Origin of the sequence: Sphingobacterium sp. 40-24 (assembly GCF_001899705.1) — a bacterium.
Lineage (GTDB): Bacteria > Bacteroidota > Bacteroidia > Sphingobacteriales > Sphingobacteriaceae > Sphingobacterium > Sphingobacterium multivorum.
Genome location: NZ_MKWH01000040.1, coordinates 1 through 57,671, shown reverse-complemented (window position 1 = coordinate 57,671; position 57,671 = coordinate 1). Strand labels below are relative to the sequence as shown.

Annotated in this window: 51 protein-coding genes (1 of these 51 running past the window's edge); 26 read left to right on the top strand and 25 right to left on the bottom strand. The window is 41.8% G+C overall.

The annotated features are described in order from the left end of the window. From BGP15_RS16645 to BGP15_RS16615, 7 genes are all read right to left on the bottom strand, one after another. Nucleotides 1–271: the beginning of an alpha-L-fucosidase gene (locus BGP15_RS16645; protein WP_286770181.1), read on the bottom strand. The gene continues 1,127 nt to the left of window position 1, outside the view; only the first 271 of its 1,398 coding nucleotides appear in the window; its start codon is at nucleotides 269–271; its stop codon lies beyond the left edge, outside the window. 17 nt (nucleotides 272–288) lie between these two features. Then, a complete protein-coding gene (locus tag BGP15_RS16640; RefSeq protein ID WP_286770180.1) occupies nucleotides 289–1,746 on the bottom strand; it encodes a beta/gamma crystallin family protein in 1,458 nt (485 codons plus the stop codon). 273 nt (nucleotides 1,747–2,019) lie between these two features. Next, the gene (locus tag BGP15_RS16635) at nucleotides 2,020–2,373 is read right to left on the bottom strand and encodes an Ig-like domain-containing protein (RefSeq protein WP_286753010.1); all 354 of its coding nucleotides are present in this window, start codon (nucleotides 2,371–2,373) and stop codon (nucleotides 2,020–2,022) included. Between the two features lie 24 nt (nucleotides 2,374–2,397). After that, complete coding sequence (locus BGP15_RS16630) at nucleotides 2,398–4,353, bottom strand: RagB/SusD family nutrient uptake outer membrane protein (protein ID WP_286770179.1); 1,956 nt, start codon at nucleotides 4,351–4,353, stop codon at nucleotides 2,398–2,400. 11 nt (nucleotides 4,354–4,364) lie between these two features. Continuing rightward, nucleotides 4,365–7,892: a SusC/RagA family TonB-linked outer membrane protein gene (locus BGP15_RS16625; protein WP_286770178.1), complete on the bottom strand. Its 3,528-nt coding sequence runs from the start codon at nucleotides 7,890–7,892 to the stop codon at nucleotides 4,365–4,367. A gap of 152 nt (nucleotides 7,893–8,044) precedes the next feature. Then, a complete protein-coding gene (locus BGP15_RS16620) occupies nucleotides 8,045–9,238 on the bottom strand; it encodes a FecR family protein (RefSeq protein ID WP_286770177.1) in 1,194 nt (397 codons plus the stop codon). 84 nt (nucleotides 9,239–9,322) lie between these two features. Next, a complete protein-coding gene (locus tag BGP15_RS16615; RefSeq protein WP_286770176.1) occupies nucleotides 9,323–9,862 on the bottom strand; it encodes an RNA polymerase sigma-70 factor in 540 nt (179 codons plus the stop codon). Between the two features lie 399 nt (nucleotides 9,863–10,261). Here BGP15_RS16615 and BGP15_RS16610 point away from each other — a divergent pair, with 399 nt between their 5' ends. The 3 genes from BGP15_RS16610 to BGP15_RS16600 all read left to right on the top strand — a co-directional run bounded on the left by BGP15_RS16610 (nucleotide 10,262) and on the right by BGP15_RS16600 (nucleotide 11,824). After that, nucleotides 10,262–10,651 (top strand): DoxX family protein, encoded by a 390-nt coding sequence (locus BGP15_RS16610; RefSeq protein ID WP_286770175.1) that lies wholly within the window; start codon nucleotides 10,262–10,264, stop codon nucleotides 10,649–10,651. Between the two features lie 262 nt (nucleotides 10,652–10,913). Continuing rightward, on the top strand, nucleotides 10,914–11,165 hold the full coding sequence (locus tag BGP15_RS16605; protein ID WP_046674299.1) for a hypothetical protein: 252 nt from the start codon (nucleotides 10,914–10,916) through the stop codon (nucleotides 11,163–11,165). A gap of 56 nt (nucleotides 11,166–11,221) precedes the next feature. After that, a complete protein-coding gene (locus BGP15_RS16600) occupies nucleotides 11,222–11,824 on the top strand; it encodes a hypothetical protein (protein WP_112373453.1) in 603 nt (200 codons plus the stop codon). A gap of 89 nt (nucleotides 11,825–11,913) precedes the next feature. Here the strand turns inward: BGP15_RS16600 and BGP15_RS16595 are convergent, their stop codons facing one another. Next, nucleotides 11,914–12,303, bottom strand: a complete 390-nt coding sequence (locus tag BGP15_RS16595) for a VOC family protein (protein ID WP_286770174.1) — start codon at nucleotides 12,301–12,303, stop codon at nucleotides 11,914–11,916. 74 nt (nucleotides 12,304–12,377) lie between these two features. Between BGP15_RS16595 and BGP15_RS16590 the strand changes: the two genes are divergently transcribed. Next, nucleotides 12,378–13,562, top strand: a complete 1,185-nt coding sequence (locus BGP15_RS16590) for an MFS transporter (RefSeq protein WP_286770173.1) — start codon at nucleotides 12,378–12,380, stop codon at nucleotides 13,560–13,562. 4 nt (nucleotides 13,563–13,566) lie between these two features. Beyond that, nucleotides 13,567–14,316, top strand: a complete 750-nt coding sequence (locus tag BGP15_RS16585) for a DeoR/GlpR family DNA-binding transcription regulator (protein WP_286770172.1) — start codon at nucleotides 13,567–13,569, stop codon at nucleotides 14,314–14,316. A gap of 130 nt (nucleotides 14,317–14,446) precedes the next feature. Here the strand turns inward: BGP15_RS16585 and cobA are convergent, their stop codons facing one another. Further along, entirely contained in the window at nucleotides 14,447–15,208 is a 762-nt protein-coding gene (cobA, locus tag BGP15_RS16580) for a uroporphyrinogen-III C-methyltransferase (RefSeq protein ID WP_286770171.1), read from the bottom strand. A gap of 197 nt (nucleotides 15,209–15,405) precedes the next feature. Between cobA and nirB the strand changes: the two genes are divergently transcribed. The 4 genes from nirB to BGP15_RS16560 are packed head-to-tail and all read left to right on the top strand — an operon-like array spanning nucleotide 15,406 to nucleotide 19,573. Next, nucleotides 15,406–17,922 carry a nitrite reductase large subunit NirB gene (nirB, locus tag BGP15_RS16575; RefSeq protein WP_286770170.1) on the top strand — a complete coding sequence of 839 codons (2,517 nt, stop codon included), beginning with the start codon at nucleotides 15,406–15,408 and terminating at the stop codon, nucleotides 17,920–17,922. A gap of 52 nt (nucleotides 17,923–17,974) precedes the next feature. Then, nucleotides 17,975–18,304: a nitrite reductase small subunit NirD gene (nirD, locus tag BGP15_RS16570; protein ID WP_286770169.1), complete on the top strand. Its 330-nt coding sequence runs from the start codon at nucleotides 17,975–17,977 to the stop codon at nucleotides 18,302–18,304. 48 nt (nucleotides 18,305–18,352) lie between these two features. Next, nucleotides 18,353–19,165, top strand: coding sequence for a formate/nitrite transporter family protein (locus BGP15_RS16565; protein WP_286770168.1), 813 nt, complete (start codon nucleotides 18,353–18,355; stop codon nucleotides 19,163–19,165). Nucleotides 19,166–19,171: 6 nt separating this feature from the next. Further along, complete coding sequence (locus BGP15_RS16560; RefSeq protein WP_236560135.1) at nucleotides 19,172–19,573, top strand: hypothetical protein; 402 nt, start codon at nucleotides 19,172–19,174, stop codon at nucleotides 19,571–19,573. Between the two features lie 53 nt (nucleotides 19,574–19,626). On the opposite strand, the gene BGP15_RS16555 is transcribed toward BGP15_RS16560, so the two are convergent. Then, nucleotides 19,627–20,334, bottom strand: coding sequence for a Crp/Fnr family transcriptional regulator (locus BGP15_RS16555; protein WP_286770167.1), 708 nt, complete (start codon nucleotides 20,332–20,334; stop codon nucleotides 19,627–19,629). 231 nt (nucleotides 20,335–20,565) lie between these two features. Here BGP15_RS16555 and BGP15_RS16550 point away from each other — a divergent pair, with 231 nt between their 5' ends. Continuing rightward, nucleotides 20,566–21,123 (top strand): hypothetical protein, encoded by a 558-nt coding sequence (locus BGP15_RS16550; RefSeq protein WP_146752970.1) that lies wholly within the window; start codon nucleotides 20,566–20,568, stop codon nucleotides 21,121–21,123. Between the two features lie 16 nt (nucleotides 21,124–21,139). Here BGP15_RS16550 and BGP15_RS16545 read toward each other — a convergent pair whose 3' ends face one another. Continuing rightward, nucleotides 21,140–21,496, bottom strand: coding sequence for an SMI1/KNR4 family protein (locus BGP15_RS16545; protein WP_286770166.1), 357 nt, complete (start codon nucleotides 21,494–21,496; stop codon nucleotides 21,140–21,142). 233 nt (nucleotides 21,497–21,729) lie between these two features. Here BGP15_RS16545 and BGP15_RS16540 point away from each other — a divergent pair, with 233 nt between their 5' ends. Then, nucleotides 21,730–22,254: a hypothetical protein gene (locus BGP15_RS16540; RefSeq protein WP_286770165.1), complete on the top strand. Its 525-nt coding sequence runs from the start codon at nucleotides 21,730–21,732 to the stop codon at nucleotides 22,252–22,254. A gap of 11 nt (nucleotides 22,255–22,265) precedes the next feature. Here BGP15_RS16540 and BGP15_RS16535 read toward each other — a convergent pair whose 3' ends face one another. Both BGP15_RS16535 and BGP15_RS16530 read right to left on the bottom strand, forming a co-directional pair. Next, complete coding sequence (locus BGP15_RS16535; protein ID WP_286770164.1) at nucleotides 22,266–23,180, bottom strand: helix-turn-helix domain-containing protein; 915 nt, start codon at nucleotides 23,178–23,180, stop codon at nucleotides 22,266–22,268. Nucleotides 23,181–23,263: 83 nt separating this feature from the next. Continuing rightward, on the bottom strand, nucleotides 23,264–24,103 hold the full coding sequence (locus tag BGP15_RS16530) for an SDR family NAD(P)-dependent oxidoreductase (protein WP_286770163.1): 840 nt from the start codon (nucleotides 24,101–24,103) through the stop codon (nucleotides 23,264–23,266). Between the two features lie 352 nt (nucleotides 24,104–24,455). Between BGP15_RS16530 and BGP15_RS16525 the strand changes: the two genes are divergently transcribed. The 5 genes from BGP15_RS16525 (at nucleotide 24,456) to BGP15_RS16505 (ending at nucleotide 28,387) form a co-directional block, all read left to right on the top strand. Further along, nucleotides 24,456–25,514, top strand: coding sequence for an NADH:flavin oxidoreductase/NADH oxidase (locus tag BGP15_RS16525; RefSeq protein ID WP_286770162.1), 1,059 nt, complete (start codon nucleotides 24,456–24,458; stop codon nucleotides 25,512–25,514). Between the two features lie 14 nt (nucleotides 25,515–25,528). Next, nucleotides 25,529–26,080: a putative antibiotic biosynthesis monooxygenase gene (locus tag BGP15_RS16520; protein ID WP_112373438.1), complete on the top strand. Its 552-nt coding sequence runs from the start codon at nucleotides 25,529–25,531 to the stop codon at nucleotides 26,078–26,080. A 277-nt stretch (nucleotides 26,081–26,357) separates the two neighbouring features. Further along, nucleotides 26,358–26,819: a redoxin domain-containing protein gene (locus tag BGP15_RS16515; RefSeq protein ID WP_286770161.1), complete on the top strand. Its 462-nt coding sequence runs from the start codon at nucleotides 26,358–26,360 to the stop codon at nucleotides 26,817–26,819. Between the two features lie 2 nt (nucleotides 26,820–26,821). Beyond that, nucleotides 26,822–27,331 carry a DsbA family protein gene (locus BGP15_RS16510; protein WP_286770160.1) on the top strand — a complete coding sequence of 170 codons (510 nt, stop codon included), beginning with the start codon at nucleotides 26,822–26,824 and terminating at the stop codon, nucleotides 27,329–27,331. 234 nt (nucleotides 27,332–27,565) lie between these two features. Beyond that, the gene (locus tag BGP15_RS16505; protein ID WP_046674284.1) at nucleotides 27,566–28,387 is read left to right on the top strand and encodes an alpha/beta fold hydrolase; all 822 of its coding nucleotides are present in this window, start codon (nucleotides 27,566–27,568) and stop codon (nucleotides 28,385–28,387) included. Between the two features lie 75 nt (nucleotides 28,388–28,462). Here BGP15_RS16505 and BGP15_RS16500 read toward each other — a convergent pair whose 3' ends face one another. The 10 genes from BGP15_RS16500 to BGP15_RS16455 all read right to left on the bottom strand — a co-directional run bounded on the left by BGP15_RS16500 (nucleotide 28,463) and on the right by BGP15_RS16455 (nucleotide 40,131). Next, on the bottom strand, nucleotides 28,463–30,085 hold the full coding sequence (locus tag BGP15_RS16500; RefSeq protein ID WP_286770159.1) for a sigma-54 interaction domain-containing protein: 1,623 nt from the start codon (nucleotides 30,083–30,085) through the stop codon (nucleotides 28,463–28,465). A 23-nt stretch (nucleotides 30,086–30,108) separates the two neighbouring features. After that, nucleotides 30,109–31,485, bottom strand: a complete 1,377-nt coding sequence (locus BGP15_RS16495) for a sigma-54-dependent transcriptional regulator (RefSeq protein ID WP_286770158.1) — start codon at nucleotides 31,483–31,485, stop codon at nucleotides 30,109–30,111. Nucleotides 31,486–31,495: 10 nt separating this feature from the next. Beyond that, nucleotides 31,496–33,718: a tetratricopeptide repeat-containing sensor histidine kinase gene (locus tag BGP15_RS16490; protein WP_286770157.1), complete on the bottom strand. Its 2,223-nt coding sequence runs from the start codon at nucleotides 33,716–33,718 to the stop codon at nucleotides 31,496–31,498. 81 nt (nucleotides 33,719–33,799) lie between these two features. Next, complete coding sequence (locus tag BGP15_RS16485; protein WP_286770156.1) at nucleotides 33,800–34,465, bottom strand: YoaK family protein; 666 nt, start codon at nucleotides 34,463–34,465, stop codon at nucleotides 33,800–33,802. 4 nt (nucleotides 34,466–34,469) lie between these two features. Beyond that, nucleotides 34,470–34,943 (bottom strand): Dps family protein, encoded by a 474-nt coding sequence (locus BGP15_RS16480; RefSeq protein ID WP_286770155.1) that lies wholly within the window; start codon nucleotides 34,941–34,943, stop codon nucleotides 34,470–34,472. 4 nt (nucleotides 34,944–34,947) lie between these two features. Beyond that, nucleotides 34,948–35,382 carry a DoxX family protein gene (locus tag BGP15_RS16475; RefSeq protein WP_286770154.1) on the bottom strand — a complete coding sequence of 145 codons (435 nt, stop codon included), beginning with the start codon at nucleotides 35,380–35,382 and terminating at the stop codon, nucleotides 34,948–34,950. A gap of 12 nt (nucleotides 35,383–35,394) precedes the next feature. Further along, a complete protein-coding gene (locus BGP15_RS16470; RefSeq protein WP_286770153.1) occupies nucleotides 35,395–37,278 on the bottom strand; it encodes an amidohydrolase in 1,884 nt (627 codons plus the stop codon). A 12-nt stretch (nucleotides 37,279–37,290) separates the two neighbouring features. After that, on the bottom strand, nucleotides 37,291–38,055 hold the full coding sequence (locus BGP15_RS16465) for a M17 family peptidase N-terminal domain-containing protein (RefSeq protein WP_286770152.1): 765 nt from the start codon (nucleotides 38,053–38,055) through the stop codon (nucleotides 37,291–37,293). 4 nt (nucleotides 38,056–38,059) lie between these two features. Beyond that, on the bottom strand, nucleotides 38,060–39,457 hold the full coding sequence (locus tag BGP15_RS16460; RefSeq protein WP_286770151.1) for an alginate export family protein: 1,398 nt from the start codon (nucleotides 39,455–39,457) through the stop codon (nucleotides 38,060–38,062). 38 nt (nucleotides 39,458–39,495) lie between these two features. After that, complete coding sequence (locus BGP15_RS16455) at nucleotides 39,496–40,131, bottom strand: hydrolase (protein WP_286770150.1); 636 nt, start codon at nucleotides 40,129–40,131, stop codon at nucleotides 39,496–39,498. Nucleotides 40,132–40,712: 581 nt separating this feature from the next. On the opposite strand from BGP15_RS16455, the gene BGP15_RS16450 reads away from it, so the two are divergent. Further along, complete coding sequence (locus BGP15_RS16450) at nucleotides 40,713–43,949, top strand: SusC/RagA family TonB-linked outer membrane protein (protein WP_286770149.1); 3,237 nt, start codon at nucleotides 40,713–40,715, stop codon at nucleotides 43,947–43,949. 12 nt (nucleotides 43,950–43,961) lie between these two features. After that, nucleotides 43,962–45,728: a RagB/SusD family nutrient uptake outer membrane protein gene (locus BGP15_RS16445; RefSeq protein WP_286770148.1), complete on the top strand. Its 1,767-nt coding sequence runs from the start codon at nucleotides 43,962–43,964 to the stop codon at nucleotides 45,726–45,728. A 106-nt stretch (nucleotides 45,729–45,834) separates the two neighbouring features. Here the strand turns inward: BGP15_RS16445 and BGP15_RS16440 are convergent, their stop codons facing one another. Further along, the gene (locus BGP15_RS16440) at nucleotides 45,835–47,244 is read right to left on the bottom strand and encodes an alpha-L-fucosidase (RefSeq protein WP_286770147.1); all 1,410 of its coding nucleotides are present in this window, start codon (nucleotides 47,242–47,244) and stop codon (nucleotides 45,835–45,837) included. Nucleotides 47,245–47,376: 132 nt separating this feature from the next. On the opposite strand from BGP15_RS16440, the gene BGP15_RS16435 reads away from it, so the two are divergent. From BGP15_RS16435 to BGP15_RS16420, 4 genes are all read left to right on the top strand, one after another. Further along, a complete protein-coding gene (locus BGP15_RS16435; RefSeq protein ID WP_286770146.1) occupies nucleotides 47,377–48,792 on the top strand; it encodes a sensor histidine kinase in 1,416 nt (471 codons plus the stop codon). After that, complete coding sequence (locus tag BGP15_RS16430; RefSeq protein ID WP_286770145.1) at nucleotides 48,779–49,489, top strand: response regulator transcription factor; 711 nt, start codon at nucleotides 48,779–48,781, stop codon at nucleotides 49,487–49,489. Before BGP15_RS16435 ends, BGP15_RS16430 begins: the two co-directional genes overlap by 14 nt. A gap of 26 nt (nucleotides 49,490–49,515) precedes the next feature. After that, entirely contained in the window at nucleotides 49,516–50,100 is a 585-nt protein-coding gene (locus BGP15_RS16425; protein WP_286770144.1) for a Crp/Fnr family transcriptional regulator, read from the top strand. Nucleotides 50,101–50,365: 265 nt separating this feature from the next. Then, the gene (locus BGP15_RS16420) at nucleotides 50,366–51,175 is read left to right on the top strand and encodes a helix-turn-helix domain-containing protein (protein WP_286770143.1); all 810 of its coding nucleotides are present in this window, start codon (nucleotides 50,366–50,368) and stop codon (nucleotides 51,173–51,175) included. A gap of 2 nt (nucleotides 51,176–51,177) precedes the next feature. On the opposite strand, the gene BGP15_RS16415 is transcribed toward BGP15_RS16420, so the two are convergent. After that, on the bottom strand, nucleotides 51,178–52,302 hold the full coding sequence (locus BGP15_RS16415) for an MBL fold metallo-hydrolase (protein ID WP_286770141.1): 1,125 nt from the start codon (nucleotides 52,300–52,302) through the stop codon (nucleotides 51,178–51,180). A 383-nt stretch (nucleotides 52,303–52,685) separates the two neighbouring features. Here BGP15_RS16415 and BGP15_RS16410 point away from each other — a divergent pair, with 383 nt between their 5' ends. The 4 genes from BGP15_RS16410 to BGP15_RS16395 all read left to right on the top strand — a co-directional run bounded on the left by BGP15_RS16410 (nucleotide 52,686) and on the right by BGP15_RS16395 (nucleotide 57,220). Next, nucleotides 52,686–53,246: an RNA polymerase sigma-70 factor gene (locus tag BGP15_RS16410; protein ID WP_286770140.1), complete on the top strand. Its 561-nt coding sequence runs from the start codon at nucleotides 52,686–52,688 to the stop codon at nucleotides 53,244–53,246. 257 nt (nucleotides 53,247–53,503) lie between these two features. After that, nucleotides 53,504–54,814: a site-specific integrase gene (locus tag BGP15_RS16405; RefSeq protein ID WP_058699729.1), complete on the top strand. Its 1,311-nt coding sequence runs from the start codon at nucleotides 53,504–53,506 to the stop codon at nucleotides 54,812–54,814. A gap of 139 nt (nucleotides 54,815–54,953) precedes the next feature. Then, nucleotides 54,954–56,342: a hypothetical protein gene (locus BGP15_RS16400; RefSeq protein ID WP_286770139.1), complete on the top strand. Its 1,389-nt coding sequence runs from the start codon at nucleotides 54,954–54,956 to the stop codon at nucleotides 56,340–56,342. Between the two features lie 2 nt (nucleotides 56,343–56,344). Further along, nucleotides 56,345–57,220 (top strand): DUF4238 domain-containing protein, encoded by an 876-nt coding sequence (locus tag BGP15_RS16395; protein ID WP_058699731.1) that lies wholly within the window; start codon nucleotides 56,345–56,347, stop codon nucleotides 57,218–57,220. Nucleotides 57,221–57,671: the final 451 nt, after the last annotated feature.

Genomic DNA, 57,671 nt, shown 5'->3' with positions numbered 1-57,671 from the left:
GGTCGGCATCAAAGCCCGTTGGATTAAACTGATCGGCAATCTTTGCATAGGTCTTGACGGGTATGCGTTCGTAGAGCATAAAATGCTCGCCGCCTTTGGTAGGATGGCCGTCCCAGTCGCCTGCGGTCTGGGAATAGAGCCCCCAGTGTAGAAACAGACCGAATTTCCCGTCGGTGAACCAGGGAGCGGGCTGCGCCTGCAGGTTCAACCCGACCAACGCTAATAGCACGACAAGCAATGGCCCTGCGTTCCTTAAAATTAATTTATGCATTGTATTTCCCAAATCTTTTAACGGTTTTGTACTTTCATGGATGAAACCTTATCGTTGAAAGTCGAAAGATAAGAAGACGATGATGTGACGACAAGACTGTCGCCTGTAAAATTATCGTTATTGTATAACGTCACTTTAACATTAGCACCAACTTTAATGGAGGAGACGCTATTGTCTGTCACCCCTTTGGCCAATAAATCTGCGGTGGTATATTGCCCTTTGCCAAAGCTTCCTTTCACACCGGCATAGGACGCATTGGAATAGGTATACACCGAATCTTGATTGGTCGTCATGAGCCCGTTGACATAGTTGAATTCGTAAACATTGGATGTTGTGTAGCCATTTTGCAATAATAATTTGACCTTAAGCTCATAAGGTGTATTGCTTTTGTAGTAAAGTTCATTGAGATCTATAGTACCTTGGATGACACCAGAGGAAACGGGGGCAAATTTCCAGGTAACTGCATTGTAATCTTTGTTGGCTCCTGTACCTTCATTGTTCACATTGGGATCCATATACACCAATATCTCACTCACAGGCAAATTGGACGTATAATTTCCAGTAATAAAGATTTTTTGTTGACTGTTATCAATGGCAAATTGAGGTTGTACAGAATATGTAGGTGTTTGGTAAGGGGTAGCTGTCGCTACTGCAGGTTGAAAAACTTCATTTCTATTGAGAATTGCTGCATCGGAGCCTGTTAGAAAAGTAGGCTGTCCCTTGCTAAAACTCACATTGCCGCTTCCCATCAGTGATGTGCCCAATGTAGGTTCTTCACTGACATATTTAGCGCGGTTATGCGGCAAATTTAATCCATGGCCCAATTCATGTAGCATGCCGCCGAGATAGTTTGAGCTAGGGTTTGGAATTCCATTGACAGACATGGAGGAATTATCTACTGCAAAGCAGTATTTTCCATAGCCATAGAAGGGTTGGCTGTTATCGCCATCTGTTCTTGCAGGCAATAGCACAAGATAGTGATTATTGGATGAAAATTGGCTTGGATGGGCAGCTCTGTACGTATTGATCTCATTTATAATTTTACCAGCGGATACGGCTGAGCTATAGGGGTAGTCCGCTTGAGCTCCTGCGGCAGGGATTTCAATGATGTTAACTAGGCCTGCAGAATCTTTTGCCAGCCCCAGATAACTGCTGTAACCATAACGTGCCATCTCATTATGCAGCCAATCCTGGAAATGGACAAATAGTTGAGATAACCGTGTTTTGTAGCCGGGTAAGGCTGGATTGTCTGTGGGGAGAAACATGACGATATTGAGATTTACGGGATTAGTCACAAAGGTGAGATTGGCCAGGGATGTGTCAATAACGCCATTTGATGACGCCTTTAATCGTAGTGTTTCTGGTGAATTTTGCTCTACCAAGGGCTTGGAGCACGCGAAAAAAAGGAATAGGACTGTGGTGGACAATGCAAGTCCTTTCAGGATTTGCATCCATTTTCTTGTTTGTTGTGTCATAATTTTTGAAGTAAATAATTTATAATTGTTCATGTATATTGGTGGCTTATAATTATTCAAAATACAAGCTTATAGTAAGAAATTGGGTTTGTTTTACTGCAGTTTACAATTAAGTCAATCGTTTTTATAATTTGAAAAACGGTAAAATGAATAGATGTTATTTTGTCAAAAGAAGACTACCAGACGGGTTTGTCTGATAGTCTAAACTAAACACTAAATAAACAAATGGTCATCTCTTACCATTATTTTTTCGAGCATGGTGAATGCCGACTATTACTTGGTTACATTGACTATATACCAGACATTCAGTTCGCCAGATCGTATGGTGACGGTATCTTTGCCGACGGTTAAGCCGGTAACCAATCCCGTATTGCTATACGTTGCAATTTCTGGATGTTTGTTGGTATAGGTCGCCTGTGTGACGCTGCGGTTTCCCGGATTGACTGCCAGATTGATCTGAAGCGGCGTTCCGATTTTAACAGGAATCTGCATGAAACCTCCAGAAAGTACAGCTTCCCGAACAGTTAAATTGTCTTTAATAGGCCCCAGATCCTTTTTGCATGCGTTCAACCCCATAGTTACACATAGGAGGCTAATCAACAGGTAGATATATACTTTAATTTTCATGATGTTATTTTTTTTTTATTCATATTATTTTGCGCCCAGCCATCCTGGATTCTGAACCAGCTGATTACCGTCCAACGTGAGATCATATAAAGGTAACGGCCAGTAGTATCGGTAGTCTGCCCATAAGGCGACACCATTTGTAATGTTGGCACTCCGTGGATAAGCGATGATAAACCCGTTATTATCCAAAAAGATGTCTTTATTGACTTCTTCTTTTAGGGCGATAATAGGTTTGGCGGTATGTGTCCCATCGTACAATTTTCCTTTTTCAGCTGTAAATTTCATGCCGCGTAAGGGCACTGTCATCAGGTTGCCCGCTTTCCAGCGCATCAAATCTTCGTAACGACGGTCTTCCAACACCATTTCAATACGGCGTTCGCGTCTGATTTCACGGATGATGGGGCTAACGGAATAATCAAGTTTTGCAGCATAGATCTCATCAAGCCTAGGATCAGCAGGAAGGTTGCCAAGCTCGAGCTTGCTGCTCGGGTATTTCGCAAAGTCAAATCCTGCACGTTGGCGTAACAGATTGATCGTCCGATCCAGGTCATTCTGTGTCAGCGTGCCTAAAATGGCTTTTGCTTCTGCTAACATCAGCAATACCTCTCCATATCGGAATTCAATGGCCGTTTGTTGTCCGTTTGTTGTCGCTTCGTTTTCGGTACGGTCACCCATCCAATGCTTAATGGGTAGATAACCCGTAACAGTTGTGCCGCCGCTCACATTATACGATAATCGAGGATAGGTGATGCCATTTTTCTCCAGACTGGTTGTACCGTCAGTCCTATTGAATAGTGACCGGTTTTCCCCCGGATAATTAATGGTCTGCTTTAGCCGTGGATCGCGGTTTTCGAGTTCGGACCATAGACCATCATAGCCTTTGAAAAGTGGGTTGGCGGTGTAGCTGCCTGCGGATCCTGACGTATAGATCGGTTTACCGTCAATACACAGATATTCATCGATCAGGCCTCGTGTTGCACCGCCAGCTGGTCGTCCGCCAGAAATACTGTTGTTCTGATCCCAATAACGCTGCGTTGCGTGACCGACAACAGTACCATCATAAACACGGGCTAAGATAGCCTCTTTATTGCCATCGGAATTTGGATCTTTCTTGAATGTGAATAATTTCCAGTAAGGAGTTTCGCCCGTAGCATACAATTGATAGCGACCTGATGCGATGATTTTTTCGCAAGCATTCACAGCTGCTTCCAAAAAAGGTTTTGCTGTGCTTTGTAGAGACAGCTCGTTGTGATAGGTCCTAAACGAGCCTTCGAAAAGACCAATTCGCGCTTTTAAAAACAACGCCATATCCTGATTGATACGTCCGTCTGGACGGCCAGTAATACCTTCTAGACCAGCAACAGCCAGATCGATGGTCTTCATTAACGAGTCGGCAACCACCGTTCGTTTATCGCGTGGTTTGTATAATTCCTCGCTGTTGATGTTGAGGTCGCTTGAAAGCCAGGGCACATCGCCGAAAAGCATAAGCTTGCGGTAATAATCCATCGACTTAAAGAAATAGGCTTCACCAATATATTTGTTCAATCGCGTGGCATCATTATTCACCGCTGGCAATGCATTGCGGTAGTTTTTGATGAAATAATTGACGGAGCGCAGGTTTTCCCATGTCCAGTCAACTGAACCACCTGCATTGGGCGGAATAAAGGTGTTGTCCATCATACTACTAATGTTGCCGTAGCGGACCATATTGTCAGTCATAAAGTCGGATGCCAACAAATGGCTACCGCCAACAACATTGGGGTTGACTTTAGCATCAGCCCAGCCCGAACCATGCCCTAGAATATAGCGGTTATAGAGATTATTGAGGTATAATGTCAGCTCTGTTTCGGTATGTAAGGAGTTGTCGTTCGATAGTTCAGTTTCGGGACTTAGCTGTAAAAATTTATCGTTACAGGACTGCGTCAGCAAAAGGGAGGAAGCTGTTGCAATCACGATCAATCTGAATATATTTTTTTTCATAGTAGTAATGGTTAGAATACAATTTGGGCTCCAAAAGCAATTGATCTTTTTTGTGGATAGTCGGCAGATATCTGATCGACATCAAAAATTGTTGGTATTTTTGTAATTTCAAAGATGTTGTAACCGGCAAGCGTGAAACGCAGGCGCTCCACACCAAATCGTTTGGTCATCTCTTGCGGTAGGGTATAGCCCAATACCGCCTGTTTAAGTCTCAGGTAGGCCCCATTGATGAGGTATCTGTCCTGCACATTGACTGAGGAACCGTACATTGGAAACTCAGCATCTGTGCGGTCCGGTGTCCAAGATCTTTCATACATCCATTTTGAGCCTGCGCCACCGCCCCAATAGGAAGATAGTCCGGCCCAGATATCACGTTTCAACACACCTTGGAATAAGAAGTCAAGATCGAAATGTTTATATTGCACGTTTCCGGTAATACCAAATCGATACCGTGGTGTAGAATTTCCAATAACGACACGGTCGCCTGGATTTGCCAAGGTGTTCAGTCCGGCATCTATTTTCCCATCTGGAATGCCCTCGGGTCCGCCAAGATCCTGATACCAGATATATCCCGGATAGAGGGTGCCTTGATAAGCTCCATTGTAGATCCAGTTACCATTGCTTTCGTTTCGTCCCGCAAAATCACTTTCCTGTAGTATACCACCGGTGCGGTAACCCCATATTTCGCCGATCGTTTTACCATCATACATCACCTCCCTGCCAGAAGAATTGGTAATCATCATGCTGGTGTTGGCTGCGTAATGCTGTACTTTGGTCAGGTAATCGGACAGGTTGAGACCTACGCGATATCGTAGATCGGGATTGATGGTTTGCTTCCAAAGGAAGGAAAGTTCAAATCCTTTAGTTTCCAAAACACCCGAGTTTTCCAGCGGTGCGGCCGTCCCTAATGTTGTCGGAAATGAGGCACTTCCATCGGTGAGGATGTCGGTGGTCTTTCTGTTGTAATATTCAAATGTTACATCGAGCCTGTTTTTGAGAAATGTTCCATCAAATCCGACGTTCCAGGTTCTGGCTTTCTCAAATGTGAGGTAAGGGGATACGAGTCCCGGCGGGTCGATATAGACTATTTGCTGCCCGTTGATTAAGTAAGGAGCCTTGCCTGTATTCATCGTTGCCTGATAAGGATAGATGGATGAGGGCTGATTTCCTAATTTCCCCCAACTTCCGCGCAGTTTAAGTTCGTTGAGCCAGTTCTTCGTTCCGGCCATAAAATCCTCCTGCGATATCCGCCATCCGGCAGAGAAGGATGGGAAGGTGACAAATCGATCTTTCTCCGTAAATTTGGCGCTTCCATCATAACGTAGGTTACTCTCAAAGAAATACTTCTCAGCAAAGTTGTAGTTCACACGGCCAAATACGGCACGTCCAGCCAGGGTGTATGCATTTCTGGATACTGTATGTAAAGAAGGATCCTCAGCTGCATCCGGGTTCTGTATATCGGGCGAAATCAGTTTGCGGAATGTATTGGTGATCTGATTAAATTTTGTCTGTTCCTGATTGTAACCCACTACGGTGGAAAAATTGTGTTTCTCTGCCCAGGTCTTCTTATAATCTGCATAGATGTTGACCAGGTATTTATTGGTGTTATTGTTGTCAAAATAGGCCCGGTTTTCTGCCGCCTCGGCTTGCTGCGATGTATATTGCCAGGAGTCTACGACTTGGTTGAATTTGGGGCTGTATCGGCTCAAGCTATAAGACTGGGGCTGATAACTGAGGTCGGCCTTTAATTTCAGTGCATTCGGAATCAAGGTGAATTCGGGGGAGATCAACAAGGATACTCTTCTATCCATCGATTGGTTATTTGCACCATAACTTAACCAGGCAAGGATGTTGTCAGTATAGGTATTGGGCAATGGATCATTTGGCCCCGTTTGGATAGGCATATTGATGTTTTTGTTTGTCTCACCCATCATGGCCGACCAGATGCTTCCCTTACCGCCGACGATATATGGACTATTGAAATTTGTCTGGTCAAAACCTATTTTACCAAAAACGCTGAACCAGTTATTTACTTTGGCATTGATGTTCATCAGCGCATTGTAGCGTTTCAACTTATCGGTGTTGATCTTGTACATGCCCGATTGGTTTTGTAATCCCCCGGAGATATAGTAGTTGATGGACTCGGCTCCACCGCTCAAGTTCAGCGTATGTTTTTGCATCGGCGTCCATTTTTTGACGGCTTCCTCAAAAGGGTTAACGTTAGCGACCCAAATAATGCTGTTTCCTTCCTGATACCATGCATTTTCGGGACTGGGATTGTCCATGTACTTTTGGATCATCTCCAGCTTTTTTTCATCTGCTGTACCTGGCTTGCCATTCGTCCATAGGGTCCGATCCATGCCCGATTTTTGGATTTCATAGGCGTTTAAAATGTCAGGCAGGCCAGATGGCGTATCAAAGTTGGAGTCGAAGTTATAGGCGATCTTGCCTCTTTGATTAAACTCTCCTCGCTTAGTACGGACCAAGATGACACCATAAGCTGCTTTGGTACCATAGATGGCTGCCGCAGAGGCATCTTTGACAAAAGACATATCCATGATGTCATTCGGGTTGAGCTGGTTCAGGGCACCGGTAGAGCTTTCTACTCCATCTATGATCACCAAAGGATCACCATTGACGGATTCAAATACACCTGTATTGCTATTGTAACTCATGGATGTACCACCCCGTAAGTTAAAACCCGGAGTACTGTTTGGGGAACCATTTCCGAAGGTGATATTCAGATTGGGGACAAGCCCCTGTAAAGCCTGTCCGATATTGGCAACCGGCCGATTTTCAAAAGCTTCCTTACCGACGTGGGAAATGGCTCCTGTCAAATTGACTTTCTTTTGGGTACCAAATCCGACCACAACAACTTCCTCCAAAGCACTGTCGTTCTCTTCCAAGGTTATTGTCAAAGCACTGGCTGTTGCACTGTTAAACCGCACAGTCTGTGCTTTGAAGGAAAGGTGCGAAATGGTCAGCGTACCTTCCGCCTGGACGGTTTGCAGGGAAAAGTTTCCTTTGCTATCGGAAGAGGTCCTGTTGTTGCCGCCGTTGATGCTGATCGTTGCGTTTTCGATGGGTTTACCGTCTTTTTTGGAAACCAATTGCCCATTTATCGTATACTGTTGTTGCTTGGGCTGAAGGGAAGTTTTCGGAGCGCTCGGCAAGACGATGATATGATTTTTGTGCATCTCAAACTGTAAGGGGAGCTCATCTGACAGTTCTTTGAGCACGCTTTCCAGCTTTTGGTTGGAGACATTGACATTCACCTGTTTGAGGCCATTGAAGAGACTTTCATCATAAAAGAAATGATAACCGGTCTGTTTTTTGATTTCAGTAAAAACCGATTTTAGGTTACCCTTATTGATATGTAAGGTGACCTGCTGTGCTTCGGTTTTGCCGTAGACACCATAGGTAAATAGTAAACCCAGGAAAAGGGTGGCTTTCACCTTTTTGGAAACGAGGGGTGCAAAGCTAGGTTCAGCCATTCGGTTCCCGAATAGGTAATCTTTACATTTGATAAAGTAATTCATATTTTCAGTAATAGGGTTGGTTTTTTGTTTAATTCACATCTAGATGTTATTCAAGCACTGCTGAATAGAGTAATAGCAATGGTTGTTGGAGTAGGTAAATATTTAAATCATCTTTAGTCCTCCTTTGGTTTTTAAAAATTGGTTTATCTTCTTTAGCTTTTATTCTTTACGGTGACGGTTTTTCTGTCAATTTCAAATTCAAGGCCGGCCCCGCGTTTAATGAGTTCTAAGGCTTCGGCGAGGCTTACACTTCGGCTCATGCTTCCGCCAAACTTTTTCTTACTGATCGGTCCTTTGTAGATAACCTGGATATCATACCAGCGTGCCAGCTGTTCCATAATGTCCTGAATCTGGTCGTGTTCGAAATAGAAATAGCCATGTTGCCAGGCGGTTTCCTTTTCGATATTTGCCTGAGATACGCGCATGTCGTTGCCGTCGAATTCGACTTTCTGTCCAGGTACGATTTGTTTGGTCATTTTATTTTTATTGGTCAGCTGTATGCTGCCATTGATTAATGTGACATTGGAGGCCACATTGCTGTAGGCCGTCAGATTAAAGGTTGTCCCTAAAACTTTAACAGCACCGTGGATTGTGCTGACGATGAAGGGACGATTTTTTTCGTGGGCCACTTCAAAGTAGGCCTCACCCCGTAGTTCCACATTGCGGGTCGATTTACCAAAGGCCAAAGGATAGCTCAGTTCGGAAGCTGAATTTATCCAGACTTTGGTACCATCGGGGAGTATCATCCGGTAAAAGCCCGATTCAGGTACTTTCAACGTGTTTTTTAGGCTTGCAAGTTCGGCCTGCCCGCTGTTTGGTTTGTACTGCAACTGGCCATCTACGATCCGAAGCTGTTCGCCATGCGTTTCCTCTATAGTCGTTTTCTCGTCAGAAAGAGCTACAGTTTTACCATTGGAGAGGGTAAGAGTGGCTTTCTGTCCTCCTGGCAATACATCGTTGTTATACCGATAGACTTGATCGGCGACAATTTGTTTGTCCTGAGGAGCAGAGTTTAGAAACCATGCGACACCTAAAAAGATGAGTAGGCTGGCTGCAAGACCTGCATAGATCTTTAGTTGGCGCATGCCGCCGGTATGTAATGGTCGTTTTGCTAGTTCGGCCGACGTGTAGTTTAGTATCTTCGTTCTTGCGCGATCCAAGTCAAGGTTATTCCAGAACTCCGCATCGCTAGATCTGAGCCCCTGGCTGGTGTATCGTTCCCATTGTTCACGTAGGCTCGGATCATCTTCAAAGATTTTTTGGAGAGCCTGCGTATCTGCTTGGCTCAATGTCCCGCTAAAGTGCTTGACTAAGAAATCGACGAGTATAAATTGGTGATCCATCATGCTGTTCAATTGGCTGTATAAGGAGAAGAGCCATAGGGGGCGTAAAAGGATGGAAGGAAAAAAAATAAAAATTATAAATCCTTGTTATTCAGTGAGTAAAAATAATAAAAGGAGGAGTGCTCGTGCATCTAAACGTGATCTGAGAAGCTGTATAGCTCTTTTTTTCTGACTTTTAACAGTGTTGATGGAGATGGTCAGGTTACCCGCAATTTCTTCGTTGGAGAGTTTGTCGAAGACGGCCATATGCAATACCTGTCTGCAGCCCTGCGGTAGTTGGTTGATGGCTTCCATGAGCTGGTCGATGACTTCGGCCTGTATCATGGCATCCATGATGGTCTGCTCTTCGATCATGTCCTTGTCGAGCTGGTCGACGTATTTACTTTTTATTTTTTCACGGCGGATGTGTTTGAGGCAATTGTTCCGGATGGCAATGAAGAGATAACCTCGGCGTGTATTTTCATCATCGGGTAGGGTATTGCGGCCCTCGCAGAGCCCTGCGAAAAAGCTCTGAACAACATCTTCAGCCAAAGCTTCGTCGTGGAGGATATTGTTTGCAAAGAGACAAAGCTGTCGGTAGTATTGCTGAAAAAGAGATTCAATATCGTAAGGTAAAGCTATCTGCAAATTTTCCACCTTGTTTGATGATGTATAAAGAAATTGACATAACAGGAGCTCTAGGAGCACGGGTATAAATATAGGGAAATATGCTCAGGTTCTGGATTTGAGAAAGGCAGCTGTTCTTATATTTCTTCGAAAACGTTTGAGTGCCGGCAGTTGTTCCGTTAGTGATACCGATCTGCACTACAGGAAAGAGCCAGGATGCAGTGACGTACCATTTGTCTATCTGAAAAAGCGGCCTTGCTCTGAGGAGATCGGCCGTTTTTTGTTATTGGGCATAACGCCAGCCCCGTTGAGTAAACTTGTAATACGTTGCTGTTCTTTCTCATCATAGGCTATGATATGGACGCGTTGTAATAGATCAAACAATTTTACGTCGAATGATGTACTTTGAATAAAAAAGCTATGGATAAATCACATATGCAGAAGATTGCACGGGTTGGATTAGGTGCTTTTTTGGTTGTTGCCGGTATCGGACATCTAACCTTTGCCCGTAAGGAATTTCAGGCTCAGGTGCCAGACTGGGTTCCGATCTCCAAAGATGATACAGTTGTATATTCAGGTTTTGCGGAAATTGCTTTGGGTGCTACACTGATTTTAGCACCTGCCAAGCAGCGATCGAATGTTGGAAAAATCGCAGCAGCATTTTTTGCAGCCGTGTTTCCCGGAAATATTGCCCAATATACAGACCATCGGGATGGCTTTGGATTGGATACGGATGGAAAGCGGCTCGCCCGTTTATTTTTTCAACCCCTATTAGTGGCCTGGGCATTGAAAAGTACAAGCAAGAGCTGATTGGGTGAAAACTGGTTGATCAGAAGCTGATACAAATTGGAAAAAAAAAAAACCATCTGCCTGCGGCTGTTGTCCTATAGGTATCCATGTAAGGAGTAACTTAGTTAAAAAGGTCGGGTGTTCCATTTTCATCCGACCTTTTTTATTTTTTTGCGCTATTCTTTTTGCTAATCTCCAACCTTTTCTGTTTTTTTATTGCCCATTTAAATAATTATATTCGCATCAACATACAAAATAACTAACCTATAAAAGTACAGACCTGATGGAAGAAAAAAAATTAAATGAACTCAGTAATGAAGAGTTGTTGGTTCTTAAGAAGAAAGCCAAACCCACGAAAATCATCAATGCATCGATCATTGGCTTTTGTTTAGGGATAGCCGCCTACAGTGTATTCGTCGCAGGCATAACCTGGCCGACAATTTTTCCCCTGATTCTGGCGGTCCTAGCCTATAAATATTTTGGTAAAAATGAAAAGGCTGTCGATGCGGAGTTGAAAGCCCGGAATCTCAAATAGAAAAAAGCAAACCATTGCAGTTGCGCTGTTGTTTCTTTTTAAAAGAATAGCAGAACATGAGAAGGGAACAAATAGACGCATGGATAGCCCAAGGCTACAATGTGCTGGAGCAGAAGAAACCTAAAGTCGTGCAGGGCGATATCTGGGAATACCTCAACCGCTGTGACGGACAAGGTACGGAGGTGTATGCCTTATCCGAGCTGCAAAAATGGTCGGATCAGGAACTGGCTCAGATGGAACTGAAGAAATATGCCGACCAGTATGGGCAGATGGGTGAGAAGCTGTTTCTACGGAATGAAGCAATTCGAAATAAAGACGTTGAAAAGTATGAGGCATTTTTACTACTATTTTTTCCGGACAGCGTTGAAAAAGAGCTGGAGGAAGCTCGCTTTTTGGCCGATCGTGTAAAACGTGTCAGTAAGGAAGAAATGGAACAATGGGTCGTATCGAATCATGTCAATGTACTGATGTCGGATCTTCATTGCCTGGACTATGGTTCCATTATGAGCGGTATGGTGCTTCCCTCCGAAGAGGTAGTCAGTTATACCGACGATGGGCTCAGCGACACCATTGATTGTCACGTCACCCCCATGGAGTTCTTTTCCCATACCGACCACGACTACTACTGGATCGACCCTGTTATAAAAAATCGTAATTGAATCCCTTAAATAGGCCTTTTGGACTTTCTTTTCATACGGATTAAGGTAAAGCATCTCGAGCACCATCGAGATGCTTTATTTTTTTTCGTTTAAGCTACAATTTCTATTGGATTTCCCTCTGGATCAAGTATGACACTTTCATAATACCCATCGCCCGTCGTACGGGGTTCGCTTTCAATAATATATCCATCCGACCGTAATTGCTCGGTCAACTTATCGACAGCATCTTTTCCACCGACGCTTAGGGCTAGATGGGTATAACCTTTGCTCAGGCTTCTGTCAGCTGCTGCTACAGTGATATCAATACGGTTCATAATCTCTAAACGTGCGTCTGACTCGCGAAATTTAAGAAAGTAGGATGAAAACCCCTTGTTTGGATTATGGTATTTTTCTCCGCTAACAGTACCAAAGTATTTGGCGTAAAAAGCACGTATTTTCTCGAGGTCATCGACCCACAGGGCGAGGTGTTCTATTCGCATGGTAAATCTTTTTATTTAATTACATTGCAATATTATGCAAATTTGCATAATATTGCAATGTAAAATTTGTCAGGATGTTGAACGAACCGATCATTAACGAATCGATAATTAAGGCAAAAACAGCGACACAGGTTATGTTTTTGGTATGTGGCCTCGCGCTATCAAGCTGGGCACCGATGGTACCTTTCGCCAAGGACCGTCTTTGTCTTAACGATGGAGAACTGGGGCTTTTACTGCTGTGTTTGGGGGGTGGTGCACTATTAACGATGCCTCTCTCTGGTTTTTTTATCGGGAAACTTGGGAGTAGACAAGTGATTTTGATCTCAGGTATAATTGCTGCCGTTGTGCTCCCTGTTCTGTTGACGGTAACAAATAGCTATTTGATGGCCTGTGTTCTTTTTATATTTGGCTGCAGTATAGGTAGTATAGATGTGGCTATGAACGCACATGGTGTGCAGGTTCAGAATGCCATGGGTAAACCGATCATGTCATCTTTACATGGGCTGTTCAGCGTAGGTGGCCTATTTGGGTCGATCGGCTTGGGTTTTCTGATAAAGATGGGGCTAATTCCGATTTATGCGGCAGTTACTATCGCTATCTTTTTAATACTGCTATTGATCTTACAATATCGAAAGCTGCTGGGTTACCATAAGGAAAAGGAAATCATTGTCGAGTTTTCCCACATTGATGAGACTCGGGTTTCCAAAAAAAGATTTCAATGGCTCAGGTGGAGTGTGCTGGTACTTGGGCTGATGTGTTTCATCGCCTTTCTGTCGGAGGGAGCGATGTTGGATTGGAGTGCGATATTCTTGCGGGACCACAAAGGCGTATCTCCGGAATTTACGGGAATTGGATATGCGGCATTCTCCGTGGCGATGGCGGTGATGAGATTGCAGGGAGATCGATTAGTAAGCAAGCTGAATAGTAAAGTGGTGGTGATCGGTGGGAGCCTATTGGCGTCATTAGGTATCTTGATCCTGGTATTTAGTCCCTGGCTTTCGGTTACACTTGTCGGATTTGTCCTGTTGGGACTGGGAGCTGCCAATATTGTCCCAGTATTTTTTAGCGAGGGTGGACGGATTGAAGGACTTTCACCGACAGTAGCCATTCCGGTTATTTCAACAATGGGCTATGCAGGTCAGCTGGCAGGACCGGCGCTTTTGGGTGCTATTGCACAGCATTTTTCTTTGATCATTGCTTTCGAAACAATAGCTTTACTTTTTCTAGTGGTAGCCCTTATCTATAAAATCAGGAAGTAATAGCATGTTAAAAGAAGAACGTTTTGAGGTAATCCTCCGCGAAGTAGCGAGTCGGAGGAAGGTGAAATTCGAAGAACTGGCGGTATTGTTGGCGGTATCGGAAGATACCATCCGTCGCGACATAGATCTTCTCTATCGGAATGGGTTGCTTTCCAAGACCAGGGGTGGGGCTATGCTTCGCGAAAAAGATCCGTTGACTTTCCAGGATAGGCAATCGTTTCTGACCAAAGAAAAAGATATTATTGCATTAAAGGTACAGCCATTTCTGAAAGATGGCATGACCATTTTTGTGGATGGTGGCACTACGACATGGGCCGTAGTGAATGCGATGCCATTGGATATCCGGATCCGGATGGTTACGAATAATTTTTCCATAGTGCCGCTGCTCGAGAAGTTCAAAAATGTGGAACTTATTTTTTTGGGTGGTAATTTTGAACCCGATCTGGCGGTAACTTCAGGCATCACAACCTGTATGGAAGTTGCTAAATATAACGCCGATATCTTTATTATGGGAACTTGTGCTGTAGATCCTGAGCTCGGTGTTTCGGCAACGTCAGTTGCAGATGGCGAAACCAAAAAGATGATGGTGCAATGTGCAAAGAAAACAATAGCCTTAGCCAGCCAGAATAAGCTTTATCAAGGGGAACTGTTTAGGGTATGTCCAATAGATTCGCTCACGGCATTGATCACCGACCTGGACTCCAATGATTCCGAATTGAATCCATTTAGAAATATGGATCTGCAGATTGTATAGACGGTCTGACTATTTTGGCCTTGTATTGTGGTCGAATTCAGCGAATAATCATCCCTGCGGCAAGCTCTTCTGTTTACGTGCTGCTGCGAAGTGGTATTGTTGTGTCCGGCAGAATGACGGGCAGATAGCGTTAGATGATGTGCCTTTTTTCGGTAGCCAGTGTCAATGTATGTTGTAGATTCACGACGTCGCCTATGATAATGATGGCTGGATGTCCCATGTTATACTCTTTGCTTATTTTTACGAGATCTTTGACTTTGCAATGCACTTGTCTTTGTTGAGGTAAGCTTGCGTGCTGTATAATCGCGGCTGTTGTTTCTCCTTTACCGTGTAACACATAAGTGCGTGCAATTTCGTCGAGCTTACGCATACCCATATAGATAACTACTGTAGATCTGCTCTGAACCGCTAGTTGCAGATCGGATGAAAGGGTTCCATCTTTCTTCATGCCTGTCAATACCCATACGCCTTCACTTACACTGCGATGTGTTAATGGAATATTATGGAGGCCTGCGCCTTGCATGCTGCTGATACCCGGAATATAGGTGATGTCAATGGATCTGTTTTGCACGGTAAGCCATTCTTCAAAACCCCGGCCAAAAAGATAGGGATCACCACCTTTAAGTCGTAGCACCCTGTCGAATTTGCTGCAGTAATGTAGGATAAGTTTATTTATTTCTTCCTGAGGAACGTATTTTCCATAAGGATGCTTGCCAACATAGTGTTTTAAGCAGTTTTTGTCTGCTATTTGAAGGATTTCTTGATTAATTAGGTTGTCATATAGGATCACTTCAGCATTTTCTATCGCTTTATAAGCTTTTATGGTAAGTAATTCGGGGTCTCCTGGTCCAGAACCTACAATAAATAAGGTTTTTTTCTTTATTTCTTTCATTATATCTTTTTTTTTGTTTTTATTTTATATAAAAGTATTAAAAAATATGACTAAAATCATGTTTTGTATTAATTTTTATGTTTTATTGTTGAAAAAATATTATAAAAATCATATTTATTTTGATTTTTTGATTTTTTATTCCATAAATTAGTGTTATTGAAAGTGTAAATTGATTTTTTTCAATAAAAATTATGATTATGGATAGAAAAAATGTTGTTATTATCGGAAATGGTATGGTTGGTAATAAGATTTGTGAAAAATTAAAGCAAAAATCTAATAACCTAGATATAACCGTATTTGCAGAGGAGTCAATTCGAGCTTATGATCGTGTTCATTTGACAGATTACTTCAAAGTTTCGTCCATTAATGAGCTTTTTTTGCTAAAAAATGAGTGGTATATAGAAAATAATGTAAAAATCCATTTAGATGATCCTGTTATTGCTATAAATCTCTTGAAAAAGGAAGTGAAGTCTCTAAAAGGGATTACATTAAATTATGACTATTTGGTTTTTGCGACAGGTTCTGCCCCTTTTGTTCCTCCTATTCCTGGGATTGAGAAAGAAGGGGTGTTTCTCTACCGTACAATCGAAGACTTGGAGTTGATTAAGGCTTATGCGGCAAAGGTCAAAACTGGTACGGTCATGGGGGGCGGACTTTTGGGTCTTGAAGCTGCTAAAGCTCTCCTAGATCTTGGCCTAAAAGAAACTGCTGTGATTGAATTTGCTCCCCGCCTGATGCCACGCCAGATCGACGATAGTGCCAGTGTGCTTTTGCAGCATAAGCTCGCGGAATTGGGCTTGCGTTGCTTATTGCAAAAATCCACAAGTCAACTGCTGGGTGATGATCGCCTCACAGGAGTCGCCTTTAACGACGGCACCTCCATGGCGACAGATCTGCTGGTGATATCGGCTGGTATACGTCCCCGTGACGAACTCGCCAAGAAGTCGGGCCTAGCTGTCGGTGAACGGGGTGGAATTTTGGTGAATGCACAGATGCAGACCTCAGACCCTTCAGTTTATGCCATCGGTGAATGCGCCTTGGTGAATGATATGATTTATGGTCTGGTGGCGCCGGGGTATGAGATGGCTGAAATTGCGGCAGCTCAAATCGTAGGGGAAGAAAAATCTTTTATAGGGTTTGATATGAGCACTAAACTGAAACTGATGGGAGTTGATGTGGCTAGTTTTGGAGATCCTTTTATCAGTGAACCTTATGCTCGAACGATCTTATTGGAGGATCGTAATAAGGGTATTTATAAACGACTAAACGTCAGTACAGATGGAACGCGGCTATTGGGCGGAATACTTGTCGGGGAAGCGACAAGTTACAACATGTTGCTTCAGATGGTTAACAATGACCTCGCATTAGCAGAACATCCAGAACTTCTCCTTTTCGACCAACAGCGTGACATCAGGTCGGCTTCTTCTGGTCTAGAGGCTCTTCCTGATGCGGCGCTAATCTGCAGTTGTGAAGGAGTTTCTAAAGCACAGATTTGTGATGCTGTAGCAACTAAAAATTGTGAAAATGCGGACGCCGTAAAGAAATGTACCAAAGCCGGATCAGGATGCGGCGGCTGTGTGCCGATGATTAAGGACCTTGTTAATTACACCATGAAACAGCAAGGGAAATACATCCGGAGTACCATCTGTGAACATTTCAATTTGAGCCGTCAGGAGCTTTATGATCTGATCAAGATCCACGAGCTTAAAAGTTATGATCATGTATTGGATGCGCTGGGCCATGGCCATGGCTGCGAAGTATGTAAACCTTTGGTGTCTTCCTTGCTTGCCAGTCTTTGGAACGAGATGATTCTTGGCAAGGGTAATGATGTGGCTCAGGATAGTAACGACCGTTATTTGGCTAATATACAAAAGGGTGGGACATATTCGGTGGTTCCGCGTATTCCAGGCGGTGAAATTACCCCGGATAAACTGATCGTTATTGGGGAGGTGGCCAAGAAATACAGGTTATATACAAAAATTACGGGTGGACAGCGCATTGACTTATTTGGTGCACATCTCAATGATCTGCCATTGATTTGGGAAGAACTTATTGCTGCGGGTTTTGAAAGTGGACATGCTTATGGTAAGGCACTACGGACTGTTAAAAGCTGTGTAGGCAGTACCTGGTGTCGGTTTGGGTTGCACGATAGTGTTTCTTTTGCGATACGGATAGAGGAACGCTATCGTGGACTACGTGCTCCGCATAAGATCAAGTCGGCTGTTAGTGGTTGTATTCGCGAGTGTGCTGAAGCGCAGAGTAAGGATTTTGGAATTATTGCAACCGAAAAAGGTTGGAACCTTTATGTTTGCGGCAACGGTGGAAGTAAGCCGCAGCATGCCTTATTATTAGCCTCGGATATCGATAGTGAAACCTGTATCCGTTATATCGACCGTTTTTTGATGTTTTATATCCGCACCGCGGATCCGTTAACGCGGACTGCTACCTGGCTCAATAAAATGGAGGGCGGAATAGATTATCTAAGAAATGTTGTGGTACAGGATAGTCTGGGGATGGGTGATTCCTGGGAACAGGATATGCAGCTGCTTGTTGATAGTTATCGCTGTGAATGGAAAGTCGCTGTGGAGGATCCGGAAATTCGTAAACGCTTTGTTCATTTTGTAAATGCACCAGAGGAGAAGGATGAAACTGTTCGCTTCGAAAGCTTTCGCGGACAGAAGAAAGCTGCAGATTGGAACATCAATACTTATTAAATATAGAATCACTAAACCTTTTAATTGAAATCATATGAATATGCAAATTGACATGCAGTGGCTGAAGGCTTGCCGGATTGAAGATGCCATTGAAAACGGCGGAGTCTGTCTTAAATTGAATAACGAACAGGTGGCCTTGTTTTATTTTGCCCGTCGCAATGAGTGGTATGCCACGCAGAATGAATGTCCGCACAAACGGCAGATGATTTTAAGCCGCGGGATGTTGGGCTGTTTGGGTGAGACGCCTAAAGTTGCTTGTCCTTTCCATAAAAAAACCTTTGCCCTGGACACAGGTGAATGTCTTTCGGGTGACGAATGCGCGATTAAAACGTATCCGGTGAAGGTTGAAAACGGAAGTGTTTTTATCGGAATGACTGCTTAGCTAAGCTAATAAATAACTGAATCTAAAACCTTTTAAAACAAAAATACCATGGATTATATTAGCCCAAAAGAGGTTGCTGGTGCAATGATGAATACCGCAATCTACAAATCTACGCTTCCAATCAAAGATCTATTGATACGGGGAGCATTGTCAGGAGCCTTATTGGCAATTTCTGTCACACTCGCACTATTGGCGACTTCCCAGACGGGACTGAGCTTAGTCGGTGCATTTGTTTTTCCGGTGGGTTTTGTCATTATCGTTATCCTTGGTCTGGAGCTGGTGACGGGAAGCTTTTCGCTGGTGCCTTTAGCCTGGTTTGAAGGTAAGATCAATTTTAAGGCGATGGCCAATAATCTTTTCTGGGTTTTTCTGGGCAACTTGTTGGGCAGTGTGCTCTTTGCGATTTTGTTCTGGGCGGCTAGCACAGAGACCGGGCAGTCGAGCCAGCTCGGAAATATCGAACAGAGCCTAATTCTGATCAGTGAAAAGAAAACCCTTGGATACAGCAGCCATGGTGTGGCCGGTTTGTTTTCGGCTTTTGTCAAAGCTATTCTGTGTAATTGGATGGTCTGTATGGGCGTGGTGATGTCCATGACTTCTAAGTCTACCCTTGGTAAAATTCTAGCTGCGGGTATTCCGATCTTTATATTCTTTGCATTAGGTTATGAGCACGCTGTTGTTAACATGTTTGTGATCCCTGCCGGGATGATGTTTGGTGCAAAAGTGACGATCTCCGACTGGTGGCTTTGTAATCAGCTGATCGTAACCGCTGGAAACATTGTTGGCGGTTTGCTATTTACGGGGATGGCTATCTATTATACTTATCATCAAAAAGAAAAGGTATCAACTTCACAAAATTGAATTTTTATGGATCAAATGAAAAAACTATTGACGCTAATCTTGTTGCTGATTGCTGGCGATAGAATTTATAGTCAGGAAAAAATAATAAAAGGCAGTTTGTTTGAAGGCATTGCGGTAGCGGGCTACGTCGATCGGGGTGTTTACTTCAATTGTACCGGGCCAGCTGTGAAATACATATTCGCACCCAAAAGCTGCCTGTTGCTTGGTCTATTACCTAGCTTAAAACTGAAAGAAGATAAGGTTGAATCGGGGAAGCCAAAGAACTCCTGGATCACGCCCTCTCTGGGATTTGGTTTAACGGCTGTATTCCGACATATTGCCATTCAGCTGCCAGCATTCTATACCGCAAAAACGAGTGCTGCTGATGGTAAATGGAGATTGGGAGTCGGTATGGGCTTTAAATTTTAAGGTGATGTATTTTTAAGGGAATATATGATTTGGGGAGTCGTTGGCTTTTCTAGCTAGTTTAACTCCCCATTGTTTTCTTCTGATAGATCCTGTAAAAGCTGGAGGTTTTTAATAAAAATATCTTTTTTGTCCATTATGATGGCTCCTAATTCGATAAGTTCGCTCAGCGTACGATATACGGTCTCGTACGTAGCGCCTACGTAGGAAGCTAAGTCTTTTTTGCTTAGGGATAACCCAATATATCCATCCTTATGTCCCTCGCTGAAAAAACGGTGAAGTAACAATAGGCTCCAGGCAAGGCGATTTTTAACAGCGAGCTGTGTCAGTCGGGTCATCTTTTGTTCAGAAAGATGTAGTTCGTCGGCAAAAAACAACATCAACCTGTAGCTCAGCTCAGGATTAATGCGTAGCGTGGATAGGAAGAACGGCATTTCGACGAAGCAGAGCTGTGACACTTCCAGGGTTGTTGCAGAAATAGGGTAGACAGTTTGTTCGGTACTGATTCCTCGATGGCCAACGATATCTCCTTTTTTTGCAAATCGTACAATGATTTCTTTATCCCCGAGATTACGGTGAACTTTGACAAGTCCCGACTGGATGAAATAAATTCCCCGAACGGATTCTCCTTCGGAGATAAACTGTTCACCTTTTTTTAATTTGATATTCTTCCGATGAAGGTCGATCTGTCCGAGCCAATCTTGTAAGACATAACGGCACATAAGGCAGGAGTGATCGCAAGGATTTGTTTTCTTCGATTTCATCAAAGTCTGATTCGTATAATGGACGGTGTGTTATCTGTCCAAAGTTATTATCTATTCGTTTAAATTCCTATTTTACCTTTTATAAAAACAGTATATCTTTTGATTTTAACTTATTAATGTGTGGAACTGGATGAAATTTTGCATCTCCATAATGTCGGCATCTTGTTGATGCGGTTATTTGAAACCAGCATGTATTGTTTTCTTCGATTTAGTGTAAAGACCAATAGTATTATGAATCAAAGAACTTATTTAATTTTTGTTACTCTTTATTGCATGTTGCCTCTGTTTTTATCCTGTGGTTCCAAAGAGAAACAGCGGGAAAAGGAATTACGGATTTTGTTCAGTCGAGAATTCGTTGATGAACAGTATAGTCAAGAAAGATACTTGAGTGATTCTTATAAACATCATGCGGTTGATTTTTTTGCGGCCAAGAATGATACCTTTCCATTAGCGAAATGGGACATTCTTCTCGATGAATTAGATAAGTTAAAGCGGTACAAACCTGAAAAGAATGATATAGGGCATAAACATAACTATTGCTCGAATCTAGAGATTGAGTTTTTTGATCATGAAAAATCCTTATGTCAATTATGTTTGAATCCAGATAATAAAACTTTAAGACTGAATTATTTGGTGTATGAGGCTTCTCCTGAACTGATTTCTTTTTTTTGTAATTACATTTCGGCAGATTCGGCAGCTCTGGCTTCTAGTGGAAAAGGTTACTATGTGAAAAAAGTAATGTTTAACGACAGGAGTGTAATTCAAAAATTCATCGAGAGAAAAAAATGAGGGCGATGAGTTTCTGTTAGCCCACCTTAAAACGTTTGGGATATTCGCCGGTGTTATCTAGGCTAAAAAAATACTCATTCCACCAGTTTTCGATTTCAAAGTCCATACCAATCATATTGGTCAGTTCCTGCGCTGTATCCAGCGCTTCTCCTAGTGGGATGAAAGTCGAATTGTTCACAAAGACTTCATAACTTGTTGTGCGTTGCCCATTTTTCCAGCGATAGAGCGCTTTAAGATTCTGAGGTATCTCCATATCATATTGCTGTTCAAGGTCCCTAAACTCTTCTGCCGATAACGAGGACTGTAGATCGATATACAGCTCAGGTCTTAGATTTTGGATATAACTGTCTAATGTGGCTAGTGTCTGTTGCATAATGGTGGATTTTTGATGCATTCATAAAGTTAGTCATAATTGCCTGAGTATGCGAATTATCATGTGCGCTTAGTATAGTAAGAAAAGTTGAAAATGTTAATAATTATTTAATGGGAATTAGTTTAAATTTATGTCAGCATAAAGCTATAGCTATGTTCATAATTGGATAAAACGATAGCGGATGTTCACGTGTTATTTATGCAGGTATCCTTTTTGTAATTTACTGAATACGCATGAAAAAGATCGAACTAATCCCACTTTTTGGGATTCAAATTGAAGGTATTGGTCAAGTTAATCTTGGTGCGGGCCGTGCTGAAGTTCAAGGTGTGCTTGGTGCTCCTTCAGATGCGCTGGACGACCAATATTATTATGATGAACTCGAATTGAGACTTGATTTTAATGATCAGGGAACATTGGAATTTATAGAAAGCATCAATGGACCCTATCCAGAAAAAACTGAAATCAATATGTATGGTGTTAATCCATTTCAGGTCGAAGCAGCTGAACTGGTCAATCTCTTAACGGATAAAAATCAGGGTGAGGTTGATGATGCCGAAGCGGGATATTGCTATACATTTTTAAATAGCTCTGTGGGCGTCTGGAGACAGATGACTGAAGAGGATGTTCAGGAGGAGATTGAGGAAATCAAAGCCGATGGCGAATACGAAGACAATGCGGATATGCTGCTGGAGGACCTTAAAAAGTCAAAGTTCTTTTGGACGATCGGTATTGGGGTAGCGGGATATTACGCAGAGTAAAGATAAATAACCTACTGAAACTGCTGCCTAAATTCCACGGGACTTTTTTGGGTATTCTTTTTGAACACTTTACTGAATGACTGTGGATGTTCAAAACCCAGTTCATAGGCGATCTCGCTGATGGAGAGGGAGCTCGTGCTTAATCTTAATTTGGCATATTCAATCATTTTATGCTGAATATGTTGCTGGGTGTTTTGTTGTGTGTAGATACGCAGTAAACTGCCCAGGTAGTTTGGCGATAGATTGAGTTGCTGTGCCAAAAAGCTGACTGTCGGTATGCCATGCTCCACAAGTATGTGTTGCTGAAACTGTGCTGACAGTAACTGCTCAAACTTGGTGACCAGCTCTTGGGTCGATCGCTTGCGGGTGATAAATTGACGTTCGTAAAATCGTTCGGCGTAAATCAGCAAGCGCTCGATCTGTTTGATAATGAGTTCGCGGCTAAATTTATCGATATTGGACTGATACTCTTTTTCTATATTTTGCAGAATATCGACAATGATGGCTTCTTCTTTGTCCGAAAGAAAAAGCGCTTCATTGACCTGATATTGGAAAAAATCGTACGAGTGAATATGTTTTGCAAGTTCGCTATTCCAGAGAAAATCGGGATGGATCAACAGGATCCAGCCGCTGGGTTGTGCCTGTACTTGCTGATTGATCTCCACTTGTAGAAATTGTAGGGGCGAGATAAAGGTGAGTATGCCCGAGTCGAAGTCATAGTGCTGCTGTCCATAATTGAACCGGGCATTTACATTTCGCTTTAAACCGATCGAATAAAAATGTTGTATCCAATTCAATTTGCTATCATTTATGGGGTAATGTACTTGACTATAATCAACCAAGCTGATCAATGGATGTTCGGGCTTAGGTAGTCCGCAAAAGCTGTGGAATTCCGAAAGCGAATGAAAGCGAAATGTATTCTCCATCTTGTAAATTTAATGAATTTCTAATTTGATTATTGTGAGATTTCCTTGGAAGCTTTTTATGCTGAGTTAACCAATTATTGGGATTATTCAAAACCCGTTGATACTGTATAGCTTTTCCATTTTTCGATCTCCGTCATAAGCATATTGATCTTATTTTTTGCCAGCTCATACGCATCTTCGCCCATTAAAAAATGAACTGGGGGCTGTGCGAGCGTACTTAACTCAATTAATAAGGTTGCTGCTTTGTGGGGATCGTTTGCCTGATTGCCATGGATCTGATGCAGATGGGTAGCTTCGTTTTCTCGGGCAGTGACGTACGCAGCGATTGGATTGGCTGCGGTGTGTAAGGATCCCTCGGATAAAAAATCAGTTCTGAAGTAACCGGGATACACCAAGGTCGTGTGTACACCAAAAGGTTCCATTTCGACAGCGAGGGCTTCGGTAAAGCCTGCGACAGCAAATTTGGTGGAGCAATAAACACCAAAGGCTGGATAATTTCCTGCGAGTCCGCCGATAGATGCTATATTGAAAATATGTCCCGCTTGTTGGCGTCGCATATGGGGGGCGATATGCCTGATGGCATTAAGTGATCCAAAGACATTCACTTCGAAGTTGCGGCGTGCTTCCCGATCACTGAGCTCCTCTAGGGTGCCGGTCTGACCATATCCGGCATTGTTGACCAATACATCAATCTTTCCGAAATAATCAATGGCCGAGAGTACTGCCCGGGCAACGTCTTTGTCATCGGTAATGTCCACTTCAAGCGGCAGAAAATTTTCCTGATCGCCGATTTCATCTTCCAGCGCCTGTTTTGTTCGTGATGTGGCAACAACAGAATAATCTTGGGCGAGCAGCTCTTTAACGAGGTTGAGACCAAGCCCTTTGGAGGCACCAGTGACAAACCATACTTTTTGTGATTTCATGTGTTTCTGTTTTAAATAAATTGATGACACAAAGATGGCCAATCCACCGATTTTGGATGTAGGCAGATCAACGGATCTTGTAGTCAGATCGTGGATTATCATCCTTTCAACGACTGAATTTGCCGGTTCGACGAAATCTATACAGCAAAAAAAAAATATTGGGTAATTTTAAATGAAGGAAGACTAATAGCGCTTTTTCATTAAATCAATATGTTATGAAAACCAATAGCCTGATTGCCCAGAAAAAAGGATCGACCGTCTCGATGAATGGTAAAGTTTCCTGCTTAACAACTATAATTTTAAAAAAAATAGTAGATCAGTTATGAGCAAAAGAACCCAAAAAACTAATAGTATGAATTTATTTTCAACAATAAGACTACGCGATCTTACCTTAAAAAACAGGATTGTGGTATCGCCTATGCAACAGTATAGTGCGACTGAAGGTATACCAGGAGATTGGCATCTTGTCCACTTGGGCAGCCGCGCGATTGGTGGAGCAGGATTGATACTCACTGAATGTACTGCTGTCTCGCCCCAAGGAATGGCGACGTTAAGTGATGTCGGTATTTGGAATGCGGTACAGCAGGAAAGCTGGAAAGCTATTGTAGATTTTGTGCATCTACAGGGCGCTAAAATAGGGATACAGTTATGGCACGCGGGCGGAAAAGGAAGCCTAAAGCACCCAAAGGAACGGATGCTGCCTTTGGCTGTTTCAGAAGGGGGATGGCAGTTGAAATCATCCTCGGCGACAATGATCAATCAAGTCGTTCCTAAGGCATTGACACGCGATGAGATCACTGAAATAAAGCAACAATTTGTCGAAGCAGCAATTCGCGCTGTCGGTGCTGGATTCGATACAATTGAGCTGCATGCGGGACACGGTTATCTATTTCATCAATTTTATTCAGCTGTTATTAACAAAAGAGCGGATGAGTATGGTGGGTCTCTATCTAATCGCATACGGTTCCTTATCGAAACGGTTGACTTGGTACGAGGGGTAATTCCTGAAGGAATGCCGCTGCTGGTACGCATATCTGCAGTTGATTATCTTGATACCGCCGATGCCTGGACCTTGGAGGATAGCCTGATATTAGCCCAGGTACTGAAACAACATGGCGTGGATCTGATTACGGCCTCCGGCGGCGGATTTGCAAACGTAAGCAAAGATCGCGTATTCCCGGGGTACCAAGTTCCTTTTGCAGAGGCAATCAAAAATCATACAGGGATTTTAGTCGGTGCTGTAGGAATGATCAATGAACCTGAGCAGGCCAATGCTATCATTACCGACGGTTTGGCCGATCTTATACTAATTGCTCGTGAGCACCTTCGGGATCCTTATTTTGCCTTACATGCAGCAAAAATACTCGGAGAGGAAATAGCAATACCCTGGCAATACAAACGTGCATTTTAATTTCATCTGATCCTATGGAAAACCAAGGCGCTTCCGCTGTAATCACACATCATATTCTGGATGATAAAATCTATGAATATGAAAAATGGCTTGAAGAGATTATGCCATTAACTAGACATGCAAAGGGTTTTATTGATCTTCAGATCGTAAAGCCTATTCCTCAATTGACTTTTGTATATACGGTCATTATTCGTTTTGACACGGTCGACCATCTCAAAATGTGGCTAGAATCGACGGAGCGAAAGCGCTGGATTGAAAAGGTTGAGCCACTATTTCGTCGCCACGATCACTATCAGATCCGGTCGGGTTTGGATTTTCTTTTTGAGGCCCCAGAGAATAGCGCAAAAATCCCTCCTCGCTGGAAACAATATCTTGTCACTTGGTCTGCTATTTATCCATTATCCATTTGTATACCCATGTTACTCGTGCCATTATTGCGCGCCTTAAATTTATCCTTCAATCACTTTTCGGATGCACTCTTGATTTCTGGTACGATTGTGTTTTTGATGGTCTATGTTGTCATGCCAGAATATACTAAGCTGATTCGAAAATGGTTAAATAAATAGTCTAAAGTTGGCTGTGTTGAACGATAATTTCTGCCTTTTCAAGGAATTCTTAATATAAATGATTTATGATGTATGAGAGAGACACCTTAAAATGGTTTTTGGTTCGGAAATTCATTCCGTGAGGGACTTCCGGAAAGTCAGATCTTTATCAAACCTGAAACTAAATAAAACAAATTTAACTGTTCACACCTTTATACTATGGTGGTACAGATCTATTTATAAATATTAAACTGGCGGACTGGAATGCCAATATTGCTTACACTTTAAAGATATTAGTATGTTACAAAAAAATGATGTTGCACCAGATTTCACTTTGTATGCGACACCGGATCAAAAAATTAAATTATCTGAATTCAAAGGGCATAATGTGATATTGGCATTTTATCCGGCAGATTGGAGTCCGGTATGTAGCGATCAGATGGCCTTATATAATGAAATGCTCAAATATTTCAAGAAATATGATGCGGAGGTTATGGGTATTTCCGTTGACAGCAAATGGTGCCATATGGCCTTTGCGCAATCCCGAAAGCTGCATTTTCCACTTTTAGCCGATTTTGAAGCTAAAGGCGAGGTAGCAAAGAAATATGGTGTTTACGATGAAGAAGAAGGTGAGTGCAAGCGCGCACTTTTCGTGATTGATAAGGAGGGTGTTATTGCTTGGAGTTATATGTCTCCGACGGCGGTCAATCCGGGTGCAGACGGTATCATCGAAGCATTGGAGAATCTTAAATCAAAATAATTATGTCATTGAAACCGAAGGTCAGCACTGCTGACCATATATTGGGAAATGGCCAGGCCGATCTGACCATTCTTGAATATGGGGATTACCAATGTCCGCATTGTGGTGCAGCTCATCCAATTATAAAAGAAATGATGGCCGAACTGGGAAGCCAGATCAGGTTTGTATTCCGCAATTTTCCGCTTTCGGAGATGCACCCCTATGCAAAACCCGCAGCACTGGCGGCGGAGGCTGCAGCACTGCAAGGGAAATTTTGGGAGATGCATGATGCCATTTTTGAAAACCAAAACTTGCTGAGTGAAAGATTGCTGCTGGATATCGCCGAGCAACTGGATTTGGACATGTCGAAGTTCAAATCTGATTCGCAGGACGAGGCGTTACAGGATCGCGTGGATGGCGATTTTGAAAGTGGTATGCTTAGCGGCGTTAATGGGACACCGACATTTTTTGTTAATGGACAGAAATTTGATGGTGGAGCGGAAGATTTGGTTCAAATATTAGGTGAAAACTGAATATATGAATACTATTTAAACACAGGTGAGCACACGACGAGAAGTCTCTTGCAGGATAATAGATCGTATCGTAAAAACGAATGAACCTGTTGTATAAATAACGAAATATCGTTGTTTTTAAATTGACTTTTAATTTTTTAATATACTTAAATACAGTTGTATATGTTTGTTGGACTATGAATTGCAATCCAATTAACATATCATGTAAACAATAAAATTCTTAAACTATTCATCATGGCAACATTCAAAGTTCAAGACGGAACAGAAATTTATTACAAGGACTGGGGAACAGGACAACCGATCGTATTTCATCATGGTTGGCCTTTATCCAGCGACGATTGGGACGCGCAGTTGATGTACTTCCTCGAAAAAGGATACCGTGTGATCGCACACGATCGCCGGGGTCATGGTCGCTCGACACAGACGGCAACGGGAAATGAGATGGATACCTATGCGTCGGATATTGCACAATTGGTAGAAGCATTGGATTTAAAAGATGCCATCCATATTGGTCACTCAACAGGTGGTGGCGAGGTCGTTCGCTACATAACCAATCACGGTACTTCTCGGGTGTCAAAAGCTGTATTGATCAGTGCGGTTACACCGACCATGGCTAAGAGTGCTACAAACCCCGATGGTGTACCAATGGAGGTTTTTGACGAAATAAGATTGAATACTGCAACACGCAGACAACAGTATTTTCAGGATTTTACCCTCGCTTTTTATGGCTATAACCGCGATGGAGCGAATGTACAACAAGGTGTGATGGACAACTGGTGGCGGCAAGGAATGATGGGCGGCATTAAGGCACATTATGATTGTATCAAAGCGTTCTCTGAAACTGATTTTACAGAAGAACTTAAAAAAGTCGAGATCCCTGTCTTAGTATTGCATGGTGAAGATGATCAGATCGTACCGATTGATATCACGGGTAGAAGAGCGGCTAAGTTAGTCCAAAATGGTACTTTAATTACCTATCCCGGTTTTCCACATGGAATGCCTACTACAGAAGCGGAGACCATTAATAAGGATATTTTGGATTTTATCCAAAAATAAGATTCTGTTGATCTAAAAATAGTTTTTAAATAGTTGTATAAGCCATTTCCATGAACGGGAATGGCTTTTTTTGTTTTATTCCTTGGAGTAAGAAAACTTCTTGCCAATGCCCAGCTTTTTCATCTTGGATTGAAGCGTTGTGGCTGGAATACCGAGTATGGTCGCCGCCCCATTGGGGCCAGAAATACGGGCTTTACAGTTGTGCAATACCCAAAGAATATACTCTTTTTCAAAGTTTGCCAAGGTTTGTAAACGGAAATCCGGAACCTTGCTTTCTCCTACAAAATCACCGTCAGACAATAGTGCGATTTTTTTTATAGTTGAATCTTCCGTCAATAGAATCGAACGTGCAATAACATGTTCAAGTTCGCGAATATTGCCAGGCCAGGAATGTAAATGGAGGCGTTGCAAAACCTTTTTACTGATTTGCTTAGGTGGTTTTTCTCCGGCATGTTTTAGGAGGAAATGCTGGATTAAATGAGGAATATCTTCTCGTCGTTCACGAAGGGATGGGAGGGTAACTGGAAATGCGCTGATTCGGTAATATAGGTCGGCTCGAAAGTTGCCGGCCTTAACTTCGGTTTGTAAGTCCTTGTGTGTGGCACAGATTATACGGACATCGATAGGAATATTTTTATTTCCTCCCACGCGCTCAATTTCTTTTTCTTGTAACACACGGAGAAGTTTGGCCTGGAGTGTTAACGGAAGATCTCCAATCTCGTCCAAAAAAAGTGTTCCGCCCTGAGCCTGTTCGAACTTGCCGATTTTACGTTTTACAGCACCACTGAAACTACCTTTTTCATGTCCAAAAAGCTCACTTTCGATCAATGTGGGCGCAATAGCCGCACAGTTGACTTTTATTAGGGGACGGTCCGATCTGGTTGAAAAATGATGTACAATTTGGGTTGCAACTTCTTTGCCAGTTCCGCTTTCACCTTGAATAAGCAGGTTCATTTCTGAGCGTGCTACTGTTTTGAGCTGCGATTTTATGGCTTGTATCAGTTCACTCTCGCCAATCATCTGGCGCTTTGGGGCCTCTGATTTCTGACCATAACCCTCGTTCTGCTGGAGACCCTGAGGCTGTACAGTGAGCTGCGCTTGGCTACTGGCCAGTTTTGTAAAGGCTGCATGTGCCGACCGTTCGTGCATCAGAATATTGCCGACAGTAATACCAAGCTGTGGGATAAAATTTTTTATGCGATACTCAAGCTGAGGATCGATCTTTTCCAGTCTTTTGTAGCCTAGACTTAAGATCGCCCAATAGTGGTCATGTACTCGAAAAGCTTTGGATACAATTGCTTTATTTCCCTCTTGAATGGCGTGGACAAAGTTTGTCGGAAAAGATTTATCCGCTTTTAAAATTTCGCTGGCTCGGAACAGGATGGGTTCAGCGGAAAGGATACATTCTTTAAAGAATTTGTCTTTACAGCTACGTGATTCGTTCTCACTTGTTTTTGCCTTATTTTTGGATTGAAAAAGAAGGCTATAGTTAACTTCGCGATTATCCGCAATAAATAGCGAAAGCCAATTCTGTCCCAAAAAGATTTGGATTTCGTTTTGGAGCAAATCCAATGCGGCTAGGGTATGAATAGGAGCTATTTTCTGCTGAATAGCCATTTGAGCAAGCTGCTCTATTTCGCGTTGCTGAATGCGATTATAAATCGCTTGCGGATCTGATCCTACGCCTGTATGCTGCATGATGGTCATTTGCTATCTTGTTATCAATAAAAGTCGGATTTAATTCCGAATTTTTTCATTTTGTTATATAGACTGGATGAACTGATCTGTAAGATTTCTGTTGCGCCGCCTGGGCCGGAAATTTTGCCCTTACATGATTCAAGTACACGCAAAATATGTTCTCGTTCCATTTCTTCAAGGGAGGCTAATTTTTGAGATGAGAAATCTGAAATTTTGATTTTACTTTCCAGGTGTTCAGTAAATACCATGTCGTTGATTACAGGGTCTTTTGCAAGCAGTACAGTTCTTTCAATAAGATGCTGCATCTCCCGAATATTGCCCGGCCATGGATAAGCTTGCATATTGGCAAGTGCATGGGCAGAAAAGGCCGTGACGTTTTTCTTGAGTTTAGTGGCGTAAAAGGCTAGAAAATAATTGGCTAGCACCTCAATATCCCCAGGTCGCTCTCGAAGTGGGGGAATGGCAATTGGGAAGATGTTGAGCCGATAATATAGGTCCAGTCTAAAGTGGCCTAGGGCGACCTCCTGTTCCAGGTTGCGGTTAGTCGCGGCGATAATACGTACATTGATCTTGACCGGCAGCTCTCCACCTACACGGTCGATTTCTTGTTCCTGAAGCACACGCAGTAATTTGGTCTGCGCTTCTAACGGTAGTTCACCAATTTCGTCCAAAAAAATAGTTCCCCCGTCGGCAAGTTCAAATTTACCAATTCTTCTATTTTGCGCCCCTGTAAAGGCTCCTTTTTCATGACCAAATAATTCAGACTCCATTAGCGATAATGGTATGGCAGCACAATTGACTACAACCAAAGGCTGCTGCTTGCGCAACGATAGCTGATGTAATGACTGCGCAATTTTTTCTTTACCTGTGCCGCTTTCGCCGAGCAGCAGGACGGAGGTGTCTGTAGGAGCAACCAATTCGACCTGTGAAAGTACATCATTAAGAGCTGGGCTTGTACCGATGAGCTGATCTTTTAAGCTTCTGTTTTCAATGGACTTAATTTTTGGATCCTCTGCTTTGTTTTCTGAATTGAGCCTTTCATTGGCAATATCGAGCATAATGAAAAGATCCTTTTCGCGAAATGGTTTTGTCAAAAAACCATAAGGCCTTGTCTCTTTCACCGCTTCTAAAATGCCTTGGTTGGTATTGGCCGATATAAATAGGAATGGTAGCTCTAGCTTGTTCAATTCAATAGCGAGGTCGATACCTGTTTCACTTCCCTTTAATAGGATATCGAGTAGTACCCAATTCGGTTTTGTTGTCGCGATAATTGTCTTGGCCTGCGACACAGAAGACGCTATACCAACGACCTCATAACCGTTTTTTTTGAGGATCATCCTGAGATCATTAGCGACGATAAATTCATCTTCTACGATTAAGATCTTGTTTCCTTTTTGCATAAAATTCGTCTTAAATTTCGCCTTCTTTCTGTGAAAATTGAATACTAATGAAAACACCTTGGTCAGATGTCAGTTTAAATTCCCCGTCAAGCTGGGAAGTTAGCCCTTGCATGAGATTCATGCCGAAAGAGTCACTATCACTACTACTAAGATCTTTCTGTATTCCGATACCATTGTCGGCAATGCTAAGCAATAGATCGTAAGGTGTTGCTCTGATTCGCCTGAAGCTGATAAAAACGGTTCCCTCCCTTTGAGCAAAAGCATGTTTGATTGCATTATTGATTGCTTCATTGAGAATAAGCCCAACTGGGACCGCCTGTGCAACATCGAGTGTAATCGGATCTACCTGAATCTCAAATTTAACTGATTTTTCGGATTGAAAGCTATCTTTGAGGTATTCGGTCAGTTCCTGGATATACCATTTCATGTCAATGCGCGAGAGGTTGTCGGTCTGATACAGCTTTTGATGGATCAGAGACATCGCATGCATCCGATTTTGACTGTTTTGAATTGCGTTGATGGCATCTTCGTTTTCAAGATAAGCCGATTGTGTATTGAGCAGACTAATAATAATCTGCATGTTGTTTTTGACGCGATGGTGAATTTCTTTTAGTAGCCATTCTTTTTCAGCGATCAGCTGTTTTAGCTTTTCATTCTGGGTATTGATTTCTTCCTGTTTAAGCGTTAGTTTTGCATTACTTCTTTTTTTAATGGCATTTTGGATATACAAAAAGCCTGCGAAGATCAACAGTACGACAAAGCTGCCTATGAACACGTTTCGTATAATAGCCTCCCGTTCAAGCAGTGATTTTTGCAGCTGACCTTTTTGCTTGAGGAGGACGATATCATGGTCTTTTTTTTCGGTATCATAATCTAATTGTAAGGCCGTAAGCTCCTTTGCCCGCTCTACACTGTTAATGGAATCGCTGATACTTTTGAAAGCCGCAAAGTTTGCGAAAGCGGATTTAAAATCACCGCGGGCCGAATCGGCAAGGTAATAGAGTTTACGCAATTCGGATAGACGAAGCAGACTGCTTTCTTTGGTCAATGATCTTTCTATCTCCGCGAGGTAGGGATACATCTGTTTGATCTGTCCATCAGCAAAAAGATAACTTGCTATGCCAACCATCATGATATGCCTTTCCTGTCCTGTGATATTTCCAGCCTTGTAATATCTTAAGAGTTCCTGATAATAGGGATAAGCTTTTTTCGTATCCTTATTTCTTGTGTACAGCATGGTATACAGATAGGCATATCGTATGGTATAAATATCGGAAGCGTAATCCTTGGTGACATTGTTCAACAGATCCAATGCATCTGAAACGCGATTGAGACGGGATAGGATCGTTGCCAAGTTGAGTGTGATGGTATGGATGCCATATCTGTCACCTTTACTTTTGGCGATTTCAAATGCCTTTTGGTAATTTTCCAAAGCCTCTTTGTTGGATTTGAGATCATAATAGATCAATCCCACAATATTGTACACGGCAGCTAAATCATCTTTGGTTGTCGTTGTGTTTTCGTTTTCCACTACCCGACGAGCTTCGAGCGCATATTTTAAAGCTTCTTTGAGGCGCAGGAGCATGCGGAGATTACCGGCAACGGACACAAGCTCCTGGCTGATATTTTTATCGCCGGTCTGTTTTTTTAATACGGCGGCACGATGAGCCGTTTCTATGGCGCCTTTATAGTCCCCATAATTGGAAAGGAAGCTGGATTGTTCCATCAGGATTTTGGGCTCAAGTGATTTATCACTTGTCTTTTTGGCTTGTTCTAACGCTTGCTGGAATAAGCTGGTCTTTTGATGAAAGTCTACATCTTTGATGTCGTTAGCCATAGACAGGTAAATCATGGCCGAGGCTTTAGCAAGCTGATGGGTGTTCGCAAAAAGTAAACTAGCCTTTTTCTGGCTTTTTGCAAGGTCAGGTTTACCCATTTCCTCCTGTATACGGGCATCCAGAAGCATATTTAGCGCGGCTTCGGTTTTCAGATTGGCCGAGAGGTGCAGTTTTTGGGATGTCCTATTAAGCCATAAGGCACTGTCTAGGTCTTTTTTTGATTCACCTGGTTTTTCCAGGTAACATTTAGCGGCATCATAAAGCATACGAGCTTTCTGTCCGGGATCCTTTTCATGCGATATGCTGTCTAGCAGACGATGAATAGTCGTGTTGTCCTGACCGAATGTATTAAAGATCGAAAGGATAAAAAAGCTAAGTATTAGATAGATTCTCATTAAGGTGACTTACGTTATAAGATAGAGCAAGCTATCTTTCTACCGGTAGCTTGCTCTATTTGCTTTATGCTTTTATCCGAATTATTGATCCTTGTCTTTCGAAAGGAAATAACAGACGAGCATCGCTATCCCTGCAAATATAATAGAAGTTAATCCAAGTTGTTTACCAAAATAGGCTCCTGCCAAACATCCGATGAAAAAACCGGATAAGGTGATCAGCTGATTCCCAAAGCTGACGTTGGTGTCTGGATTTTTAAATTTATTGGCGATAAGTACACAGAGGTCTAGTGATGCTTGGGTCACATTTCCCGTCATCATGGTTGTTGGTCCGTGAGTTGCTTTTGCAAATAGTTTTCCGAATGCATTTTGCATGCCCAAAGCGAATACGACGAGCATAACCAGGCTATACATCACGGTTTTGGAGGCTTCTACCGGAAGAACAATAGCCAGCAGACCTGCGATGACAAGTAATAGGGCTTCGACAAAGAGGACGGTATTTTTCTTATGGGAGCGTGAGGTAAGCCATCCGCCTGCCATCACTGCGGTGACAAATACAGGGAAGGTTGCCAATTTGATCCAGGCCGTGATATCTCCGCCATTGATAAGCTGATAGGCGAAGACGATAAAGTTGCCGGTCACATGGGCCGAGAATATTTTGTCAGCTGCGACAAAGGTAACAGTGTCACAATAGCCCCCAACAAGGGTGAGAACAAGTGTCGTTAGATGTGCTTTGTTTTGATTTTCCATGGTTTTATGATAAATGCGCACGTAGCATCCAAGCCATTTTTTCGTGGGTTTCCAGAAGTCCTGTTGCGTAGTCGCTTGTTCCAATGTCCTTCAGTGCTATGGCAAAATGGTCTATGTTTTCGCGCAATGAAACAATAATGCTTTCGTGGTCCATTAATAATTCTTTGATATAAGCAGCACTATCATTGCCTGACCTTTTCTGTTCGGTTAACTGCGTCAGCGCCAGAAACTGATTTAGGCTGGCAGGGGCATAGTGTCCTAGCGTACGGATGCGTTCAGCAAGACTGTCAATCAGCTCGTCGAGTTCGTTATACTGCGCTTCAAAAAAGAGATGCTTGTTATAAAAATCGGCTCCCTCGATGTTCCAATGTGCATTTCTTGTTTTCGTATAAAGCAGATATTCATCGGCTAACAGTTTAGAAAGAATGTGTGCCGATTCAGCTAGGTGATTGTCGTGTATTCCGATATGAGGTTTCATATGTTTATTTTGTGAGTAGTTGATAAATGTAATGATCGATTGAATAAGTTCCTGGGCCAGTGAGCAAGAGGAGCAAAAGGCACAGCGTGTACATAAACGGAATATCGCGCACTTCGCGCGAATCGTGGCGATGGACAACAAAGTAGCCAACTGCCGTAACTCCTATTGTCGGTAATAGCGCCAACCTTCCAAATAAGCCAAGTGCAATAAAAAAAGGGACAATGGTGTCCGCAAACTGGGCCACCGCGGCGTTGAGTTTTTCTGGCAGCTGCAAAGGATTCGGGATATGTTCAGGTTCAGCCTGTGGGCCTTTTTGTATTTTTTTGAGGCCGTGAACAGTGAGCAACTCCCAAGCTAACAAGATCCGAAAGATCAATATAGCTCCATTGTTGACTGTATTTCCCAGATCTGTGTAAAAAAGTTTTTGAAGTATTTCCATCTTTTCAGTGTCTTAAAATGCAAAACATGAACAGCCTAACGCTCCCCAGAATGCAGCGTAATTGTTTAGCGCGATATTGCTCATTCGGGCTTGATTGTGATCGTGTGCATGTACCTGACAGCTGCCGCTACAAAGGTGGATGGAATTTACAATGCTGCTTTGAGCTGTTGATGCAGTTGAACTGTTTTTTTGAGCTGTTTTCGAAACACTGTAGTAACCGCCGTAGCTTTTTGCAGGTGACCAATCGGGTAGAATGGGGATCGGTGGGGGAGAGAAGGAACTGAAATCACCTTCCGCATAGACAATTTTGCCCGCTACGACAGTAAGCTCGGATTCGATCTCCTTAATAGCTTCATCTTCTACTGTAAAATAGTCATTGTTAAGTACCGTTAAATCAGCTAGCATTCCCACAGCAATATCTCCCTTTTTTTGTTGTTCTTGTGAAAACCAGGCACTGCCTTTGGTATAGAGCTGTAGCGCTGTCATGCGGTCAAGCTTGCTATCTTGGTATATTTGGAGTCCACCCACAGTTTTTCCTGCGGTAAGCCAGTACATGGACACCCAGGGGTTGTAGCTACTCACGCGTGTTGCATCGGAACCACCTCCTACAGGAATTTCCATGGCCAGCATTTTTTTGACAGGAGGTGTTTGTTCGGCCGCAGTAATGCCATATCGATCTGCAAAATATTCACCCTGATAGGCCATGCGGCTTTGGATGGCAATACCACCACCTAGCGCTTTGGTGCGTTCGATATTACGCTCGTCGATTGTTTCGGCATGGTCGAAAATCCAGGCCAGTCCATCAAACGGAATGTCGCGATTGACTTTCTCGAATACGTCCAAAAAGCGGCTGATACTTTCGTTGTATGTGGCATGTAATCTGAATGGCCATCGATTACTCACGAGTAAACGAACAACTTTTTCGAGTTCGGTTTCCATATTTTCACCGAGATCGGGCCTTGGTTGGAGAAAATCCTCAAAATCTGCTGCTGAAAAAACAAGCATTTCGCCAGCGCCGTTGTGGCGATACATATCGTCTCCTTGACGGAGTGGAACGCTGTCTATCCATTGCTGGAAATCTTCGTATTCGTGCTTGGGCTTTTGTGTGAAGAGGTTGTAGGCGATACGTACCGTAAGCTGGTCTTCACGATGTAAGTCGCTGATGACTTGGTAGTCATCGGGGTAGTTTTGAAAGCCTCCACCGGCATCGATGACGCTGGTAATCCCAAAGCGATTCAATTCCTTCATGAAATGGCGGGTCGAATTGATCTGCTCTTCGTAAGGTAAAGTTGGGCCTTTTGCTAAGGTTGAATATAAGATCATGGCATTGGGCGATGCAATCAGCAATCCTGTAGGATTACCATGGCTATCGTGTTCAATGGTTCCTCCTGGGGGGGCAGGTGTGTCTTTGGTATAACCTACGGCACGTAATGCAGCAGCATTTAGCAGTGCGCGGTCATAGAGATGAAGGATAAAAACTGGGGTATCGGGTGCTATGGCATTGATCTCAGCCAAAGTTGGCATGCGACGTTCTGCAAATTGAAACTCGGACCAACCGCCCACTACGCGAACCCACTGCGGATGTGGCGTACGTTCAACTTGCTCTTTGAGCATACGTAGTGCATCGGCCAATGATGGAACACCATCCCAGCGCAATTCAAGATTATAATTGAGCCCGCCACGGATCAGGTGGATATGCGAATCGTTGATGCCCGGTACAACACGTCTACCGCCTAAGTCAATCAATTTTGTCTGTGTGCTGGCAAGCTTAAGGACATCGCTTTCTGAACCGATGGCAACAAATTTACCATCTTGGATCGCTACAGCGGTAACAGCTTCCTGGTTTTGGCCAAAATGGGTTATCTTTCCGTTATATAGAATAAGGTCTGCTTTCATAATCTAGTTTGTTTAATTGTTTAAGGAAGCAATCGCATTTTTAATGCCTTCGCCTGCTGTTTCGAAGAAAGCTGGTCCGGCTAATAACGTGACCTTGTTCAATACCGGTTGCTGATCCAAGTTTTTTTCGCCCAACCATTTTTGGGTTCTGAAGGCATCGATACAACCGAGAACAACATTCTCTGCGACCAGAGCAGTCGGCGAATCTACACCTGCATCTTTGAGATCACTCGCAAAACTAAAATCTTTGACGCCTAATCGAAGCGCTTCGCGCATGGCAACATGCGCTACATCCTTCATCAGTTCAGCATGGAAGTCCTCCCGTTTGCCAAGCCCAATCAACAATAGTTTTTTACTTCCGAGTGTACCCTTTTGGCTTGGAGCTAAGAGGATGGTTTCGAGTGCATTCCCCTTAAATTTTCCTGTTTTACGTATTTCAGTTAACGTACCATGTAAAGCTTCATCCAAATGGACAAGTCCATTCAATGCGGGAGGTAAAGCGGGCGGAGATACGAAGATATCACCTTCGGTATATTCAAATACACAGGCCACCTGCAGATCACTTGCAGCAGCCGAAGGACCTTGAACGAGGCCTTCAATAGCAAGTCCATCGACATTTCCCCAGATGGTACTTGTGCCTATTGCTGTAGTTTTAATAGGAGCTGCCGCTGTTACCTGTGCATAGGATTGTATCGGAGTGACCGCCAGGGTGCCAAGTAACGCGATTAGTGCCCATTGACATGTTTTCTTTTGAAAGAGTCTCTTTATTGTTTTCATGATTTTAGAATTTAAAGGCGATCCTGCTATTGAAGAAAATTCCATTTTTTGGTGTGCTAATGATGTCTTCAATGAAAGCGCCGGTTTTGAAATATTGAATACCTGTTACCAGCGAAAGTTGCTTACTGGCGGCGTAGGTAAAGTTGGCTAGATAAGCCGTGCCGATATAGCGTTTACGCGAAGCAGATCCCGGCAGGTTAAAAGACCCGCTTGGTCTGTATAAACCGTCTTGTAGCGTATGTCGCCAGTTGAAAACTACGTCAACCTGCATCTTGAGTTTGGAAAGAAGGTCTAGCGTGGCATAAGGGTGAATGTCAATCAAGTTGACAGGACCGATCTGCGGACTAAAACCGAAGTATCCGCCTTTGGGGTAAATGGGGTTGAAAGTTTGCAGATTGCCATCTCCAGCCTTTTTGTCCCCGGAAATATAGTCGTTACGTAGATTGATGGATGGCTTGAGTACCGTATTTTCAAAGAGGTAGCCGATATCGACGGAAGCAGTCCATGCTGATATCTTACCTTGCCCAAACGATCCAAATTGATAAGCGCCTTCCAGGTTGTAAATAAATCCACCGCCATATTTCCAGATCCGGGTTCCTAAGGTATGGCGGGTTTCCTGTGCTATCCCCTCCTCGAAGACAGAACGGTCCCGATAGATACCAATGTAATATAAGTCGAGATTGGCCTGTTGAGGAATGATAAATTTACCGTAAGCTCCCCACAGGTTGACCTGTTTGGATGGTTTGTTGTCAAATATGCCCGGTCTAATGGTGTCTGCCATCATGGCAAATGCTTCAATATTCACTTTGCTGCTGTTGTAAGCTAGTTTTGCTCCAGTGAAATATCTTCTGGCATTTGGACCTTCACCTACGGAGATTAAGCGGCCGGAACCATAGTCAAGCTCCTGCCTACCAAGGCGAATTATTACTGATTTATCATTTTGTTTGAACAGCGTTCCATCTACAAATAGGTTCTGTACATTCAATTGGTCTTCATCGATCTGGCGTGATCCATTTTTGCGGCCATGCTGCAGGGCTGAGCGAAGTTGAGTGAAAACACGGAGACGCGTCCCGAAATGTAGATCGGCATGAAAGCCATAACGTTGCAGTAGAAAGTTGTTATGCCCAAGCTTTACGCGTCCCCAGTCCTCATTGTTAAAATCGACATATTCCAACCGTGCCTCGCCACCCATCGAAAGCCATAATTTACCGTCAGCAGTTAAAGGGCTATATTTGAGCTTTTGATAACCATGACGTGTACTGTCTGCCAGGGCGCTGTAATCTTCCTCGAAACGCATTAATTTGTAGGTTTGAGCCTTGGGAAAATGCGGAAATAGGCTGAGTATCGACAATACGATCGCCGCTTGACGGATGTAGTTGAATATGGTCTGTTGCTGTTGCACGAGGTACGATTTTGAATGAATATTTTTTTACAATTTAATTAACCGTGTTTTAGCATATTGTGGGCGTAATGAATCCCTAACCCATAACTGCCACCATGCTTTTTCATGAGGTCTGTTACAGCGACATAGGTTTCCTGACGGGCCCAGTCGCGTTGTAGTTCCAGAAGGTATTGTACAGCCGTGATCGGTTTTACACCTATATGAATCATCCGTTGCATAGCACGCTCATGTGCCTCCTGACTTACATCACCACAAGCATCGGCAATGACATAAACTTCATATCCCTCCGCGAGTGCAGACAAGGCTGGTCCAACGATACATACGCCCGTCCATAGGCCAGCCAGTACCAATTTTTTCTTACCTGTGCCTGTTATAGCTTGGTAAGCGGCCTCATCTTCCCAGGTATTCATACTCGTTCTGTCGATATAATTTGTACTGGCTTGTGGATAATATGTCTCAATTTCCGGAAAAATAGGACCTGAAAAGCTTTCTTCCGCGACTGTAGTTACGAGGGTCGGCACATTGAAAATCTTGGAAGCTCCACAGATTACGGCGACATTATTACGGAGTTCTTCCATAGTGATGCTTTTTGTGGCAAATGCCATTTGGCCTTCGAAGTCGATCAATACAAGTGCATGGTTGCTTGGCGACAATAGTTCTAGTGATGGTTTCATAAATATGTATTTTTTGTTGTTTGATAATTGTTGAGATTCAAATTTTTTACCTTTTTTCTTATTGTTTTGATTTTTAGTTTTCTATGGTGTTTTGCTGGTTTTTGAAATTGACGATATATCGTTAATCTATTTTTCGTGTTAAAATAATCTGATAAGTCAATGATCTATTCACCGCTTTGGAGCTGCTATTAGCCTTTAGAGATGCCCCAAGCATTTGTTGTATACCCAAATTTAGGCGGGTTAATTTTGCTGTTCATTGAACTAGTTCAAGAAAAACAGGGAAAGAAAAAATGTACTAAACATTAGCTATTGCTGAATCTCTTCGTGGTCAATTAGCGTATTTCTGGATTCTGAAAATGGGACTTTAGGTTTTTGAATTGAATAGATTAACTTTTAGGTGTATCAAGACTTGTTTTATGATTTATGTTATCTAAAAGATAAATTTTGATTATTTAATGGTATACTAAACCTGTTTAGGTAGTAATGTTGTTGATATTAATTAAATATTTGTTAACATTACGGTAAATTATAAACCAAGTCAAAGCATCAACTTTGATGCAAAATTCTAAACCAGACTAAAAATGCAAAAAACATTACTAATCAGTATGGCATTAGGTCTCTCATACCCCACTTGGGCTAATGTAGAGCGTGATTATGTCAAATTGAATCAAGAAGCGCATAGTGTTGCAGTTCAATCTACCGTGAAAGGGATGGTAAAAGACAAAAACGGAACAACCTTGTCCGGAATTACCATTACCAATTTAACCAGCCAAAAAACAACCTCAACGAATGTAGCGGGTCAGTTCACGATCGAAGCCACTATAGGGCAAAGACTCAAATTGACAGGGATAGGTTACAGTGAAAAGATCGTCAGCGTGACGGGAGGGCAGATCGATATCATCATGGAATCCAAAGATACCGAACTGGAGGAAGTTGTGGTGGTCGGTTATGGTACGCAGAAAAAAGTGAATCTTACAGGTGCAGTAGACCAAGTAGGATCAGAAGCTTTTGAGGGACGCGTACTGGGCAATGCCAGCCAGATGCTCCAAGGTGTAATTCCTAACTTGAATGTAACCCCAGCAGATGGTAAGCCCAATCGGGCACCAAGTTTCAATATCCGTGGGACAACTTCCATTGGCCAGGGTGGAAGTGCACTTGTGCTTATCGATGGTGTCGAGGGTGATCTTTCGGCGATCAATCCCAATGATATAGAAAGTGTAACTACACTCAAAGATGCTGCTTCATCTGCGATTTACGGCTCCCGCGGTACCTTCGGGGTAGTTTTGGTCACAACAAAACGTGCCAAGTCCGGAAAAACTTCCATCAACTATTCGGGAAATGGCTCTTTTCAGAAACCTGTAACGTTGCCCAAATTCGTGACAGATGGTTATGAATATGCTTCGCATTTCTTTACAGCCTATAATGCCTGGAACAATTATTCTTCGATTCCGAGCAAGCTCAACAAAACACAGATCTTTACAACAGATTGGCTGGAAGAATTTAAGAGAAGAAAAGAACAGGGCATTACCGAACAGGTCACTGTCGACGATAAAGGTAATTATGTATACTACGGTAATGAAGATTATTACGGTACGTTGATCAAGGATAATACGTTTGTCCAGGATCACAACCTGTCCATCAGTGGCAATTCAGAAAAAATGGATTACTATATTTCTGGACGTGCTTACGATTACAATGGCCTGTACCGCTACAACAGTGATAAATATAAGACCTATAATACACGTGCAAAAGCGGGACTTCAGGTCACCGACTGGTTACGGATAAGCAATAACATCGATTTTAATTATGCCAAATACAGGGACCCATCGACTGCTGGTGAAGGTGGAAATATCTGGCGCAATATTGCCGATGAGGGACATCCTTCTTCGCCGATCTTTAATCCTGATGGATCTATGAGCTTCTCTGCAGCCTATACGGTAGGAGATTTTATCTACGGTAAGAATGGTACGAATACGGCAAATCAGGATCTCCGCAACACAACTTCTTTCGAGACTAAGTTTTTCAACAATACGTTCCGCGTTAAAGGGGATCTGACTTTTAGAAATCGCGATTTTAATTCGGTAAGAGTCCGTGTGCCTGTTCCGTATAGCACACAGGAGGGAAAAATGTTGCGGTTGGAAACAAGTATGAACGACAATATTTATCAAGTAGACCAACGCTACCGTTACTTGTTTGGAAATCTATACAGTGAATATGAACGCACAATAGGCGATCATTATTTTAAAGGTTTGCTCGGATACAATTATGAGCAGCGTACGTATAATTCAACCTATATTACCAAAACAGGTCTACTCAATGATGATGTTGAAAATATCAACCTGGCAGTAGGGCAAAATACCACAGCGACAGCGGGATATAACAAGTACCGTAATGTCGGGGTATTTATGCGTGCCAATTATATTTTCAAGGACCGTTACCTTTTTGAATTTAATGGTCGCTACGATGGTTCGTCTAAATTTCCGACAAACCAACGATGGGGACTGTTTCCTTCCGCATCCGTGGGCTGGCGCATTTCTGAAGAGCCATTCTTCCAGGTGGACAAAAGAGCACTTTCTGATCTGAAGCTAAGAGCGTCCTATGGTTCATTGGGTAATGGTAATGTCGATCCGTATTCCTATTTGGATATTTACGAGATCAAGATTATGGATCGGGTATTGAACGGACAGAAGCCGGCGTATACCTCGGTGCCTAAGGTGATTCCGGATAACTTAACTTGGGAAACAGCGCGCACGGCAAACTTAGGTCTTGATCTATCGTCTTTAAATGGAAAACTGACTTTTACAGGCGATATCTATCAACGCAAGACCTTAAATATGTATACCTTAGGTGTAGCTTTGCCTGACATCTTTGGTGCGGAGTCGCCGAAAGGAAACTATGCTGACATGACCACGAAAGGTTTTGAAGTGAGCCTGACTTATAAGGATAGATTCGATCTGAACGGTAGTCCTTTCAATTGGTCCGTAAGGGGTACTTTGGCTGATTATAGTTCCAATATAGACCGTTACGAAAATAAAGAGGGGTTAATCAAAGATGGATCGTATTATGAAGGTCAGCGAATCGGCGAAATATGGGGCTATGTAACGCAGGGTTTATTTCAGAATCAGGCGGAGATTGATGGTGCTGCAAAACAAAAATTGATCAAATCGTCAAACAATGGTACAATATATCCAGGTGACGTGCGTTTTGCGGATCTAAATGGTGATGGTGTAATCGATTATGGAAATAATACGATTTATAGCCATGGTGACAGAACTGTAATCGGTAATGCCGATCCACGATATATCTATAGTTTTAACCTTAATCTGGATTGGCAAGGTATTTACTTCTCGTCTTTCTTCCAGGGTGTGGGTAAGCAGAATTGGTACCCGAGCAATGAATCTATTTTTTGGGGACAATACAACCGACCTTACAACAACTTGCCGGAATGGCACCTCAACAATTATTGGACTGAAGACAATCCAAACGGTTATTTTCCTCGCTATGCTGGGTACAATGAATCTATCAAAACAACGCCACAGACAAGATATCTGCAGAACGTTGCCTATATACGGATGAAAAATATACAGATCGGATACAGTTTTCCTAAATCTGTAACCAACAGGTTAAAAATCAGTAGTCTTCGGGCTGGACTCTCGGGTGAAAACTTATGGACCTGGTCGCCTCTTTACAAAAAAACGAAGGATCTCGATGTCGGTAATCTAGGCAAATCTGATCCGGAGATCGGAACGGGTTCTGGCGACGGATTTAACTATCCGATTATGAAGAGTGTTAGTTTTAATTTATCTATTGGCTTATAGTTTTTTATTATCATGAAAAAATTATTTTATATACCTATTGTTGCGCTTTTGTTCTCCTCCTGCGAACTAAACGAGCTGCCGAAGGCAGGTGCCACCGAGGAGGATATCTTCGGGAGTGAAAGTGGATTAAAAAATTACAGCAACTCATTCTATCGGAATATTACCTCTGGTAGTGACGCTTATAAAGGTGACGCTATGGCTGACTATTCGGCCGTAAATAGCCTCAATGATTTTATGGTCGGCGGTGCTTACAGTGCTGAGATCAGTTCGGGCTGGTCCTGGACTACCTTGCGTAATATCAACCAATTGATAGCTAAATGTAATAGTCCCAAATTGAGCGATGCCATCAAAAATAACTATATCGGCTTAGCCCGCTTTTTCAGAGCTTGGTTCTATTATGAGAAAGTAGTTCGTTTTGGCGATGTGCCTTGGGTAGATCACCCTTTGGCTGTTGATGAAACGGATATCCTTAAAGCACCACGGGATTCGCGCGAAGTGGTCATGAAGCACATCATGGAAGATCTGGACTTTGCCTACGCCAATATCACAAATACGGCGGGCGACGGTAGTACGGTTAACAAATGGACAGCACTCGGTTTGAAGACCCGAATCGCGCTGTTCGAAGGAACATTTCGTAAATACCAAAAGCTCAATTTGGCTACACAGCCGGAAGTATTCTTCCAGATGGCGGTCGACGCTGGCAAGATTTTAATGGAAAATGGTCCTTATGGGCTTAATATCTCTGCAGACCCTAAAACATCACAGCGACAGTTGTTTACCAGTAATACGCCAGTGACAAAAGAGGTCATGTTGGCCGTAACTTTTAGTAAGGATCTTGCGCTTTTGAACGACGCCAACTGGTGGTGGACATCAGCGACCTACGGTCCACGTTTAAGTTTGGTAAGGCCTTTTATCAATAGTTTTTTGAATGTTGACGGTACTCCTTATACGGATAGACCGAACTTTCAGACAGAGGAATTCTATGAGGAATGTCAAAATCGCGACTTGCGCTTGGCGCAGTTGATCCGGACGCCAGGATATTCCCGTAATGGACAGCCTGCTCCTCCAAATTTTGCAAGTTTTACTTACACGGGGTATCAACCAATCAAGTATACTTTAGACGATCCCTATTACGACAATGGTGGTTACAATACCAATGCAGTTCCTTTAATGCGTTATGCGGAAATACTATTAAACTATGCTGAAGCGAAACAGGAACTAGGTACGTTCAATGATGCGGATTGGTCGAAAACTATTGGAGCATTACGTTCAAGGGCAGGAATAACAGGTGGAACGAATACACTGCCGACCAAAGTGGATACCTACTTGAAAAATACATTCTTCTCCGAAGTCAATAGCCCCGTACTTTTAGAAATACGTCGTGAAAGACAGGTGGAATTGGCTCTGGAGGGCTTTCGTTTCAATGATTTGAAGCGATGGAAGCTTGGGCCGCTTATGGCGAATTTGCCTTGGACGGGAATTTATATCCCTGCTTTAGATAAATTGATTGATATCGACCACAATGGAACTCCAGATGTCGTGTTTTATGATGGAAGTAAATCAGCTCCTTCGATAACTGTTCCTGCGGGAGTAGCCAAGGTCGCTATAGGGGGTAAAAGTACCAATTTCCAGACAATGACTTCGGACAATCACCTGGAATGGTTTAAAGCTGTGAAGCGTACTTGGGATGACAATAACAAGCAATACCTTTACCCAATTCCGTCTGCAGCGATTGTGCTGAACGGAAATCTGACACAAAACCCAGGTTGGAGTAAATAGGAATTTAATTTATTCGTCCCAATAAAAGAGGCTCCTTGCATTTGCAAGGAGCCTCTTTTTACTACTAAGGGTGTATTGCTTTGTGTGATGAAAGTTTTTTGGCTTGTTAACGTCTTTCTTGGTAAACGCCGATTTCGTTTACGACCGCATGGCCTTTTTCAGGTTTGATGCTGAAGCGTAATTTTTGCCCCAGTACTTCATCAAAGCGGAAGATCTTGATACGGCCCTGCTGTACTGCTGTAACCGCGAGAGGATGCCATTTTCCATCTTTCAGATAAGACAAGTTGTACAGCGAAGGATTGTCTTTACCTTCGGTAATAACAACACTATTGAAGGGTTTACTACGTTCAAAATCCAATTCATACCATACTTCACCTTTGACTGCCGGATTGGAAACCCAGGCGCTGCCAAAGTTATCGTCATTAGCGAAATCCATAATATTCATGTCATCACTCCAGCTACTGTATGAAGGTACTTGTTTGGCTATATTGTGGTCTACTATAGGTGCCTGGTAACTTGGTAATGAACTGTAGTTGGGTTTATTTTTGTATAATGTACCGATTGTCTTTAATGCATCAAGCGCATTTTGATCCATCAGACCATCACTATTTGGTGCTACATTGAGCATAAAGTTGCAATACGCGTTGTTGTACGGAATTACAAATTTCTCGACCAATTCATTGACGTTTTTAACTGGGGTATTCGGAAATGATGTTTTCCAGAACCAATTTTGTTGTAAGGGAAGACAGGCCATTGCCGGAAGTTTGTTATGCTCCTTAGAAATAAATTGACCAGCACCTTGTTCATAAGATTTAATATCGGTGTAAAACAACGCATCACCAGGGTATTTTGCCGAATTGAGATCCATCAACAAACATTTCTGCTGAAGTGATTTGACAAGATAATAGATGTCGTCGAAAGGAACATCATCGTACGAAATACGCGACCAAGGGGCATCCCATCCGTCAATGACCAAGGCGTCGATTTCGCCATATTGAGTCAGCAATTCTGTCAGCTGATCTTTGATCAATTTGATGTGCGCTTTGGTAATATTATGTGGACGTATACCCTGATGCATATCCAAAATGGAGTAATACAGCATAACACGCAAACCATTTTTGCGGAAAGCATCCGTAAATTCTTTAACAACATCACGATGTAAAGGCGTATTCATCACATTATAATCTGTTGTTTTGGTATTCCAGATCGGGAAGCCACTGTGATGTTTGGTGGTTAGGCAACCATAGCTCATATTGGCCGCTTTGGCCGCTTTAGCCCATTGATCTGCATTGAGCTTTGGCGATTTGAACAGTTCAAGTGCGGCATTGGGATCAGACCAATCTTGTTCCATAAACGTCGGCATGCCATAATGGATAAACATACCGAATCCAAGGTTGACAAAGTCGAGCTGGCTTTGCTCAAGTATCTTCTTTGAAAATCCAGATTGTGCAAATAGCGTGTTGCCCAGTAAAATAAAAGATAGGCAGTAAAGTAGAGCACGTGAAATTTTGAACATAATTTACTAAGTTTTTTTATGCTGTAAAGGTAGGCCATCGTTGTGTGATTTAAGCCTAATGGAAACCTAACGAAAGCCTAATAAAAGCCTAATAGATATCTTGATTCGAAAAATTGATGCTATTTTTAACCCATGCAGAGCACAGGTAAAAATTTATATCCTTGGGCATTTGGAACAAGCTTCTTGATCTTGACCGTTTTGATCGGTTTTCTAATTTTCAATACCTATAAGCTTGAAGATAAGAATTATCAGATCGGACAGCTCAATCAGATCCAGAATGCTTATGGTGCTGTTATTATGGATGATAAGATATTCCCCGGTGGGGATGCCATCTTTCAGGCAACGTTAGTACCCTGTTTGCCGATATGGTATGAAAAAAAAATCACGAAGTCCGCAGATGCAGACCAGTACGGTAAGCATTGTATGAATGGCTTTCTTGATGAGATGCGGAGCCGGCAGTCATTGGATAGTATCTTTCGTCAGATTGTACATCAACAAGGGCTCGATACGACACTTGTTTACTTGTTCCATTTTGATAAATTGGAAATATATAATACAAAAGATCATGCTTGGGAAACTTTCTATGAGTTAGCAAGTAATGATCGTGCAGGTCTAATTAGTGGCGAACTTAAGCGCGGAACAAATAATAATAGGGTATTCCAACTGTCTGTTAGCGACAAGAATCCCATTCCTTATCGTTTTACCTATAGTCTGTATGTGGATTATGAAAATAGGGACTGGCGTGTTGTCCAACGTATGCTGCCCGTGTTTTTACTCTCCTTAGCTTGCATTGTTGTGATCGTATTCTTGAGTTATCGAACCTATAGCAATTGGATCAACCAACGTAAATTGGCAGACCTGAAAACGAGTTTTCTAAATCATATGCGGCATGAATTTAATACACCACTGACGACGATTTTGATTAGTGCACATAGTTTGATCGATCGTGAAACAGGAAAAGACGATAAAGAGGTTGCACAACTTGGGCGCATTGTGGAAAGGCAAGCCAAACGACTCAAAGCTTATTTTGAACAGGTCATGGGATCTGTTGCCTTACAGGAACAAGAGGCTAAAATTGTATCCGTTTCTATTGATCGTCTGACACAGCAAATACTGAATGAGCTTCATTTGCGCTACCAAGGAGAAATTGAAATTCAATATGAACCCTTAGCTGAAGATGTGGAGATGAACCTTGATGAAGATTATTATTTTTCAATCTTAGATAATCTGGTATCCAATGCGATAAAATTTAACGATAATAGTAAGAAGATGATTCAGTTAATCTGGGAGCAGCAAGGTCCTCATTATAATCTCAAAATAGTGGATAATGGGGTTGGGATCGCCACTGCAGATCAAGGAGCGATATTTACAGCATTTTATAGAGGGAAACTGTCAGGCAACAAACCTGGACTGGGACTGGGGCTTTACTATGTCAAATCTTATTTGGACAGGCTGGGTTGGACGATCCATGTAGCAGGCGGTAAGTCTGGTTCCGGTACAATTTTTTATATTTACATGAGTAATGTGGAATTCAATGGCAAAAGATAAGATTGACATCCTTTTGATTGAAGATGAACCTGATTTGGGCGAAGTTTTCTCACGTTATTTGCGATACAAAGGCTTTACGGTACGCTGGGAAAGCACGGTGCAAGGAGGCTGGGTGGCTTTTCAGTCCTGTGCCGTCAAATTACTCATTATTGATGTGCAGTTGCCCGATGGCAATGGTTTTGACCTGGCGCAACAAATGATACAATTGAATCCCGGGCAACCTATTTTCTTTTTGACAGCACTTCATGAACGTATATCGCGGCTTAGAGGGCTTAGTCTAAGTGCTGTTGATTACATTGCGAAACCTTTTGACATGGACGAAATATTGCTCAAGATCCGCAATTTATTGACCGTGGCAAATGCGCCCGAAGTGCCGACGAATTCGGAAATTGAACTCGCTATCGGTTGTCTGTTGCTGAACATGGAACGCTATAGTCTGCATGATGGAGTGGGCGGTATACAAAAGCTCACGGTCCGTGAAGCTGAATTGCTGCGACATCTGATCCTCCATAAAAATCTATTGGTCAATAAAAAAGATCTGTTGCTGCAGTTTTGGGGTAATACGGATTTTTTTAATGGTAAAAGCCTAGAGGTTTTTATCTCCCGACTTCGTAAATTGCTGCAAATGGATCGCAAACTGCATATCGAAAGTATCTATGGGGCGGGTTACATTTTACACGAAAATGAAGGTGTTTAACGGCTTGATCTATTAAAACAAATACGATGTTATACGAAAATATTCTTAAAAATGTGTCCAAGTGCATTACTTTGACAGCCGAAGAAACCGAACAGTTTACTAGTTTATTGACAATAAAGAAGGTTCCTAAAAAAACGATGCTATTGGAGGAAGGGGAGGTGTGTCAGTTTGAAGGATATCTTCAAAAAGGTTGTGTCCGGATTTATTACCTAGATGAAAATGGTTTTGAAGTAACGCTAGCATTTGCTGTCGAAGATTGGTGGATTAGTGATATTGCTTCATTTCATTATCATACACCATCTAGTTTATATATGGAAACATTAGAAGACAGTGAGTTCTTGATGTTAACACCAGATACGAAAGAGCGATTATTAGAGACTGTTCCAAAGTTTGAGCGAGTTTTTCGTATGTTAGTGCAACGCCGGCTTGCTGTTCTGCAAAATAGGCTGATCCATACAATGGCTAAACCTGCTGCCGATCGCTATCTTGAATTTATTGAACTATATCCGACCATTTCCCAAAGGGTACCGCAATACTATATTGCATCCTACCTAGGGGTTTCACCCGAATTTGTCAGTATTATACGTAAGCGGCTTGCTGCAAAGAAATAGTAATCAGTCCGAATGGTTTCGTAATGAAATACAAATTTTTAATGGACGAGAAGTGTCTTGATTGAACCGCAGGCTTTATTAAAATTAGTGGATTTCTGTGTAGCATTTTTTGCGATTTGATTTGAGCTGTGCGGCAAATATATTTGAGCTTTTGGACAACTAGACTTTGCAAAAGGTATGAGATATTTGCTACCTTTAGACTGGGACTGATTTTAGCGATCGGTACCCATAGTCGCATAGCCGTTTAAAATAAATCGTATTGAGCATGGAAGAGAGAGATTTTGGGAATGCCTTTTTGTATTCCTGTTATGTCGAGAAAGCATTTGGGCATGAACAGTTTATTTCCGAACATGTGGTCTTTTTCCAGATGTCTGGCGAAACGCACCTGGATCATCAAAAAGGAAAATTGGTAGCAACAGAAGGGCAGATTGTGGTTGCCCGTAGAAACCAATTGGCCAAAGCTTTTAAATATCCTGCAGAAAATAATGTCTATAAATCTGTTTCCGTCTTGTTGCAAGCGGATCGACTGAAGCAATACGCAATGGATCATCACCTCAGTTCAGACAAAAAGTATCAGGGTGAGTCCAATGTTGTACTGGAAAGTAACCTGTTTATAAAAAGTTATTTTGAGTCATTGACCCCTTATACAGAAGCCATCGACCGTGTGAGCCCACAGATGGAAAATATCAAGATCTACGAGTTGATCACCTTGTTGTTGGAAAGCTATCCACAATTAAAAGACCTGCTTTTTGATTTTTCAGAACCTCATAAAATTGATCTCGAGCAATTTATGGTTAAAAACTATCGGTACAATGTGCCTTTGGAAAATTTTGCGAAACTAACAGGGCGGAGTTTAGCAAGCTTTAAACGTGATTTTGAGAAAATATTCCAGACGTCTCCCCGAAAATGGCTGCAAGAAAGACGTCTTTCTGAGGCCTATTATCTAATTGAAAATAAGCGTCAAAAGCCCTCTGATTTTTATCTTGATCTGGGCTTTGAAAACCTTTCTCATTTTTATGCCTCTTTCAAGGAGAAGTTTGGGATAACACCAGCGACCATCAATTCCGTTGCTTAAAATTATTTCCGCCACCAATAACTAGGTGTTAAAGGGGGCTGATCGAGGTCGATGACCTGGCCGATCATGGGGGTAAGCAAAGGCTGTTCTTGTCGTATTGCTTCCTTGGAAATACGTTCTAGAGGTTCATTCCAGGCGTGATTGGCCAATACAAACTTGGATGAATGAACGGGGAAAAGTAAGGAAGCTTTGAGATCATGTGCCGCTTGGACAACCTCCTCCGGCATCATGTGTATGTGTTTCCAACTGAGGTCGTATTGGCCATTTTCCAAGATAGCCAGGTCAAAAGGACCCAATTGATTACCTATCTCTTTGAAGTGATTATCGTAGCCGCTGTCCCCGCCTAAATGGAGCCGCATGGAAGGTGTCTGGAGAACATAGGATGCCCATAATGTATTGGCTGTAAATATACTGCGGCCTGAAAAATGCCTGGCGGGCGCAACTGTTACACTGAAACCATCACCCAAGTTAATTTCATCCCACCAATCTTTTTCGATGATCTGTTCAGGATGATATCCCCAATATTCAAGATGGGAGCCAACACCAAGACCAACAATGACTTTTCCAACCCGGGGTTGCAGCGCTTTAAGCGTCTTGTAGTCCATGTGATCGTAATGGTCATGTGATATAAATAAAAAGTCAATCTGCGGGAGGGCCGCTACCGTAGTAACATCGGCTCCTTTAAACGCTTTTACACTTCCTGGGATAGGCGAAGCACTGCCGCTAAGGACTGGATCGACGAGTATGTTCTTACCATCGAGACGAAGAAAATAGGAAGAATGACCAAACCAAACAAGGCCATGAGATTGACTTAACAACTTCTCCCAATCGATGGGCATTGTCGGTATATTGTGACTGGGACTTGTTTCTTTCGATCGCTTAAAAAAGTAATCGTATAGGGCCACGGTCCAGGGTTGTGTAAGCTGGGGTGTAGGGCTGCTATTCTGAAATTTCCCGTCCCGATATTGCTTGGATAACTGTATGCGTTGAAGTCTTTCACCCGAGGGTCTTTTGCCGAATTGTGGATGCATCATATATAGTCCGATAAGAGCGATGAAAACTGCCAGTCCTAGGATTGTTATTTTCAAAAATATAAGCCATTTCTTCCTGCTGTTTCTTGTTGTCATCTGCTTGTTGTATGGCAACAAAGGTATGGCTGCTGAGGCAGATTTGTTTTTGTTGATAGCTCAAATTTATGTGCTGAATGGCTCATCTAATGATTTTTAATAGTAGCGGAATAAGCATTGTGAAAAATCTGTAGTGGATGATAATTTTATTAATTTGTGCTTTTAATTGTAATTTTTATGGTAAAAGACTTTTTTATCTGAAATATTTCTTGAAATTTAGTGCTTAATTCTTTTTTCTTGAAAGTTATCGTATGTTTAGGTAAGAATAGACGAAGAGATACAAAATCGCTGAAAATAAAATCTATTGATTTGGTAGATTATAATAAGGCAATTTGTATATTTGACCAGTTTCACAATGACCTAACTTTAAAAATACTGCGGATATGGAGGTAGCAGATTTAGAAAAGCATTGGCTAGTCTCTTTGCAACAAGGTGATAGACATGTTTTTGCGGATATTTATGATTTTTACTGGAAAAGATTGTTAGGCATTGCCTATAACCTAACGAAAGACAAACAAACAGCAGAGGAAATTGTACAAGAGGTATTTGTTTCACTATGGAATAGACGTGAGGATTTGCAAATAAACTTGCTGTCCCAATATTTAGCGACAGCTGTAAAATTTGCTTCTTTTAAAGCACTGCAACGTGCCAGGCGACATGAGCAAATCCTGAACACTGCTGTCGTTCAACCTATGTTCCAGCAGGATCAGAATACAATTGATGCACGCTTTTTACAAGAATATCTTCATGAAGTTGTTGAAACACTACCTGATCGTTGTAAGCTGGTCTTTCAGCTGAGTCGCGAAGAACATTTTTCCAACCGGGAAATAGCCGCGGAACTCCAAATTTCGGAAAAGGCTGTGGAAGCAAATATTACGCGTGCCCTGAAAGTGTTGCGTATGCAATTGCGCAAGGTTGGCTTTATCTTTTTATTTTTTATTTAAAAAGATTGAACAAAAGTAAAATTAAGAAAAACGGTTAAAACCGTTACTATGCAGTAGTTTATAAATTGACGGTCTGAATTTGGAAGGTAGTGTACATCAGGTTTTGGGCTTAAAAAGACAGAGATAGGTTACTAAATCATTACCTGTTTTGGATTGTACAAGATAGTATAATTAGCTATATTTCAGCATTTTGCACTCTTTTTTATCTTTCCTTGTAACTCGCTAAAATTTAATTTTAAACATTAAAATTTTGAGTTATGGAGACAGTTAAAAGATCCACTTTCAAGCTATTGTTTTACTTGAAGAAAAATGAACCCAAAAAAAATGGTAATGTACCTGTAATGGGACGTATTACTATTGATGGTACACCAAAAACTTTTGGAACCAAACTGGAAATTGATCCCAATACTTGGGATTTAAAACACGGACGCGTACAGGGAAAAAGCACAACAGCACTAACTACCAATCAAAAATTGGATAAAATTCGTGTACGTATCAATAAGATTTATGATGATATGCTTAAAGATGAAGGTTTTGCTACTTCACAGAAAGTTAAGCTCTCTTTTTTAGGTGTCGGTGTGATGGATGATGCAGTACTCAAAGTTTTCAAAGAACAAAATGAGGATTTTGAAAAAATGGTGGCAAAAGGTAAGCGCTCGTCAAACACTTATTATAAGTACAAAGTTGTTTTCAATCATCTGACGGAATTTATAAAAGCTAGGTATCATCGGGATGATATGGCTTTTCGTGAGCTTACATCTGATTTTATCAGGGAGTTCGATTTTTTCCTTCGCATTGATAAAGAATGTACACACAATACGGTATGGGTTTATACAATGCCTGTTATAGCTTTAGCTGACCTAGCTATTAAAAAAGGATTGATACGTCAAAATCCATTTGAGGATTACGAAATAAGCATGCAGGAAACTGATCGTAGCTATCTTTTGAAGGAGGCTGTGGAAAAATTGTTATTCTTAAAACCCTCTAAGCCGAAATATGAACTGGTTAAAGACATTTTCATTTTTAGTTGCTTTACAGGGTTGTCTTACATTGACGTTAAAAAGCTAAAGTGGAGCAACATTCAATCCTTCTTTGACGGTCATCAATGGATTATCAGCCGAAGAAAGAAATCGGATGTTGCATCAAATGTTCGTTTGATGGAAATTCCCAAACGGATCATTGAAAAATACAGAGGTATTACAAGAAATGATTTCATATTTCCAGTTCCATCCAATGCAACATGTAATAATCATGTAGCTAAACTGATTGAAGAAGCTGAAATTGTCACTGAACAAAAAGTGACGTTCCATACGGCACGACATACTTTTGCAACAATGTTTTTAACAGAGGGAGTACCTCTTGAAAGCCTTAGTAAGATGATGGGACATAAGAATATTTCTACCACTCAGATTTATGCTAAGATTACAAGTCAGAAGATCAGCAAGGATATGGATTTGGTTTCTCCGAAATTTGCTTCTCTGGAAACAGCATTCATTTCAATGGAACCAGATACGCCTTCACAGCCCGATTTCATAATAGTTGAAGATGAATTAGAACTGGTCACTTAATGGTGTAATATTTATTGAAAAGCAGGATTTTATAATTCTGCTTTTTTATTTACCTCTTTATGCAAATTAAAGCCACCTGTTATTTTTTATATTTACAAAACAAACTTGACCTATAGTGTCGTTAAAAAATCCTTATAAAATGGCAGAAATTGACTTGACTAAAATAAAATACTACCCTGACAGATTTTATATCTGCCTAGATGGATTTGATATTGATAACTTAACCAATTTTATAACTGACCTACAAATCGGTCAAGAGCAATCTATATTCATTCATGAATACTACCACTACCTTACCAACATTGCTACATTCTCTGGAATACGTCAATTTAACCTTAATTTTTGTGATAGGTTCCGAGCATCAACCATCTTGACGTCAAAAGAAGGGCTTAACGCTTATCCAATAAACAGTAACACCTTTGAAAGCTGTAAGAATATGGTAGATTATTGGAACGAGATAACAGCCATATTGAATGAGGATGATATTGACTATAATGTGGTCGAAGAAACTGATAAAACGCCTAGTAAAAAATTTGGTATAGCATCGATAGAACGAACCGAAAAACCAATGGAAGTCGTTGTAAATGGTGTTAAGTATAGTGGAGCGAGGATTCTGATTAAGATATATACAACAGAACTTATTAATATTAATAGCTTTTACTTAACATTTGGTGCTATTGATGAGTTTCTGAGTTCTACAATTGACGAGTATATGTATGAGAACAATTTATCGGATATTAACCCAAGTATGCTTAGTCGAAGACCCTTTTATCCTTATGGTTTCTTTGATGAATTGCTTTCGTTTTACGGGATTAAAAGGGCCCCGGCATTTGAGAAAATTCTTATTGCATACTTTGCCTTGAACTCATCAAACCCGCCAGTGATTTTAATTGATATACTTGAAAAATTAAAAGATGGTGGCTATGAACAATTTCAGGAGAATCCCGAAATATATTTGCTTACTAATTTTTTAGAAGTACCTCAGTACAATGATGTTCTTAAAAACATTAAGGACTTTGCCGATCTAACATACGAACAAGGACGTATACATATCTCACAGGCATTGAAATATTATTACGATAAATTTTATATGGCACAAAAACTAAAAGAAAATGACTTCTTTTATTTTGTTAGACCCTTCTTTGCCAACGGTAAGGATACTATTAGTTACAAACAAAAGTTTCTTCTTGAACTTTCAAGAATAATAAACCTTTTTACACCTCCTGTTATACTAAAAGACAAGCAGTTTTTTTATATTGATAAATTGACCACTTTCGGTGAAGCTACCGTATTGATATTGGCTACCTATGAAATTTTTGAAAGTATAAGGACAAACCGAATCGCATCAAGACCTGCACACCAGAAAGCAAAATATAGCTTCCCTGACGGCGATCCTGAGTGCGACAATCTTGAAAAATTTACTCCACCCCCTATTAACGGTATAGTATTCAGGCTTGCTCTTAACGAATTGAACCTATATGGCCCATATCTTAAAGAGTTGGATGACCTTAAACAAAAGAATAGTTAGATATGGGTATTTCAAGACGTCATCATTATATTCCGCAGTTCCTTATCAAGAAATTTGCTGATTCGGACAATATGCTTTATCTGTATGATAAAGAAAAAAAAACCTTTGCAAAGGAAAAGAGAAGCCCCAAATCTATATTCTTTGAGATGAATAGGAATATCCTTGATTTTGGCGGAACAGCAAACGATAATCTTGAAAAGTTGTATGCTGAACTTGACGAAAAATTTTCCCGTGATCTGACAGAAATAATTGCGACTAAAAATATCACTGAAGAAGGGCTTACTTCTTTACTTGTAATGGTTTCTTCATTAAAATGGCGATTACCCGTTAATGATGAACTGTTCTATGATAAAGATAGACAGTATACATACGATAAATTACCGATCTCGATAAAGGCCATAAATGATGATGGCTCTCAAAATACGGAGGCTATCGAGCATCTACTCAATTCTGAAATTTTCAACCGTACAAAACGACTAATCTTTCCGTTCTTACCATTCTATAATAATTATGAAATAGCAGAAGATAAATTATCAAAATTACATCAGAACAGCTATATTGATTCAAATGAGATAATTACATCTATCCTAGGAGATTCACCAATTATTGAAAGCAAACGTTCCGATATAGAAGATTTTGGGAACTTCATTTTACCTCTAGGTAATAAAGAAACTTTCATTTGCAGTGACTCGGGTAACAAGAAGGTCAACAGTATAGCTTTTTATGTAAATAAAGATTTAGCAATGTTTCATCAGGCAAAAAAGTATGTCGTCTGCTGTAATAAAGACCATCTTGCTGCTATTATTTATGCGTACCAAAATTTACATAGTGTAGGGCAAACAAATCTTATTCATGAACACATTTTCAAGTTTGTGTAAACATTACCTATTATAACTGAGCCGAGGTCGATAAACCTCGGTTTTTTTTCCTCTACAAATCCGTAAAGCACATTTACCCTCCCCATATCCTACCATAAAAGAGCTTCACTGGATATTCTTGAAAAAGACAAATTCCAAAATGCCTGTCTACTTCCAAAACATTGTTTTTCCATCTCTCTTTTAAGTGACTCTTAGGAGCCACGAGTTTTAAGAAAACAGTTTAAAATTCGTGCAGGTGATGCCTGTATTCTAATCTAATCAGCCATTTGCTCAATGCCTTTTCCAATGGCTTCCACATTATTTTTTATCCAAGAACCGGTATGCTGTTTTTGTCCCATTTCAAGAGCAAAGGTATTTCAGTGTTCTTAACGCAACAGCAAGATCATGCCCTCCGGGTTTGCAAAATAATCTCCACCCATACGGGTCGTATTTTTTTGACAAAACCTTGCTG

What these genes read in the sequence shown, in the direction of transcription:
- BGP15_RS16640 (WP_286770180.1), bottom strand. Translation starts at nt 1,746, where the DNA reads ATGACACAACAAACAAGAAAATGGATGCAAATCCTGAAAGGACTTGCA.
- BGP15_RS16635 (WP_286753010.1), bottom strand. Translation starts at nt 2,373, where the DNA reads ATGAAAATTAAAGTATATATCTACCTGTTGATTAGCCTCCTATGTGTA.
- BGP15_RS16630 (WP_286770179.1), bottom strand. Translation starts at nt 4,353, where the DNA reads ATGAAAAAAAATATATTCAGATTGATCGTGATTGCAACAGCTTCCTCC.
- BGP15_RS16625 (WP_286770178.1), bottom strand. Translation starts at nt 7,892, where the DNA reads ATGAATTACTTTATCAAATGTAAAGATTACCTATTCGGGAACCGAATG.
- BGP15_RS16620 (WP_286770177.1), bottom strand. Translation starts at nt 9,238, where the DNA reads ATGATGGATCACCAATTTATACTCGTCGATTTCTTAGTCAAGCACTTT.
- BGP15_RS16610 (WP_286770175.1), top strand. Translation starts at nt 10,262, where the DNA reads ATGGATAAATCACATATGCAGAAGATTGCACGGGTTGGATTAGGTGCT.
- BGP15_RS16605 (WP_046674299.1), top strand. Translation starts at nt 10,914, where the DNA reads ATGGAAGAAAAAAAATTAAATGAACTCAGTAATGAAGAGTTGTTGGTT.
- BGP15_RS16600 (WP_112373453.1), top strand. Translation starts at nt 11,222, where the DNA reads ATGAGAAGGGAACAAATAGACGCATGGATAGCCCAAGGCTACAATGTG.
- BGP15_RS16595 (WP_286770174.1), bottom strand. Translation starts at nt 12,303, where the DNA reads ATGCGAATAGAACACCTCGCCCTGTGGGTCGATGACCTCGAGAAAATA.
- BGP15_RS16590 (WP_286770173.1), top strand. Translation starts at nt 12,378, where the DNA reads ATGTTGAACGAACCGATCATTAACGAATCGATAATTAAGGCAAAAACA.
- BGP15_RS16585 (WP_286770172.1), top strand. Translation starts at nt 13,567, where the DNA reads ATGTTAAAAGAAGAACGTTTTGAGGTAATCCTCCGCGAAGTAGCGAGT.
- cobA (WP_286770171.1), bottom strand. Translation starts at nt 15,208, where the DNA reads ATGAAAGAAATAAAGAAAAAAACCTTATTTATTGTAGGTTCTGGACCA.
- nirB (WP_286770170.1), top strand. Translation starts at nt 15,406, where the DNA reads ATGGATAGAAAAAATGTTGTTATTATCGGAAATGGTATGGTTGGTAAT.
- nirD (WP_286770169.1), top strand. Translation starts at nt 17,975, where the DNA reads ATGCAGTGGCTGAAGGCTTGCCGGATTGAAGATGCCATTGAAAACGGC.
- BGP15_RS16565 (WP_286770168.1), top strand. Translation starts at nt 18,353, where the DNA reads ATGGATTATATTAGCCCAAAAGAGGTTGCTGGTGCAATGATGAATACC.
- BGP15_RS16560 (WP_236560135.1), top strand. Translation starts at nt 19,172, where the DNA reads ATGGATCAAATGAAAAAACTATTGACGCTAATCTTGTTGCTGATTGCT.
- BGP15_RS16555 (WP_286770167.1), bottom strand. Translation starts at nt 20,334, where the DNA reads ATGAAATCGAAGAAAACAAATCCTTGCGATCACTCCTGCCTTATGTGC.
- BGP15_RS16550 (WP_146752970.1), top strand. Translation starts at nt 20,566, where the DNA reads ATGAATCAAAGAACTTATTTAATTTTTGTTACTCTTTATTGCATGTTG.
- BGP15_RS16545 (WP_286770166.1), bottom strand. Translation starts at nt 21,496, where the DNA reads ATGCAACAGACACTAGCCACATTAGACAGTTATATCCAAAATCTAAGA.
- BGP15_RS16540 (WP_286770165.1), top strand. Translation starts at nt 21,730, where the DNA reads ATGAAAAAGATCGAACTAATCCCACTTTTTGGGATTCAAATTGAAGGT.
- BGP15_RS16535 (WP_286770164.1), bottom strand. Translation starts at nt 23,180, where the DNA reads ATGGAGAATACATTTCGCTTTCATTCGCTTTCGGAATTCCACAGCTTT.
- BGP15_RS16530 (WP_286770163.1), bottom strand. Translation starts at nt 24,103, where the DNA reads ATGAAATCACAAAAAGTATGGTTTGTCACTGGTGCCTCCAAAGGGCTT.
- BGP15_RS16525 (WP_286770162.1), top strand. Translation starts at nt 24,456, where the DNA reads ATGAATTTATTTTCAACAATAAGACTACGCGATCTTACCTTAAAAAAC.
- BGP15_RS16520 (WP_112373438.1), top strand. Translation starts at nt 25,529, where the DNA reads ATGGAAAACCAAGGCGCTTCCGCTGTAATCACACATCATATTCTGGAT.
- BGP15_RS16515 (WP_286770161.1), top strand. Translation starts at nt 26,358, where the DNA reads ATGTTACAAAAAAATGATGTTGCACCAGATTTCACTTTGTATGCGACA.
- BGP15_RS16510 (WP_286770160.1), top strand. Translation starts at nt 26,822, where the DNA reads ATGTCATTGAAACCGAAGGTCAGCACTGCTGACCATATATTGGGAAAT.
- BGP15_RS16505 (WP_046674284.1), top strand. Translation starts at nt 27,566, where the DNA reads ATGGCAACATTCAAAGTTCAAGACGGAACAGAAATTTATTACAAGGAC.
- BGP15_RS16500 (WP_286770159.1), bottom strand. Translation starts at nt 30,085, where the DNA reads ATGCAGCATACAGGCGTAGGATCAGATCCGCAAGCGATTTATAATCGC.
- BGP15_RS16495 (WP_286770158.1), bottom strand. Translation starts at nt 31,485, where the DNA reads ATGCAAAAAGGAAACAAGATCTTAATCGTAGAAGATGAATTTATCGTC.
- BGP15_RS16490 (WP_286770157.1), bottom strand. Translation starts at nt 33,718, where the DNA reads ATGAGAATCTATCTAATACTTAGCTTTTTTATCCTTTCGATCTTTAAT.
- BGP15_RS16485 (WP_286770156.1), bottom strand. Translation starts at nt 34,465, where the DNA reads ATGGAAAATCAAAACAAAGCACATCTAACGACACTTGTTCTCACCCTT.
- BGP15_RS16480 (WP_286770155.1), bottom strand. Translation starts at nt 34,943, where the DNA reads ATGAAACCTCATATCGGAATACACGACAATCACCTAGCTGAATCGGCA.
- BGP15_RS16475 (WP_286770154.1), bottom strand. Translation starts at nt 35,382, where the DNA reads ATGGAAATACTTCAAAAACTTTTTTACACAGATCTGGGAAATACAGTC.
- BGP15_RS16470 (WP_286770153.1), bottom strand. Translation starts at nt 37,278, where the DNA reads ATGAAAGCAGACCTTATTCTATATAACGGAAAGATAACCCATTTTGGC.
- BGP15_RS16465 (WP_286770152.1), bottom strand. Translation starts at nt 38,055, where the DNA reads ATGAAAACAATAAAGAGACTCTTTCAAAAGAAAACATGTCAATGGGCA.
- BGP15_RS16455 (WP_286770150.1), bottom strand. Translation starts at nt 40,131, where the DNA reads ATGAAACCATCACTAGAACTATTGTCGCCAAGCAACCATGCACTTGTA.
- BGP15_RS16450 (WP_286770149.1), top strand. Translation starts at nt 40,713, where the DNA reads ATGCAAAAAACATTACTAATCAGTATGGCATTAGGTCTCTCATACCCC.
- BGP15_RS16445 (WP_286770148.1), top strand. Translation starts at nt 43,962, where the DNA reads ATGAAAAAATTATTTTATATACCTATTGTTGCGCTTTTGTTCTCCTCC.
- BGP15_RS16440 (WP_286770147.1), bottom strand. Translation starts at nt 47,244, where the DNA reads ATGTTCAAAATTTCACGTGCTCTACTTTACTGCCTATCTTTTATTTTA.
- BGP15_RS16435 (WP_286770146.1), top strand. Translation starts at nt 47,377, where the DNA reads ATGCAGAGCACAGGTAAAAATTTATATCCTTGGGCATTTGGAACAAGC.
- BGP15_RS16430 (WP_286770145.1), top strand. Translation starts at nt 48,779, where the DNA reads ATGGCAAAAGATAAGATTGACATCCTTTTGATTGAAGATGAACCTGAT.
- BGP15_RS16425 (WP_286770144.1), top strand. Translation starts at nt 49,516, where the DNA reads ATGTTATACGAAAATATTCTTAAAAATGTGTCCAAGTGCATTACTTTG.
- BGP15_RS16420 (WP_286770143.1), top strand. Translation starts at nt 50,366, where the DNA reads ATGGAAGAGAGAGATTTTGGGAATGCCTTTTTGTATTCCTGTTATGTC.
- BGP15_RS16415 (WP_286770141.1), bottom strand. Translation starts at nt 52,302, where the DNA reads ATGACAACAAGAAACAGCAGGAAGAAATGGCTTATATTTTTGAAAATA.
- BGP15_RS16410 (WP_286770140.1), top strand. Translation starts at nt 52,686, where the DNA reads ATGGAGGTAGCAGATTTAGAAAAGCATTGGCTAGTCTCTTTGCAACAA.
- BGP15_RS16405 (WP_058699729.1), top strand. Translation starts at nt 53,504, where the DNA reads ATGGAGACAGTTAAAAGATCCACTTTCAAGCTATTGTTTTACTTGAAG.
- BGP15_RS16400 (WP_286770139.1), top strand. Translation starts at nt 54,954, where the DNA reads ATGGCAGAAATTGACTTGACTAAAATAAAATACTACCCTGACAGATTT.
- BGP15_RS16395 (WP_058699731.1), top strand. Translation starts at nt 56,345, where the DNA reads ATGGGTATTTCAAGACGTCATCATTATATTCCGCAGTTCCTTATCAAG.